The organism is Sulfurimonas sp. (assembly GCF_016744025.1).
Classification (GTDB): domain Bacteria; phylum Campylobacterota; class Campylobacteria; order Campylobacterales; family Sulfurimonadaceae; genus Sulfurimonas.
Genome location: NZ_JADGFC010000001.1, coordinates 55008 through 106391, shown reverse-complemented (window position 1 = coordinate 106391; position 51384 = coordinate 55008). Strand labels below are relative to the sequence as shown.

The 51384-nt window shown below is 32.6% G+C and carries 54 protein-coding genes and 1 pseudogene (1 of these 55 cut by a window edge); 14 read left to right on the top strand and 41 right to left on the bottom strand.

The annotated features are described in order from the left end of the window. From QZZ48_RS00605 to QZZ48_RS00535, 15 genes and pseudogenes are all read right to left on the bottom strand, one after another. On the bottom strand, positions 1–387 hold a 387-nt coding region (locus QZZ48_RS00605), incomplete at its 3' end, for a phosphotransferase (protein ID WP_294960619.1). Then, the gene (bluB, locus tag QZZ48_RS00600) at positions 378–1010 is read right to left on the bottom strand and encodes a 5,6-dimethylbenzimidazole synthase (RefSeq protein ID WP_294960616.1); all 633 of its coding nucleotides are present in this window, start codon (positions 1008–1010) and stop codon (positions 378–380) included. The genes bluB and QZZ48_RS00605, both read right to left, overlap by 10 nt. After that, entirely contained in the window at positions 1007–1972 is a 966-nt protein-coding gene (locus QZZ48_RS00595; protein ID WP_294960614.1) for an iron ABC transporter permease, read from the bottom strand. The genes bluB and QZZ48_RS00595 overlap by 4 nt, the downstream gene beginning before the upstream one ends. Next, complete coding sequence (locus tag QZZ48_RS00590; protein ID WP_294960611.1) at positions 1965–2696, bottom strand: ABC transporter ATP-binding protein; 732 nt, start codon at positions 2694–2696, stop codon at positions 1965–1967. Before QZZ48_RS00590 ends, QZZ48_RS00595 begins: the two co-directional genes overlap by 8 nt. A 2-nt stretch (positions 2697–2698) precedes the next feature. Continuing rightward, the gene (gene hsdR / locus QZZ48_RS00585) at positions 2699–5041 is read right to left on the bottom strand and encodes an EcoAI/FtnUII family type I restriction enzme subunit R (protein ID WP_294960608.1); all 2343 of its coding nucleotides are present in this window, start codon (positions 5039–5041) and stop codon (positions 2699–2701) included. Further along, positions 5038–6243 carry a restriction endonuclease subunit S gene (locus QZZ48_RS00580; protein WP_294960606.1) on the bottom strand — a complete coding sequence of 402 codons (1206 nt, stop codon included), beginning with the start codon at positions 6241–6243 and terminating at the stop codon, positions 5038–5040. Before QZZ48_RS00580 ends, hsdR begins: the two co-directional genes overlap by 4 nt. Continuing rightward, a pseudogene (locus tag QZZ48_RS00575) lies at positions 6236–7145 on the bottom strand (virulence RhuM family protein). Before QZZ48_RS00575 ends, QZZ48_RS00580 begins: the two are co-directional and overlap by 8 nt. An 87-nt stretch (positions 7146–7232) precedes the next feature. Continuing rightward, a complete protein-coding gene (locus QZZ48_RS00570; RefSeq protein ID WP_294960604.1) occupies positions 7233–8621 on the bottom strand; it encodes an N-6 DNA methylase in 1389 nt (462 codons plus the stop codon). 6 nt (positions 8622–8627) lie between these two features. Then, positions 8628–9191, bottom strand: a complete 564-nt coding sequence (locus tag QZZ48_RS00565) for a histidine phosphatase family protein (RefSeq protein WP_294960601.1) — start codon at positions 9189–9191, stop codon at positions 8628–8630. Continuing rightward, positions 9188–9910, bottom strand: coding sequence for an adenosylcobinamide-GDP ribazoletransferase (locus QZZ48_RS00560; protein WP_294960599.1), 723 nt, complete (start codon positions 9908–9910; stop codon positions 9188–9190). Before QZZ48_RS00560 ends, QZZ48_RS00565 begins: the two co-directional genes overlap by 4 nt. Continuing rightward, the gene (locus tag QZZ48_RS00555; RefSeq protein WP_294960597.1) at positions 9907–10401 is read right to left on the bottom strand and encodes a bifunctional adenosylcobinamide kinase/adenosylcobinamide-phosphate guanylyltransferase; all 495 of its coding nucleotides are present in this window, start codon (positions 10399–10401) and stop codon (positions 9907–9909) included. The genes QZZ48_RS00560 and QZZ48_RS00555 overlap by 4 nt, the downstream gene beginning before the upstream one ends. 14 nt (positions 10402–10415) lie before the next feature. Beyond that, on the bottom strand, positions 10416–11471 hold the full coding sequence (locus tag QZZ48_RS00550) for a nicotinate-nucleotide--dimethylbenzimidazole phosphoribosyltransferase (protein ID WP_294960595.1): 1056 nt from the start codon (positions 11469–11471) through the stop codon (positions 10416–10418). A 3-nt stretch (positions 11472–11474) separates the two neighbouring features. Further along, positions 11475–12308 carry a helical backbone metal receptor gene (locus QZZ48_RS00545; protein ID WP_294960592.1) on the bottom strand — a complete coding sequence of 278 codons (834 nt, stop codon included), beginning with the start codon at positions 12306–12308 and terminating at the stop codon, positions 11475–11477. Between the two features lie 9 nt (positions 12309–12317). Then, a complete protein-coding gene (locus tag QZZ48_RS00540) occupies positions 12318–14228 on the bottom strand; it encodes a TonB-dependent receptor (protein WP_294960590.1) in 1911 nt (636 codons plus the stop codon). Between the two features lie 49 nt (positions 14229–14277). Further along, positions 14278–14430: a hypothetical protein gene (locus tag QZZ48_RS00535; protein WP_294960587.1), complete on the bottom strand. Its 153-nt coding sequence runs from the start codon at positions 14428–14430 to the stop codon at positions 14278–14280. A gap of 114 nt (positions 14431–14544) precedes the next feature. On the opposite strand from QZZ48_RS00535, the gene QZZ48_RS00530 reads away from it, so the two are divergent. The 9 genes from QZZ48_RS00530 to QZZ48_RS00490 all read left to right on the top strand — a co-directional run bounded on the left by QZZ48_RS00530 (position 14545) and on the right by QZZ48_RS00490 (position 24752). Next, positions 14545–15870, top strand: coding sequence for an NFACT family protein (locus QZZ48_RS00530; protein ID WP_294960585.1), 1326 nt, complete (start codon positions 14545–14547; stop codon positions 15868–15870). 25 nt (positions 15871–15895) lie between these two features. Then, the gene (locus QZZ48_RS00525; protein WP_294960583.1) at positions 15896–16207 is read left to right on the top strand and encodes a hypothetical protein; all 312 of its coding nucleotides are present in this window, start codon (positions 15896–15898) and stop codon (positions 16205–16207) included. 28 nt (positions 16208–16235) lie between these two features. Beyond that, positions 16236–17000 carry a phosphatidate cytidylyltransferase gene (locus QZZ48_RS00520; RefSeq protein ID WP_294960581.1) on the top strand — a complete coding sequence of 255 codons (765 nt, stop codon included), beginning with the start codon at positions 16236–16238 and terminating at the stop codon, positions 16998–17000. After that, complete coding sequence (dxr, locus tag QZZ48_RS00515) at positions 17001–18071, top strand: 1-deoxy-D-xylulose-5-phosphate reductoisomerase (protein ID WP_294960578.1); 1071 nt, start codon at positions 17001–17003, stop codon at positions 18069–18071. Next, a complete protein-coding gene (locus tag QZZ48_RS00510) occupies positions 18071–18196 on the top strand; it encodes a hypothetical protein (protein WP_294960575.1) in 126 nt (41 codons plus the stop codon). The genes dxr and QZZ48_RS00510 overlap by 1 nt, the downstream gene beginning before the upstream one ends. A gap of 155 nt (positions 18197–18351) precedes the next feature. Then, on the top strand, positions 18352–22107 hold the full coding sequence (locus QZZ48_RS00505) for a restriction endonuclease subunit S (protein WP_294960572.1): 3756 nt from the start codon (positions 18352–18354) through the stop codon (positions 22105–22107). Continuing rightward, the gene (gene tsaD / locus QZZ48_RS00500; protein WP_294960571.1) at positions 22104–23081 is read left to right on the top strand and encodes a tRNA (adenosine(37)-N6)-threonylcarbamoyltransferase complex transferase subunit TsaD; all 978 of its coding nucleotides are present in this window, start codon (positions 22104–22106) and stop codon (positions 23079–23081) included. Before QZZ48_RS00505 ends, tsaD begins: the two co-directional genes overlap by 4 nt. Positions 23082–23281: 200 nt before the next feature. Further along, a complete protein-coding gene (tpx, locus tag QZZ48_RS00495) occupies positions 23282–23797 on the top strand; it encodes a thiol peroxidase (RefSeq protein WP_294960569.1) in 516 nt (171 codons plus the stop codon). A gap of 199 nt (positions 23798–23996) precedes the next feature. Further along, positions 23997–24752 (top strand): TIGR04219 family outer membrane beta-barrel protein, encoded by a 756-nt coding sequence (locus QZZ48_RS00490; RefSeq protein ID WP_294960566.1) that lies wholly within the window; start codon positions 23997–23999, stop codon positions 24750–24752. A 37-nt stretch (positions 24753–24789) separates the two neighbouring features. On the opposite strand, the gene QZZ48_RS00485 is transcribed toward QZZ48_RS00490, so the two are convergent. From QZZ48_RS00485 to QZZ48_RS00465, 5 genes are all read right to left on the bottom strand, one after another. Further along, a complete protein-coding gene (locus tag QZZ48_RS00485) occupies positions 24790–25611 on the bottom strand; it encodes a DUF4405 domain-containing protein (RefSeq protein WP_294960564.1) in 822 nt (273 codons plus the stop codon). Then, complete coding sequence (locus tag QZZ48_RS00480) at positions 25612–25908, bottom strand: hypothetical protein (RefSeq protein WP_294960561.1); 297 nt, start codon at positions 25906–25908, stop codon at positions 25612–25614. Positions 25909–25984: 76 nt separating this feature from the next. Continuing rightward, positions 25985–26803, bottom strand: a complete 819-nt coding sequence (locus tag QZZ48_RS00475; protein WP_294960558.1) for a UDP-N-acetylmuramate dehydrogenase — start codon at positions 26801–26803, stop codon at positions 25985–25987. After that, complete coding sequence (fliQ, locus tag QZZ48_RS00470; protein ID WP_294960555.1) at positions 26803–27069, bottom strand: flagellar biosynthesis protein FliQ; 267 nt, start codon at positions 27067–27069, stop codon at positions 26803–26805. Before fliQ ends, QZZ48_RS00475 begins: the two co-directional genes overlap by 1 nt. A gap of 4 nt (positions 27070–27073) precedes the next feature. Next, on the bottom strand, positions 27074–27937 hold the full coding sequence (locus tag QZZ48_RS00465; RefSeq protein WP_294960552.1) for an MqnA/MqnD/SBP family protein: 864 nt from the start codon (positions 27935–27937) through the stop codon (positions 27074–27076). A 157-nt stretch (positions 27938–28094) separates the two neighbouring features. Between QZZ48_RS00465 and recA the strand changes: the two genes are divergently transcribed. The 5 genes from recA (at position 28095) to QZZ48_RS00440 (ending at position 32121) form a co-directional block, all read left to right on the top strand. Beyond that, a complete protein-coding gene (recA, locus tag QZZ48_RS00460) occupies positions 28095–29132 on the top strand; it encodes a recombinase RecA (RefSeq protein WP_294960550.1) in 1038 nt (345 codons plus the stop codon). Positions 29133–29148: 16 nt separating this feature from the next. Next, positions 29149–30414, top strand: a complete 1266-nt coding sequence (eno, locus tag QZZ48_RS00455; protein WP_294960548.1) for a phosphopyruvate hydratase — start codon at positions 29149–29151, stop codon at positions 30412–30414. A 9-nt stretch (positions 30415–30423) separates the two neighbouring features. Next, positions 30424–30702, top strand: a complete 279-nt coding sequence (locus tag QZZ48_RS00450) for a hypothetical protein (RefSeq protein WP_294960547.1) — start codon at positions 30424–30426, stop codon at positions 30700–30702. A gap of 37 nt (positions 30703–30739) precedes the next feature. Next, positions 30740–31387, top strand: a complete 648-nt coding sequence (locus QZZ48_RS00445; protein WP_294960544.1) for an AMIN domain-containing protein — start codon at positions 30740–30742, stop codon at positions 31385–31387. Between the two features lie 125 nt (positions 31388–31512). Continuing rightward, positions 31513–32121 (top strand): hypothetical protein, encoded by a 609-nt coding sequence (locus tag QZZ48_RS00440; protein WP_294960541.1) that lies wholly within the window; start codon positions 31513–31515, stop codon positions 32119–32121. A 10-nt stretch (positions 32122–32131) separates the two neighbouring features. Here QZZ48_RS00440 and QZZ48_RS00435 read toward each other — a convergent pair whose 3' ends face one another. The 21 genes from QZZ48_RS00435 to QZZ48_RS00335 form a co-directional block, all read right to left on the bottom strand. Then, entirely contained in the window at positions 32132–33316 is a 1185-nt protein-coding gene (locus QZZ48_RS00435; RefSeq protein WP_294960539.1) for an AMP-binding protein, read from the bottom strand. After that, positions 33313–35415, bottom strand: a complete 2103-nt coding sequence (locus QZZ48_RS00430) for a hypothetical protein (RefSeq protein WP_294960538.1) — start codon at positions 35413–35415, stop codon at positions 33313–33315. Before QZZ48_RS00430 ends, QZZ48_RS00435 begins: the two co-directional genes overlap by 4 nt. Further along, positions 35402–35887 (bottom strand): hypothetical protein, encoded by a 486-nt coding sequence (locus tag QZZ48_RS00425; protein WP_294960536.1) that lies wholly within the window; start codon positions 35885–35887, stop codon positions 35402–35404. The genes QZZ48_RS00430 and QZZ48_RS00425 overlap by 14 nt, the downstream gene beginning before the upstream one ends. Further along, on the bottom strand, positions 35875–36600 hold the full coding sequence (locus QZZ48_RS00420) for a lysophospholipid acyltransferase family protein (RefSeq protein WP_294960535.1): 726 nt from the start codon (positions 36598–36600) through the stop codon (positions 35875–35877). The genes QZZ48_RS00425 and QZZ48_RS00420 overlap by 13 nt, the downstream gene beginning before the upstream one ends. 509 nt (positions 36601–37109) lie before the next feature. Next, entirely contained in the window at positions 37110–37358 is a 249-nt protein-coding gene (locus tag QZZ48_RS00415) for an acyl carrier protein (protein ID WP_294960533.1), read from the bottom strand. Positions 37359–37360: 2 nt separating this feature from the next. After that, positions 37361–38590 carry a beta-ketoacyl-[acyl-carrier-protein] synthase family protein gene (locus tag QZZ48_RS00410; RefSeq protein WP_294960532.1) on the bottom strand — a complete coding sequence of 410 codons (1230 nt, stop codon included), beginning with the start codon at positions 38588–38590 and terminating at the stop codon, positions 37361–37363. 1 nt (position 38591) lies between these two features. Further along, positions 38592–38786, bottom strand: coding sequence for a hypothetical protein (locus QZZ48_RS00405; protein ID WP_294960530.1), 195 nt, complete (start codon positions 38784–38786; stop codon positions 38592–38594). Continuing rightward, on the bottom strand, positions 38783–40015 hold the full coding sequence (locus QZZ48_RS00400; RefSeq protein WP_294960528.1) for a radical SAM protein: 1233 nt from the start codon (positions 40013–40015) through the stop codon (positions 38783–38785). Before QZZ48_RS00400 ends, QZZ48_RS00405 begins: the two co-directional genes overlap by 4 nt. A 13-nt stretch (positions 40016–40028) precedes the next feature. Beyond that, complete coding sequence (locus QZZ48_RS00395) at positions 40029–41351, bottom strand: FAD-dependent oxidoreductase (protein WP_294960526.1); 1323 nt, start codon at positions 41349–41351, stop codon at positions 40029–40031. Then, positions 41348–42049 (bottom strand): SDR family NAD(P)-dependent oxidoreductase, encoded by a 702-nt coding sequence (locus tag QZZ48_RS00390; protein WP_294960523.1) that lies wholly within the window; start codon positions 42047–42049, stop codon positions 41348–41350. Before QZZ48_RS00390 ends, QZZ48_RS00395 begins: the two co-directional genes overlap by 4 nt. A gap of 55 nt (positions 42050–42104) precedes the next feature. Beyond that, the gene (locus QZZ48_RS00385) at positions 42105–43619 is read right to left on the bottom strand and encodes a histidine ammonia-lyase (RefSeq protein WP_294960520.1); all 1515 of its coding nucleotides are present in this window, start codon (positions 43617–43619) and stop codon (positions 42105–42107) included. Between the two features lie 47 nt (positions 43620–43666). Beyond that, positions 43667–44266, bottom strand: coding sequence for a hypothetical protein (locus QZZ48_RS00380; RefSeq protein ID WP_294960517.1), 600 nt, complete (start codon positions 44264–44266; stop codon positions 43667–43669). A 124-nt stretch (positions 44267–44390) separates the two neighbouring features. Continuing rightward, complete coding sequence (locus tag QZZ48_RS00375) at positions 44391–45191, bottom strand: hypothetical protein (RefSeq protein ID WP_294960515.1); 801 nt, start codon at positions 45189–45191, stop codon at positions 44391–44393. After that, on the bottom strand, positions 45188–46309 hold the full coding sequence (locus tag QZZ48_RS00370; RefSeq protein WP_294960513.1) for a beta-ketoacyl synthase N-terminal-like domain-containing protein: 1122 nt from the start codon (positions 46307–46309) through the stop codon (positions 45188–45190). Before QZZ48_RS00370 ends, QZZ48_RS00375 begins: the two co-directional genes overlap by 4 nt. A 1-nt stretch (position 46310) precedes the next feature. Further along, positions 46311–46568: a phosphopantetheine-binding protein gene (locus QZZ48_RS00365; RefSeq protein ID WP_294960511.1), complete on the bottom strand. Its 258-nt coding sequence runs from the start codon at positions 46566–46568 to the stop codon at positions 46311–46313. After that, entirely contained in the window at positions 46568–47704 is a 1137-nt protein-coding gene (locus tag QZZ48_RS00360; RefSeq protein ID WP_294960509.1) for an ABC transporter permease, read from the bottom strand. The genes QZZ48_RS00365 and QZZ48_RS00360 overlap by 1 nt, the downstream gene beginning before the upstream one ends. Next, complete coding sequence (locus tag QZZ48_RS00355) at positions 47697–48572, bottom strand: ABC transporter ATP-binding protein (RefSeq protein ID WP_294960506.1); 876 nt, start codon at positions 48570–48572, stop codon at positions 47697–47699. Before QZZ48_RS00355 ends, QZZ48_RS00360 begins: the two co-directional genes overlap by 8 nt. A 3-nt stretch (positions 48573–48575) precedes the next feature. Further along, a complete protein-coding gene (locus QZZ48_RS00350) occupies positions 48576–49577 on the bottom strand; it encodes a BtrH N-terminal domain-containing protein (protein ID WP_294960504.1) in 1002 nt (333 codons plus the stop codon). After that, complete coding sequence (locus QZZ48_RS00345; RefSeq protein ID WP_294960503.1) at positions 49564–49980, bottom strand: hypothetical protein; 417 nt, start codon at positions 49978–49980, stop codon at positions 49564–49566. The genes QZZ48_RS00350 and QZZ48_RS00345 overlap by 14 nt, the downstream gene beginning before the upstream one ends. Further along, positions 49980–51128, bottom strand: a complete 1149-nt coding sequence (locus tag QZZ48_RS00340; protein WP_294960500.1) for a beta-ketoacyl-ACP synthase III — start codon at positions 51126–51128, stop codon at positions 49980–49982. The genes QZZ48_RS00345 and QZZ48_RS00340 overlap by 1 nt, the downstream gene beginning before the upstream one ends. 6 nt (positions 51129–51134) lie before the next feature. After that, positions 51135–51384: the final stretch of a dialkylrecorsinol condensing enzyme gene (locus QZZ48_RS00335; protein ID WP_294960498.1), read on the bottom strand. The gene runs 662 nt beyond the window's last position; only the last 250 of its 912 coding nucleotides appear in the window; its start codon lies beyond the right edge, outside the window; its stop codon occupies positions 51135–51137.

The window sequence follows — 51384 nt, the reverse complement described above, 5'->3', positions numbered from 1 at the left end:
TATAATCATATTAGATGTACATTTCACCTTTGAAGTTTCACTATGCATCTTTGCCATAAATCTTCCAAGAGCTTGGATATGATAACTTTTTACATTGATTGGATGTTTGCCTTCAAGTTTTTCATAAATAAACCAACCATCATTCTTATCAAGACATATTGGTACATTGAGTCCGGCTGATTTTAACTCTTTTAGTAGTTTTATATCTAGCTCTATTTTATGAGGAATATCACGCTCGTATCTTTTTAAAATGTAGTCTGTCTCTCCTGCATAAACTATATAGGTTGTATCTATAATCCCAGATGCAGTTGGAATTATCTTTGTAAAGTTATAAGCGGGAAAAATTCTATTTAATTCGCTTAAAGAGATTCTTGTTTTTACGCCCATAAATTTGTCATCACACACTCTTGTAATTTTTTCTCTTCTTTCCATTTAACAGTTTTTAGTTCTGGTTCTTTGTAAAACTCATCAACATAACCAAGAGCTAGGTAGGCAATAAGTCTAGTGTTTTTAGGCGCATTTAAACGATTAAGTACTTTTTTCTCATCCAAGATGCTAATCCACCCCAGTCCAATATTTAAAGCTCTTGCCATAAGCCACATGTTTTGAATGGCACAAACAACACTATACTCACCCATACTAGGCATACTTGTCATACCGATAGTAGCTTCATCAGGGTTCTCATAAAGTACAGCTATATTTATAGGAGCTTCTTTGACTCCTTCAAGTTTTAGGTCTTTGTATATCTCTTTATCTTTAAAAATCTCTTTTGCTTTTTCATTTTCATGATCAAAATTACAACGCACATCATTTTTAATATTTTCATCATTTATGATTATAAATTTCCATGGTTGTGAATAACCTACCGATGGAGCCATGATTCCAGCTTTTAAAATCATCTCTAAATCTTCATCAGGTACTTCTTTATTTAAAAAGTTATTTCCTCTAACGTCACGTCTGTTTTTCATAATGTTTAGTAAGTTTTGTCTGTCTTCTTTTGTAAATGTCATTTTTTGCTCCTAGAGATAATTAAGTATATAAAAAAAGGTCCGCCGATAAGTGCTGTAACTATCCCAATAGGAAGTTCACTTTGAGTTTGAATGCCTCTTGTAATGGTGTCACAAAGTACTAAGAAAAACCCACCAAACAAGGCAGTTTTAACTATGCGTTTGTTTACAGTTGTTGGATGGAGTTTTGCAACTATGTGCGGAACTATAAGCCCCACAAAGCCAATCGGACCGCTTATACTAACAAGTGTTCCTATAGCAAATGATGAGACTATAAGAAGTGTAAGAGTTGTCTTTTTTGTGTTTACTCCGCGAAGAGTAGCACTTTCATCTGAGGTGCCAAGAAGTACAAGCTCATAACGGTAAAGATAAATGGCTAAAAAAAGTATAGATGCAATGACAGCAACTGTTATGGGATGTGTCCAGCCAATGATGGAGAGTGAACCCATAGTAAAGCGCAAAAGCATATCGTTTTGCATAGTATTGCCAAGGTAGAAGATAACCATAAGAGCAGAAGTGTAAAAGAGCGATAGTGCAATACCTAAAAGCAGAAGCGACTCAAAGTGAGAGTGCTTTAAAAACTTCGCTAAATAGATAAGCAGTAAAACAGTTAACATAGCCCCTAAAAAGCCAAATAGACTAACAGCCGCGATACCAAAGAAAATACTTCCAAGCCCTAGTTTGATAGCTATACCTGCTCCTAAAACAGCACCGCTAGAGATGCCAAGAGTGTAGGGAGTCATAAGTGCATTTCTAAATAGTGTTTGAAAAAGGAGACCACTAAGTGCCAAGATGCTACCAGCTGAAAATGCAAACAAAACACGAGGAACTCTAAGGTCGAAAAATATGGAGTGCTCAAGTGTGTCAGATGTAAAAACATCATTAAAGTTTAGAGATACTGCACCAATAAAGGGAGATATTATAAGCACACAAAAGAGTAAAAACCAAAGGATATACTTACTCATACTTCACCGCCAAGTCTTTAAACTCAACATCATAAAGCTCTTGCAAAGTAGAGTTGTTAAAAAACTCTTTTTTGTTTTCAAAGTAAGTAGCTTTAGAGTCTTTTATGAAAAGTGCAGGTGAGTCTATGAAAGAGGCTAGATGCAAATCATGTGTGATGAGAATAACTTGATGATACTCTTTTAAACCCTTTATGTGTTGAGCGATTATCTTAGCATTATGTGGGTCAAGGTTTGCAGTCGGCTCATCTAAGATGATGATTTTACTCTGTGATGAAAGTGCTCCTGCGATGAGAACAAGTTGAGCTTCTCCTGAGCTAAGAGAGTTGAGCGTGTGCTTGCTTAGATGCGAGACTTTTAAAAACTCTAGAGTATTTAAAGCTATCTTTTTATCTTTGTCTGAGTAGTCCAAAAAATTCTTTTTGTAAGCAAACCTACCAAGAAGTACAAACTCCTTAACACTTATGAAAGGATCATAAACTTCAAGTTTTGCTGGAACGTATGAAAGTAGTTTTGCTCTGTCTTTAAGTGAAAGCTCTTTGACATCTTTTGCATCTATACTAACACTTCCCTCATATTCTATAAGATTACAAAGTACTTTTGCTAAAGTGCTTTTTCCAGAACCATTTGCACCAAGGATAGTTAGATGATTTTGAATTTCTAAAGATATATCTGTAAGTATATTTTTCTCATCATACTTTACAGATAAGGAGTCGAGTCTAATCATTCTTATGCGATTCTCTGCTCGTACAGATGCTTTTGAAACTCGATAAATAAAGTATTTATATTTGCAACATCACCGAGAACTTCTTTTGCATCTTCGAGAGATTGGTATTTGTTCGTCAAAAGAATAGGAAGTTTCACTTGTTCAAGTTCTTCTACTCCCGATTCAATGTACTTACTCAAAACAAACTCTATAAACTCTTTTTGTTTTTCATTGAGAAGTGCAAAAATAATTTTCTTTGCATCTTTAACTCTTTCTTCTCTGGTTATTGGTTTTACATCGCTGTTAAAGACGTACTCTAAAACATCAAACAAATCACTTTGCTCTGCATTTACTATTGTTTTTAGAGTGTTTAACTGCTCTTTTCCAAATCCTGCATTATCTAGTTTTTCAAGTAGTGTTTTTCGTGTTAGTGGATGACTCCAAAGAGTTCTTAACTCCTCTTCACTTTTAAAGAAGTTTGGTAGTTCACCAAAGAGGTTTTGTAAAAATTCTTCACTAGAAATTGGTTTGCCATCGGCATTCCAAAAAGAAGTAGCCATCATGTGTTGTATTTCTCTCTCTTTTCCATCTCGAAGTCTTACTTTTACTTTTTGTTTTTTTTCCCTTGGCTCTTTCGGCTCACTTGGTTCTTTAGGCTCTGATTCTTCTGGACTTACTGGCTCTTTTGGTTCAATAGGCTCAGGCTGTAGCGGTTCTCCATCCCACTCAGGGTCTGAAAATCTTTGATAAGCATCTACAAAATCATAAATAGTAAAAAACTCTTTGCCATCAAATAGTCTTGTTCCACGACCAACTATTTGTTTAAATTCTATGATTTGTTTGACTGGACGCATAAGAACAATATTACGAATATTCCTTGCATCTACACCAGTTGAGAGTTTTTGAGAAGTTGTTAAAATAGTAGGAATGAGTTTTTCATTATCTTGAAACTCTCGTAAAAACTGTTCGCCTATTTCTCCGTCATTCGCTGTTACTCTTACGCAGTACGAAGCATCTGTACTTGTTTTTTTGTTTTGGTTTACAAGGTCACGAACAGCTGCGGCATGTTCTTGTGTGGCACAAAAGATTATGGTTTTTTCATTTTCATTTGCTTCTTCCATAAAGATTTTGACACGTTTTTCTTCTCTTGCTTTTATCTCTATGATTTTGTTGAAGTCTTCTTCTTTGTAGAGTTTTCCCTCTTCTATCTCGCCCTCTAAAATGTTGTCATCACTTGTGTAAAGGTAGTCATCCAAAGTCGTTTTGATTCGTTTGACTTTAAAGGGAGTTAAAAAGCCGTCGTTGATTCCTTCTTTAAGTGAGTATATATAAACAGGTTTACCAAAGTAATCATAAGTATCTACGTTGTCTTTGCGTTTTGGTGTAGCTGTTAGTCCCAACTGAACAGCAGGGGAGAAGTACTCTAAGATTGCTCTCCAGTTTCCCTCGTCATTTGCTCCACCTCTGTGACACTCATCTATGATGATAAAATCAAAGTAGTCTTTTGGATACTCTCCAAAGTAAGGCTCACTCTCTCCATCTTCATCAGTTCCACTCATAAACGACTGAAAGATAGTAAAGAAGATGCTTCCGTTTTTAGGAACTTTTTTACTCTTTTTTATCTCTTTAGGTTTTATGCGAACCATTGCATCTTCGGGAAATGCTGAAAATGAGTTAAATGTTTGGTCGGCTAGTATGTTTCTATCTGCTAAAAACAGGATGCGAGGTCGTCTCAAACCGTTTCTTTTTAGGTTCCATCTTGTGTGAAAGAGTTTCCATGCTATTTGAAAGGCTATAGCTGTTTTTCCTGTTCCAGTAGCAAGAGTTAAGAGTATGCGGTTTTTGTTTTGTGCTACGGCTTCAAGAGCGTTTTTAACTGCTAGTTCTTGATAGTATCTAGGTTGCCAAGTTCCACTTTTGTTTTCAAAAGGAATAGATGCAAACTTTTCTCTCCACTCGTTTTGGTCTGAGTAAGTTTTTTCCCAAAGCTCATCGGGAGTAAGAAAGTCAGAGACTAGACTCTCATTTGCAGTTTTTAAGCAGATGCTATAAATCTCTTTTCCATTTGTGGAGTAAGTAGTTTCAAGTCCTAACTTCTGTGCGTAGAGTTTTGCTTGTGCAACACCCTCGCCAACTTCAAGCTCACTACTTTTAGCTTCAACAACTGCTAGTTTGATGCCTTTGTAAACTAAGATATAGTCAGCTATAAGAGCTTTAGAACGACCACCGCCAACTTGGATGCGACCGTCAGTTATGCGACAAACATCTCTTTCACGGAGGATTTTAGAATCAGGAACTATGCCCCAACCACATGCCAAAAGTTTTGGGTCTATAAGTTCGGCTCTTGTCTCTGCTTCATTCATCATAACTCTCCGTTAAATGCTTTTTGTAAGATAGATTTTTTTAGTTCGTCTAGGTCTTGAAGTTTTTGCTCGTATATAGATTCTAGTTTTTTTGTTTGACTTAAAATAGCTTCAATTTTTTCAACAATTTTTTCTTGTTCTTCAAATTTAGGAAAAGGAATAAGAATTTCTTTCATGATTTTTGCTGATGGAACATTTGGAATTGCAGCACCACCTGAATGTTCAAAAATTATATCTTGAAATATTTTACTTCTTAACCAATGCTTTATAAAATGAACAAAAACACCTTTATTTGGTGTGAGTTTTAAAAGAGCTTGGTTTATAATACCTCTAGGAATATTTTCAGGGATAATAGCAACTTTACCTATAGAACCAGAACAACTCATTATTATGTCATTAGGTTTAACTTCAAATCTTTTCATTTCAGTAAATTTATCTTCATCTATAAAATATCTTATTTGATTAAAATGGTCGTGTATTGCATGTTTCTGTTCATATACAACGTATCCTTCATCTTTGAACATAGATTTTTTAAGGCTACCACCAAAAGGACCTCTAACGAAGTGACACAATTCACCCCACTTTTTCTCTTCCCAATCATCACCTTTATTTTTAAATATACTTTGCAGATAACTCTCAAAAAGTTCTTTGGCATTTTTTAGGTTCAGCTGGGCATTTGCTTTTGCCTTCTCTATAGCACCAAAAGCCTCATCTAAAATGGCTACTATTCTTTCTTGTTCTTGAAGTGGTGGAATAAAAATTGATAATGAGTTTATAAAAGTTAATTTAACACCTTGAACCGTTGCTCCAGTCCCTTCACTAATTATTTTTTCTGAAATACTAGTAAACCATCTAAATAAAAATTCAATAGATATCTTTTTACTATCTAATGGGATAATTCCTTTTAAATCTTGATTTATGGCTGTGTCGTATTGTAATTTACAAACTTTACCAAGACCAACTCTTGTAGCAATTATTATATTATCTTTTGGAATAATGTTAGTAGAAGAGTTTTTTATAGCATCCTGTGTTATCTTATGCTCTGTGTCAGTAATTGTTTCAACTTTCATATCTCGAACAGTTGCCCATAAAATATTTCCATTGTAATATTCTTCTTTTTTCTTTGATGGTGTTCCTCCACCAACAATTTTACAAACTTCACCAAGCTTTTTAACTTCCCAACCTTCTTTCAAAACTCTAGCCACGAGATTCACCTAATAGCTCTTTTAACTCTTCAAGCTCTTTTATATCGGTCTCTTTTGCTTCATCTACTTTTCTTTTTGTATCAAACTCAGTGTAAATCTCTCTTACTTTTTCTTTCATTATTTCGGTAGTTATAGAACCATAACCTTTAAGGATTTTTTTGTCGTTAAAATCGAGCATCCTATCTACGTTTTCTCTCCAAAAGTCTGTAGTTATATCTTGTCTGTTTTTTACTCTTAACTCTGCAGTTTCAAGAAAGATAACTACTAAACGATTAAGAGTGTCTATCTCATCAGCTGTGAGATAATTTTTTGCTACTGTAATATCTCCTTTACGGACTATAGAACCTTTAAAAGAAGTAAGTGCCATGTTTGTCATCTTTATCCGCTCGTGAGAGAACAAGCTCTGCTGCGGTTTTATCTGTAACTGCATATACGAGTTTGTTTTGAGTCTCGGCAAAAAACATGTGAGTTGCTTTGTCGGTTTTGTCATAGTCACTGCTAAGAGAAAACAGGTCTCTTACCTTTTGGTGAAAACGCTTCTCAGATGAGCGAATATCACGGATGCGCTCTAAAAGTTCATCGAAATAGTCAGCTCTTCCATCAGGGTTTTTAAGTCGTTCATCATCCATCACAAAACCCTTAACCATATACTCGCTAAGGTTTTTGTTTGCCCAGATTCTAAATTGTGTCCCTCTTTTGCTTCTTACTCTAAAACCGATTGCTAAAATCATTTCTAAAGAGTAGTGAATCACATCATAGTCTTTCCCATCGGAGGCAGTTGTAAAGTAATTCTTTACAACTGAATTTTCCTCTAGCTCTCCCTCTTTTAGGAGACTTGAGATATGTTGACCAATATTTTGTTTAGAGGTGTCAAAAAGTTCTGCAATTTGATTTTGATTCATCCATACTAGACCATCTTGTGCAAAAAGTGAAACAGATGCTTTTCCATCTGCAGTTTTGTATATGATTATGTCTTGTTGCTCTTGCATCTAAGTTATCTTTATTAAAGAGTTGATGCTTTTCATGACTTTTGCACTCTCTTTGTCGAGTTTTTGCATCGCTTCTAAAATCTCGTGAGGTTCTCTTAGTGGAGCTTCCTCAGGAGTATTTGGATTTTTAGCAGAGAGGTCATAAGTACTTTGGTCAATGTCTTTTAAGTCAAGAGTCCAAGAATTTTCACTATCGGCTTTTGTCTTTTGAAGTTCTACAAACTCACTTAAATCTTTTTCATTTAATGGATTTGTTTTTCCTAGATTTCTATCAAGGTTAAGTGAGTAAAACCACACTTTTTTTGTGCTAACACCCTTGTCAAAAAATAGCACTACAGTTTTAACACCTGCACCAGTAAAAGTTCCACCTGGAAGGTCTAAAACAGTATGTAGGTTACAAGATGTTAGTAACTCACGACGAAGAGCTATAGATGCATTGTCGGTGTTACTTAAAAAAGTGTTTTTTATAACTACACCAGCTTTTCCTCCAGCTCTTAGTATCTTGATGAAATGCTGTAAAAATAGAGATGCAGTCTCGCCTGTTTTTATGGGAAAGTTTTGTTGAACTTCTACTCGCTCTTTTCCACCAAAAGGAGGATTTGCCAAAACTACATCGTAACGGTCTTTTTCTTGAATGTCTGAAATGTTTTCAGCTAGAGTGTTTGTGTGTATGATATTTGGAGCTTCGATGCCATGGAGTATCATGTTCATAAGACCGATGATGTAGGCTAAAGATTTTTTCTCTTTTGCGTAAAAAGTGTTTTTTTGTAGAGTCTGCGAGTCAGTAGTTGATAACTCTTTAGAGTTTTTTAAGTACTCAAAAGCTTCAACTAAAAAACCACATGAACCAGATGCCCCGTCGTAAATAGTCTCGCCTATATTTGGAGAGACTACTTTTATGATAGTTTTTATAAGAGGTCTTGGAGTGTAGTATTCTCCACCATTACGACCTGCATTTCCCATGTTTTTGATTTTGCCCTCATAAAGATGACTCATTTCATGGATTTGTGCATGTGTTTGAAAATGTAGTTCGTCAATGTGGTTTACTACTTCTCGTAGGTTGTAACCGCTTTGGATTCTGTTTTTAAGTTCGCTAAATATCTCACCGATTTTGTACTCAATGGTGTTTGCACTCGAGGCATCTGCTTTAAACTTTTTAAAATAAGGGAAGAGTTCGTTGTTCACAAAATCTGAAAGGTCATCACCTGTTAAAGCATCGTGGTCAATCTTGCCATCTTCTAACTTTGGAGCTGCCCAAGTTTTCCACTGAAACTCAGATGCTATGATGTTTGTGTAAGTTGTTCCCCCAAGTTGAGATGAGGTAAGTTTGTTTTTTTCTAAGTCATCAAGGTACTTTAAAAACAAGACCCAAGAAGTTTGTTCAAACATATTATTTTATCTTTGTGTATATTTTTTATCTGTTATTTTATCATAAGAAACAAAAGAAGCGTAGGGTACAGAGATGCCAAAGGCAACTTCAAGGCTTATATCTTGGAGTATATGCATAAAGATTTTTATAACACCGCTGTGAGTTACTACTAAAATATTTTCTTTCTCAAGACTTACTAAATACTCAAAAAAGAACTTTCTTACTCTTGCTATAAACTCTTCTATACTTTCTCCTCCAAGTGCTTTTGTCCACTGCTCGAAGTTTTCATACTTTAGGTTTGTAGTAGAAGTTATCTCATCAAAACTTTTGCCCTCAAAATCGCCCCACGATTTTTCTCTTATCTCTTTTGAGTAGATAACATCTTCGCTTTGTATAAACTGTTTTAGAGTCTCTCTTGTTCTTTTTAGGTCTGAGCAAAAGATGCTATCAAACTGGGATGCACTAAGGTGTTTTTCTAGCTCCTTGGCATCTGCATAACCTTTTGCAGAAAGTCCGATGTCAATATGACCGTTATAACATCCGATGTACTCTTCTTGAACCTCTGCATGGCGAACAAGAGTCAGTCTCATTTAGCGATGCCAAGCAAGATTGCATTTAGCAAGACAAGCTCAGTTACTTCTATAGTAAAACCGTAGATGTCTCCACTGAAACCGCCATATCTTTTGATGAAAAAACTCTTTACAAGAAATAAGATAAATAGACTCAGAGCAAATAACCAAAGCGTTGAGAAACAAAGAATCCCGACGTAGATAAGAGCGGCTATAACTTGAGTCCCTTTTAGTTCTGATTTGGCTAGAGTTCCCATGCCATTTTGGCTGATATAAGGAAATAGATAAATAGCTAAAACTGCGTTAAAACGAGAGAGAAGAAGAACAATTGGCAGAAGATAAAATGCGTCAAAAACAGCTAAAGATGAGGCTTTTAGTATCAAAAAAGTAACTGTAAATATCATACCCATTCCACCAGTATTTGGGTCTTTCATAACTTCTATGGCTCTGTCTTTGTGAACAAACAGACCATCAATCGTATCACTGTACCCATCTAGATGCAAGGCTCCAGTAAGAGAAACCCAAAGAACAAATATGATAATTCCTAGATGCAAGTCTGGTATGCGAGTGTCTAAAAGTGAGTGAGTTCCCCATAATATAAGCCCGAGTAAAAGACCAACTAATGGGTAAAACAAAGCGGCATAGCCGTTGATACCTTTGTAAAAATCATGAACTTTAAAAAATGGAATACTTGTCATCATAGAGACAGCGAGGGCGAAACCTTTTAGTAAGTTTTTCATTTGATTCTCGTAGAGATGCCAGCGATGGTGTGGTAAACTTCATCGCATCTGCTCGCTATTAGTTGAGATAGTTTCCCGCTTGCATCTATAAAGTCTCTTGCGAGTTTATTATCAGGGATGATTCCACTTCCAACATCGTTTAGAACAAATACTACTTCTTGCTCTAAGTCTAAAACTAAGTTTAGTTCCTTTTGCATATCTTGTAGGGTGAAGTCATGGTAAAACATATTGTTTATCCACATGCTAACACACTCTACTAACACAGGACTTTTGTTTGTTTTTATGGCTTCATATATTTTTAGTGATTCTTCAATAGTTACGAAGTTGTCACCTCGACTTTGTACATGTGCTTCTATCCTATCTTTCATACCAGCATCTATAAACTCAGTAGTTGCAAGATACCTTGGTTTAACAGATGAGTTCTTTAGAATATAATCCTCAGCATTTTGAGACTTACCACTTTTGATACCACCAATAAATAAAGTTTTCATAAAAACGTATTCCTTTACATGCTATATATTATAAGCTCTATAGCGTCTAATATTTCTTTATTTGTCGCTCCATTTGTTTTAGCGTATGCAAGTGCCGCACCTGCTCCAACACCTTCTTTTGCTTCTCCGTCATCGTATAGTTTTAGCACAGGTATCTCTGCATCTGCAAAAGAGAAACTTGTGTGAACAGCGTGAGGCGTATAACTTAGAAGTGAAAGTATATGTTTGATATCTGATCTCTCATCATTGGCTACCCATGAAGTGGTTGCTAGTGTAATATTGTCACTCTTAACGCGCATCAAAACATCTTCTCTAAGAGCATCTGCAATAAGTAGACAAGACGCCATCTGAGTTCCACCTGCTAAAACAACGTGAAATCTTTTTGTTGCTTCAAGTAAAAAACCAGCACAAAAGATAAGCATGTTATCACTAACAAGAGATAGCTTTTCAAAGTTACTCATATCTTTATTTATAAGTGAAAGAGCTGAATCTATAGTCTTTTCTTTTATAGAGTCAGGTGCATCTAAAAAGCTAGATGAAAAGTCTCCTCTACAGTCATATCCTAAAGCTAAAGCAGTAGTAGCGGCTGTAGTTGTTCCACTTGGAACACATTCCGCTAAGATCAGATAGTTTCCTTTTAGCTCATAGTTTTTTCCTGCAATCATTCCTTTTTCAAACACAGCCTTTGCATCTATATTCGCTCCAGAAGCAACTGAGTCAGATGGTTTAATGTCAAAGTTTTTAAGAGGAGTGTTTTGAGGTATAACATCTAAACCAAGATTTAAAACTTCCATACTTGAATAGCCTGTAAGGTTACCAACCGCTCTTGTAATGATTACTGGAGATGGAACACCGTTTGAAGTTTCAGGAATCTCAGTTAGTGAGAAAACTTTTTGAGTCGCCATAAACTCTGCATCTAAAGTAGGAGTAAGAGGAATCTTGCCAGGTATTCCAGCTTGAGAAATTCCATCTATCTCACATGTACGAGTAACAGAAGCCGCTAAAAGAAAGTCTGCTTTTCCTTGTGGAAGTGAGTCTGGTTTATTTGTGAATATATTGAGTGTTTGCATATTTTAATTTCCTAATTTATAATTTTTGTTCATCTCGTTAGAGAGTCTTTTAATGGTTTGAGCCACACGATGAGATGGTATGTGTAGATAATCTTCATCAACAATAGATATATTTTTATTTTTTGAAGCATTTGTTGGAATGCTTTGCCATGCTTTAAGTGCTTTTTTTACATCTACATTTGGCTCTGTTGCATGTGAATGTAAGATGATGATTTGGTCTGGATTTAGAGCTATGATATTTTCATAGTTTAAAACTGGCTGGCTTGTTGAAGTAGCACTGTAAGCATTTGTATTTGCACTAAGTTTGATGATATCTTCAAAAAATATATCATGCCCAGCAATATAAATTGATGAGCGAAGATCATCTCTAAGTCCATAAACAATCATCACGCTATGAGGTGTTTTATTTTTTGAAGCTTTTTGCATGGCATCTTCAATGTCTTGTATAAGTTTAGTATCCTTTTTTGAGTCTATCTTAGATGCGAGTATATTTATAGATGTTTTGATATCTTTTATAGTTTTTAAATTTAACATCAAAGTTTTGATTTTGAAGTATTTTAGTTTTTCTAAGGTACTTTGGTTAAAACTTTGACCAATAACTAAAGTAGGCGAAAGTGCTAAAATCTTTTCAATATTTGGATTTTGATATCCTCCAACAATAGGAACAACTTGTGCCTCTTTTGGATAAAGAGAGTACGAAGAAGTTCCTACTAAAGAGTTGCCTTTTTCTAGTGCGTAAACTATCTCTGTTAGAGATGGGCTAAGAGAGATGATTCTCTCATTTGCCCAAAGGTTTAGTGTAAGAAAAAGAATGAATGAAAAAATTCGCATACTCATAAAACCTCTTTAGTATTTTAGTTTAAAGCCAACAAAGGCTGTTCTTGTAAAGTTTACAGGATAGATGGTGTCATCACTAATCCATATTGCATTTGATTGGTCAAACAGATTGTTTATTTTAGCAAAAACTTCCCAAGTTTTTTTCGCATAAGTTGCAGATAAATCGGTAGTCATATAAGCATCTTGTTTTTGAGAGAAGTCATTGTCAAAGTCATTTGCTGCATAAGTCTCTGAGCGGTAAACCTGAGTTATAGCTAAACTTGTTTCTTTATTTGGAGTATATCCAAGAGTCGCTTTTATATTGTGGTCTGAAACACCTGGAAGCTTGTTCCCTGAGTAGTCATTAGAGTCTTTTATCTCTTCATCAATAATAGCTTGAACATAGTTATAGTTAAGTACTACATTAAACTCTTTTGAGATTAAATACCTATCACTTATATCAAGACCATACTTATGAGACTTGTCTATATTTGTATTTTCTGAGTTTGTATAAGAAGGATCAGAATAGTAATAAATCTCATCCTTTAAATCTATGTAGTAAATAGAAGTTTTAAACTTGTTTGTCTTAGTTATGTGGTTATATCCAAGTGTAAAGTTATGTGCTTGTGAAGGGTTTACATAACCATTGTAAGTACCAGTGGAGAGTGTAAAGAGTCTATCAAGAGCAGATGACTGATATGAGTGAGAGTAGTTAAAAAAAACTGAGCTGTTTTTACTTAGTGCTTTGTTGATTCCAAGTTCTACACCATGAAGAGTTTCACTTTCATCATCTCCGTTACCATTGTCAAATGCTGTTAGCTCATATCTGTACCCAGCTTTTAGAGTAATGTCGTCTAACTTATACTCTGACATAATAAATCCAGCTAAGTTTTTCTTTGTAAGCTCAGCATTTGAACTACTAAGAGTACCGTCAAATCCATCAACTCCAACTTTTAAAGAAAGAGAGTTAGTCGCATAATCAAGAGAAGTTGAAAGAGACTTATAGTCATAGTTATACACAGAAGAGTAAGTGATGTAGTTTGATTTTTTCTTCTCTGAATTAAGGTTAGTATTTAGTGATAAGTTATCATTTATATAGTACTTAAATCCAGCACTTAAAACATCACTATCGTACTCTTGTTGGACTGACCATGAACCCTCTTGTGAAGCGTCACTCTTGTACTGATCCTCTGTTAGACTTCCACCGTATGTAACATCTGTTCTTGCAAATGTTGCACCAAAGTTTAACTCTAAATCATCCGTTGCTAAATAAGCTAAGTTGAAACTTCCTGTAGAGAATTTGTTTTTATCTTTATTTCCATCTGAGTCTATATCCCTAGTCCCATTGCTTTTTTGTGCTTCACCACTTGCAGAGATAGATAGTTTTTCATCTTTGTGTCCCATGTAAAATGAAGAATCCGCAATGCCGTTAGTCCCTAAATAAAAAGAAACTTCTTTGTCATTATTTTGCTTTGTTATGATGTTGATTGCACCTGCATTCGCACCATCTCCACCAACAACGATTCCACTTGATTTTATAATTTCTATCTTTTGTACTGATGATGGTGATATGGAAGAGAGCATCGCAGGAACCATATCTACGTTGTTCATCTTACGACCGTTTGTAGTTACTACAATGTTCTCATAACCATCGTTACCGTAACCTCTCATGTCTATTTTTTGGTTAAATGGATTTCCATAACTTGGAATCGTAATAATAGAAGTTTGTGAGTTTAAAAACTCATACATATTTTTAACATGAGCTTTTTGTATATCTTTTTGTGTATATACTTCTACTGCATCTGTAGATGTTAACTCATCTGTTTTGATGGCAGTTGAGGTGATACTTAGAGGTTCAAGAAATACTGTTGTGGCATCTTGAGCCTGAAGTGAACTTAAAAAAGCACCTAAGAGTAGTGAGTATTGTATAGTTTTTTGCATGTGAAGACCTTAATCTTTTGTATATTTTTTATTGATTGTTAGTGAAAGATTAAGCTGCGGGTGGAGAGGCTATTTTTATAGTTAGTGGTTTCCCGCTGAGAGTAGAAGAAGATGAATATGAGGCCACAATCTTCTGTTGTGATACATATGCTTGTATTGCTGCTAGTGAGAAGTAATTCTTACCAAAACCTTTAGGTTGCATTCTGTCTTGTCTCTTTATATATAAATTTTGCCTATTTTAGTGAAATAGGTTTAATTCGTGATAAAAGTTCTCAAGCATTATGTATTTATTGTAGATAAAATTGTATAATCAAGTATGAAACTATCACACTTAAAACAAATAAAAAACTATTTACAAACTTTCACAAAAATTTCTGCAATATACAGAGTTAGTGACACTATCGTTAAAGTGGCATTTGATAAAAATGATGAAGTCTATTTTGAGATGCAACGCTCAAACTCAAAAATGTTTAGATGCGACTCTTATTCTCGCTCAAAAGTTTACAATGCTCCATTTGATGTTCTTCTCTCAAAAAGATTTAACCGTGCAAATATCCTTAGCGTAGAGCTTATAAATGAAGATAAGATACTAAGATTTAAAACTTCTATCAGTTCTGCATACAAAGAAGAGATAACCCTATTACAGTTTGAATTTACTGGTAAGTATACAAATGTAGTCATCTTAGATGAAAACGAAATAGTTTTAGAAGCTCTTCGCCATGTTGACCTGTTTTCTTCGTTTCGTGAAGTAAGAGTAGGGCAAAAACTTCTAAATGTTCCAACTGCTCCTTTTGTTGCAAAAGAGTATCCACTTGTAGATGTAGAAAAATTCTTACAAGATGAGTATTCAAAAGATATTGAAGCAAAGTTAGACTCTTTAAAAAAACAAAAAATTTCTCTTCTTGGAAAAAAACTAAAAAAACTCCAAAAGTTGCATAACTCACTTGATGATGAGAAAAAACTACAAGATGAGGTGCAAAGGTGTCAGCATCATGGGAATCTAGTTTTGGCAAATATTCATACTATCAAGCCATACCAAAAGAAAATAGAGCTTAACGATTATGATGGAACTCCAGTTGAGATAGAGTTTCACAAAGACTTTACTACAGTGGCTCAGATGGCAAACTCTCTTTTTACACGTAGCAAAAAAGCTAAACAAAAAGTCTCGCATCTTCATATTGAAAAAGAGTCTCTTAGTTCTAAAATAGATCATATGCATCTATACATCTCTGCCGTACAAGAAGCAAAAGATATAGCAAAGATACAACTTTTGTTTCCAAAAAAGATTCAAGCTAAAAAGATTAAAGTAAATGATTCTGTAAAGACTTTCTGGATAGAAGGCTATAAAGTACAACTTGGTAAAAATGAAAAAGGCAATATAGAAGTTCTTAAAAATGCAAGAGCAAAAGATATTTGGGTACATATGAAAGATAGACCATCAGCCCATGTAATCATCACAACAGACAAGCAAAATATCCCTATGAACATCATAGAAGGAGCGGGAAGATTATGTGTAGATTTCACTATCGCTCAAAAAGATCGCTTTTTGGTCGATTATACTCCTAGACGAGAAGTTACCATACAAAGTGGTGCAAACGTGCTTTATAATAAGTACAAAACCATTGAGGTGGATACGAGGTAAATAAAAAAGCGTAAAGGAGAACAAGATGGCTATAGGTGCAATAGGAAATGCGATTTTTGCAAATCAGATGACTGCTGCTGTGTCTTCTGTTCAAAATGCGCATAATAATCGTGTAGACTTTCAAAATATGGTAGCTCAAGCAGCTGCAAATGAAAAAGAAGAAAAAGTTCTTGCCGTACGTCCTGCCGAAGAAAACCAAGAAGTAGACCCCGATAGAGAACATCAAAAAAATGAAGCTGACCAAGAGACTTCTAGAGCTAAACATGAAGATCATGAAGATGAAGAAGAGAATAAAGAGAGTGAGTACCCTATATACAAACTAGATATTAAAGTCTGATTTGGTATAATCTCCCAAAAGGAAACTCATGGGAATTTTTAAAGCTCTAAGCTCAAGTAAAGAGAGAGTAGTCACTGGTTTGGCTCTTCTTGGGACAGTTTTGGTTATAGGTTTAATAGACAATTATTTTTTAATGTGGTTAGTTCTTGGTGCGGTTTATTTAATAGCATTTAAAGAAGCTCTAAAACTTTTTGAGATAAAAAATGATTCACTTACTATGTATGCCCTTGGCATCTGGCTTCTTGCTGGCATCTACCCTTATGGTGATGATCTTTTTGTTTTAGCCGGTGTTGCTTATGCAAGTGCTGTTGCTTTTAACAAAGAAGTTACATGGAAAAACTTTTTCCCGTTTATCTACCCTACAGCAGGAATGCTATTTATATTTACAATGTACCAAGAGTATGGAATGATTTCACTATTGTGGTTACTAGTAATTGTAGCAATGACTGATGTTGGAGCTTATGCTGTTGGTAAGAGCATGGGTAAAACACCTTTTTGTGAGACTTCTCCAAACAAGACTATGGAAGGTGTTGTTGGCGGAATAATTGTCGCAACACTTTCAGGTATGTTTGTAGGCTTAAGCATCGTTGATTTAGGTGCTTCTTTTATCATCTCTTTTATGGTTGCTACGAGTTCTATCTTTGGAGATCTTTTTGAGAGTTCTCTTAAAAGAGCTGCAAATGTAAAAGACAGTGGAGATATTCTTCCCGGTCATGGTGGTATTCTTGATAGAATAGATGGTTATCTATTTGGTGCTATTGTGATGCTTGTACTTTTAAGAGGACTTGTTTAATTGGTACTACTTGGCTGTACAGGTTCTATTGGTGTAAATACACTCGAAGTTGCTAAGAAGTTCAACATAGATGTTGAAGTCTTAGTATGTGGAAAAAATATAGAACTTTTAAATAAACAGCTTTTACAACACTCTCCTAAGGTTGTAGTCGTTGCAGATGCAAACGACGTACACAAGGTAAATCACTCAAATGTACTCTGGGGTTCTGAATCTATTTTAAAAGTAATACAAGACTCTGAGTCAGAACTTGTAGTAAATGCGCTTGTAGGTTTTTTAGGTCTTAGACCAACTCTTAGTGCCTTAGATGCAGGCAAGAAAGTTGCTCTTGCAAATAAAGAATCACTTGTTGCTTGTGGTAATTTTATAGATACAAGTAAAATTCAGCCAATAGATAGTGAACACTTTGGTCTTTGGTATTTGATGCAAGATAGACCTGTGCAAAAAATGATTATCACTGCTAGCGGTGGAGCATTTCGTGACTGGGATATTAATAAACTTCAAAATGCTACTTTAGCAGATACTCAAAAACATCCAAACTGGTCTATGGGACAAAAGATTACAATAGATAGTGCAACTATGGTAAATAAGATGTTTGAACTCTTAGAAGCTAGATGGCTTTTTGGTGAGGGTGAGTATGACTCTATAATAGAGACTAAGTCACTTATTCACGCTTTGATTGATTTTAAAGATGGTTCAACTACTGCACACTTTGCTCATGCTTCTATGCAACTTCCTATTGCTTATGCACTTGATGAAAAGATGAATGAAAAAATCTTAGAACATGTTGATTTACTCAAAGTTGGCTCTTTAGAGTTTCGTGAAATAACAACAGATAGATATCCAATCTGGGAAATTAGAAAAGAGTTACTGAAACATCCATCTCGTGGTGTTGTTGTAAATGCAGCAAATGAAGCAGCAATAGAGATGTTTATAAATAAAGAGATAGGTTTTATGGATATCTCTAAAACTATAATAAAAGCCTTTGAAAAGTTTACACAGATGCCATCAAGTGTTGATGATGTATTTGAGATAGATGCACAGGTTCGTAGAGTAGTTAGAGAAAATAGATAATGACAGATCAGCTTGATAAAGCTACTAGCGGTGGTGACTTTTTAACATGGGGCATAATGTTTGGTTTGCTTGTAATAGTTGCCATTGGCTTAGCTATTTGGGATATAAAAAGTCGTAAAGAATAGATATATTCATAATTATGGTAAAATTCAATCCAAAAATATAAAGTAAAAGTTATAAATTTATATAAAAGTATGACAATTTGTCATACTTTTTGCTGTTGGCTATTTATTTAAAATAGAATAACTAAGAATTAAAGATAAAGTGAGTTGAAATGCTAATGGATTCAAATCAGAAAGACTTGATAGTTAAACTACAGTTTACACCAAAAGAAAATAGCATCAATATCTACCAGAAAAAATATTCAAATCATGATGATTATCATATAGAAATAGATTTAGACAAGAATAGTATTGATTTTGGAAAAACTATCTTTTTTAATGATTCTAAAAATAGCACTCAAAAAGTCACAAAAGCAGAAGACTTAGTTGTTCTAGAATGTGTAGATAGACTGCTTAGTAAAGGTTATAAACCAAACAACATAATATTAGAAAAAGTATATCCATCTGGACATGGAACAAGTGGAAGACTGGATATTTTAGTAACTCGTGAGGATAACTCTGCATATATGATGATAGAGTGTAAAACTTGGGGAAAAGAATTTGATAAAGCGTTTGCAAAACTAAATAAAGATGGCGGACAACTTTTTACATATTTCCAGCAAGATAAAGATGCGGAAGTTTTGGTCTTGTATGCTTCAAAACTTGATGATGACATACAGTATATAAATCAAATTATTAAAATAGAAGATGAATACAGAGCTACAAGTAATGTAAAAGACTTTTTTGATAGATGGAATAAATTACCAAAAAATAATGGTGTTTTTGAATCTTATACAAACCCTTATGAGTTTATAAGTAAAGCCCTAACAAAAGAAGATTTAAAAGCTTTAAAACAAGAAGACAGCAGTCTCATATTTAATAGATTTTTAGAAATTCTAAGACATAATGTAGTGTCAGATAAGCCAAATGCTTTCAATAAAATATTCACTCTTTTCTTATGCAAAATAATAGATGAAGATAGAGTTGATAATGAGCAACTTCATTTTCAATGGCTAGAGGGTGAAGATACTCATATATCATTTCAAAAAAGATTATCAGACCTTTACAATCGTGGTATGAAAGAGTTACTAGAAAAAAATGTTACAGATATTAGTGATAATGAATTTGATAAACGTTTTGCACAAGTTGATGCTAAATATAAAGATGAATTTAAAGATATACTAACAGAGATAAGACTAAAAAAGAATAATGAATTTGCTATTAAAGAAGTGTTCGATGATGACTCTTTTAAAGAAAATGCAATAGTTGTAAAAGAGATAGTAGAGTTACTTCAAGCTTATCAAATTAGATATAACTATAGACAACAATTCTTAAGTGACTTTTTTGAGCAGTTGTTAACAACTGGGCTTAAGCAAGAATCTGGACAATTTTTTACACCTGTTCCTGTGGCAAGGTTTATATTAAAAAGTATACCAATAAACAATATGATAGAAAATAAAATTCAAAATGCTGATAAAGATGACTTGTTACCTGCTATTATTGACTATAGTGCTGGTAGTGGACACTTTATAACTGAATCTATGGAAGAAGTTCAAAGGTATATAGATACAATTGATGATAGTAATTTAAAAGCTACAACTAAAAAAACTATAGCTTACTGGAAAAATTCTAAATATGATTGGGCAGAAGATTATGTATATGCTATTGAAAAAGATTACAGACTTGTAAAAACAGCAAAAGTTAGTTGTTATCTTCATGGAGATGGTTTAGCTAAAGTAATTCACGGAGATGGATTAGCAGATTTCTCTACTGCAAAAGAGTATAAAGATAAACTTACTAAAGTTGACAAAACTTACCATCAAGATAACAAGCAATTTGACATAATAGTCTCTAATCCTCCATATTCAGTATCTGCTTTTAAAAGTATGATGGATAGTGAAAAATCAAAAAATAATTTTGAGCTTTTTGATAAATTAACAGACCAAAGTAGTGAGATAGAGACTCTTTTTATTGAGAGAACAAAACAGCTTTTAAAAGATGGTGGAATTGCTGGAATAATTTTACCAAGTAGTATTTTAAGTAATAGTGGAATCTATGCAAAAACACGAGAAATAATCTTTAAATATTTTGATATTGTAAGCATTACCGAACTTGGGTCTAATACCTTTATGGCAACTGGGACAAATACAGTGGTTTTATTTTTACGAAGAAAAAATAATGCTGACCATATAAATATAAAAGCATCTGTAGATAAACTTTTTGAGAATAAAAAATATATAACTATTAATGGAGTGGAAAAGCCACTAGTAAAATATATAGATCATGTTTGGGAAGATATAAGCTTAGATGATTATTTAACACTTTTAGATAAAAATCCAAATGAAACAATTCAAAACCATGAACTTTATCAAGCGTATGATAAAAAATTTGGAGATATTGAAAAGATCATAAATTTTGAAAATGAAAAACTGTTTTATTTTATAAGTGCATATCCTCAAAAAATAACTTTAGTAAAAACAGGTGAGAAAAAAGAAGAAAAAAGATTTTTGGGTTATGAGTTTAGTACAAGAAGAGGTAGTGAAGGAATTCACCCTATCCAAAGAGCTAAGAGTATAGATGAGTGTACATCATTGTATGATGAAACTACTTTTACAAATAGTTTAAAAGCAAATAGTTATATATATAGTGCTTTTAATGGTGAGTTCAAAGAGATAGATGAGAGCTTAAGAGATAATATTTCTTATATTGATTTAGTAGATATGATGACTTTTGATAGAGCTGATTTTGAAAAAAATATCTCTTTGAGTGTTAAAAAAAAAGTGAAAAGTCAATGGAATATATTTAGACTTGGAGATATTTGTGACGTAAGAGATGGTACACATGAAAGTCCAACGTTTGTAGACATAGGTTTTCCACTAATTACATCTAAGAATATAAGTGGAAATAAATTAGATTTTACAAATGTAAAAAATATTTCTCAAAAAGATTTTGATGATATAAATAAAAGATCTTTAGTAGAAAATGGAGATATATTATATGCAATGATAGGTACAATAGGATTTCCAGTTATTGTTAATACAAGTAATAAATTTGCAATTAAAAATGTCGCTTTATTTAAATTTGATAAATCACAAAAACTTAATAATGCATATTTAAAAGAACTACTGAATCATGATATTATTAAAAACCAAATACTACATGAAACAAAAGGAAGTAATAGAAAATTTGTTTCATTATCAATACTAAGAGATTTGAAAATTCCATTACCACCAGAAAGTATCCAAGAAAAAATTGTGAAAGAGATTGAATTATTAGAAAAACAAGGAGAAAAAACTATTGATGCAATAAATATTTTGAAAAAAGAAATTACTAAGATTATTGATAATTCTTCTGGAAAATTAACTAAACTTGAAGATATAACCACAAAAATAGGAAGTGGAGCAACACCAAGAGGTGGAGAGGGCGCTTATAAAGTGAGTGGAATTAGTTTAATTAGAAGTCAAAATGTGTATGATAATATTTTTACCGATAAAGGTTTAGCTTTTATAGATGAAGAACAGGCAAAAAAACTAAACAATGTAACAGTTGAGGAAAATGATATATTATTTAACATAACGGGGGCATCTATTGCAAGATGTGGTATCGTTGATAAGAGATACTTACCTGCAAGGGTTAATCAGCATGTATCAATAATTCGTACAGATGAAAAAGCACTTTCAAAATATGTACAGATGGTTTTAATAAGTTCTAAGTATAAAAATAAATTATTAGAAATTGGTGATGGTGGAACTTCAAGGGAAGCAATCACAAAATTACAATTAGAAGAATTTAAAATTCCACTACCGTCCATAGAAGAACAAACAGAGATAGTAAAGAAAATAGAATTTATAGAAAAAAAGATAGAAAAAAATAATAAAGAATTAGCGGATATTCCCAAGCTAAAAGAAGATATTTTGGAGAAGTATTTAAAATGATTCTTAGTATAGAAAGCTCATGTGATGACAGTGCTATTGCAATTACAGATACAAAAACAAAAAAACTTCTTTTTCATAAAAAAATATCTCAAGAACTAGAACACTCTGTTTATGGTGGAGTAGTTCCAGAACTAGCAGCTCGTCTTCATGCAGAAGCACTTCCTAAGATACTAGCAGAGTGCGAGCCTTACTTTAAAGACTTAAAAGCTGTAGCTGTAACATCTACTCCAGGTTTGGCTGTTACACTCGTAGAAGGTGTAACAATGGCAAAGGCAGTTTCCGTTGCTCTTGATATCCCTCTTATTGGAGTGAATCATCTTGTTGGGCATATCTACTCTCTTTTCATTGATATGCCAACACAATTTCCTATGACTGTTCTTTTAGTTTCTGGCGGACATACACAGGTGATGGAAGTAAAATCATTACAAGAGATTAAAACAGTCGCTAAAAGTATGGACGATAGTTTTGGTGAGAGTTTTGATAAGGTTGCTAAGATGATGGGACTTGGTTATCCTGGTGGACCACTTATTCAAGAACTGGCAAAAAATGGTGATAGAAAGAAATTTAACTTTACTATTCCTCTCTCTCAATCTCCTCTAATAGCGTTTTCATATTCAGGACTTAAAAATGCGGTTAGACTCGTTATAGAAAAAACAAATGAAGAAGATTACAAAGATGTCGCTGCATCTTTTGAGCATATTGCTTGTGCTCATCTTACTCAAAAACTAAAAAAATACTTTAAAGATGTGCAACCTAAAACATTTGCTATAGTTGGTGGAGCAAGTGCAAACTTGTATCTACGCTCACAAATTGAGGAACTTTTAAGACCTCATGGAGCACAATTACTTCTTAGTGAACTTAAATATTGCTCAGACAATGCCGCAATGATAGGCAGAGTAGCAGTTGAAATGTATGAAAAGAAGATGTTTAGTTCTTTAGATGAGCTAAGCAGTTCCCCTCGTAGTAATCTTTAGTAAAAATAATTTTTAATTGTTTAAACTTAGGCAGAACTTAGTCAAAAACAGTTCTTTTCTAAATAAGAGTATTTTTATCCGATTTAACATATAATTCCCCCGTCCAATTAATAGATCACAAAAAGTGATTAACTTGTTACACAGAAACACTGCAGTAACAAGATATAATATAAAGTGAAAAAAAAACAAAAGGAATTAAAATGGCAACAGTAACGTTTAAAAATGACATCGTATGTAATCTAGCAGGTAATGAAGTAAATGTAGGTGATACAGCACCAGTAACAACAGTAGTAAACTGTGATCCAATGCTTCAAGATGAGCAAATTGGTGGAACTGGTAAAGTTCAACTAGTAGTAGCAGTACCATCTTTAGATACAGGTGTTTGTGACGCTGAAACAAGAAGATTTAACACTGAAGCAGCAGCTTTATCAGGTGTTGAAGTTATTACTGTTTCTATGGATTTACCATTTGCAGCAGCTAGATGGTGTGGTGCAGCTGGCATTGAAAACTTAAAAGTTTGTTCAGATTTTAGAAACAAAGATTTTGCTAACGCTTATGGTGTACTTTTAGCTGATGGTCCTTTAGCTGGTATTACTGCAAGAGTTATTTTTGTAGTTGGTAAAGATGGGAAGGTGACTTATAAGCAAGTTGTTCCTGAAATTACAACTGAGCCTAACTACGAAGAAGCTTTAGCTGCTGCAAAAGCTGCACTTTAATTAAAACCCTTTAGATAATTTTCAAAAGCTACTTAACTTCCCCTTGAGTAGCTCTTGGCGCCATTGGTGCCAAAGTTAAGTGAGTCGATAACTCATTTTTTTCTTCCTCCTTTTTTAGGGCCTTGGCCCTAATTTTACTCTTTAAACTTTACCTCCGAGAGACTATGATATAATTATATAAAATAGATAGGAGCATTTAATGAAAAAAATTCTAACTGCCTTGGCTTGTGCAAGTCTAATGGCAATAACTGCTAATGCAGATATTGCAAGACTAGAAATGGGTGTTGGCTTTATGCAACAAAATACTTCAGGTAAAGTGACATACACTAAGAGTGGAGCAAATGGTTCTTATTCTTCAGATGAAAAAGATAGTACTCAACCCTATGTTTGGGCTATTATTAAACACCCGATTCCAATTATTCCTAATCTAAGATTAGAATATATAACTTTTGAAGATTCAGGAAAAGCCACTGGTAAGTTTGAAAATTTTGATATTTTGTCAGATGTCAGTAAAACTACTTTTGATATTACAGAGTATGATATTATCCCTTATTACAATTTATTAGACAATACTTTTTGGGCAACTATTGATGTTGGTTTAGATATTAAAATAATGGAAATAGATTACGAAGCAAAATCTGTTGGTGTTTTTGCAGGAGATAAAGATAGTATCTCTGTAATTCTTCCTCTTGGATACATAAGAGGACGTGTAGAAATTCCAGGCACAGTAGTAGGATTAGAAGCAGATTTAAAATATGTTGAATATGGTTCAAGCAGTGTGTACGACGCTCGTATAAAAGTTGATTATACTTTTGATATGTTCCCTATCGTTCAGCCGGCTATAGAAATTGGATATAGAGCACATAAGGTAGATATTGATGATAGTGCTTTTGGAGATTTAAAAGCAGACTTAGAATTCTCAGGTTTTTATGCTGGTGCAATGCTTCGTTTTTAAAAAAAACAGTTATTAATAAAGAGGCCTTAACGCCTCTTTATTGCAAGCCTTTTAATTTCTCATAGAGTTGCAGAGGTGTAATATCCAGATTATTAGCAAGCTCTTTCATCCTAGACTCGGATGAAACTTCAAGACCTTGTGTTAGTAAAAATTTCATAGACTTTTCAAGACTTATCTTATTCATACTAGCTAATTCACTAAGCGTTCTTCGTCCTAAAAAATCAACCTTATCATCACTCTTTGAAGTCTGTTCTGGCTTTATAATATCATATATAACTTTTGAAGATATATCATTTTGTTTTGAAATATCTAACAGTTTTTGTTTTGGCGAATCAACTTTTATACTCTTTTCTTGTAAAAGTTGCATCGCTGTTTTTGTGTCTATCCCAATACGTTTTGAAAAAGATTCTAATGATGACTCTTCAGCATGACCATAAGGAGGAGAACCATATTCTTTTTCCCAATAGGACTTGATATTATCATTTAAATCTAGAACACTTTTAAATGGCTGGATTCCACTTAATGTTCCTGCTACAAAAAGTATATTTAGACCAAGAGCAATTAAAAGCTCTTTTTTAAAAAATGTAAGTTTTTTGCTACTATCTTTGATATAACTGATAAGTGGCTTCCAGTTGTAGAAGATATGCCAAATAGTAACTACTAAGAAAAGAACCATAGAGGTGATGTGAATATCACCATATTGAGTCTTAGTAAGTCCAAACATCTTCCAGTTTGCCCAGTAAGCAATCTTTCCTTTTGGAACGATGTAAAGCATTATCCCAGTAACACTCATAACTAAAAAGGAAAAAGCAAGTGTTAAGGAAATGAGTTTTCTCATAACAATTTTATTATTGTTCATTTAGGGATTCCTCCCTTGTCCTCGTTTACTTCTAGAATTTGCCTGATGAGTTTGAAACTCTTGTTTATCGATATTACCATTATTATTTGTGTCTATATCGCTAAACTGAGGTGCGTTGTTCGCATTTCTCATCATCTTACCAGAGTTTGCTTGTTCTTGCATTCTTTTTTGTTGAGCAAGGTTAAACTCTTTTTGAGTTATTTTACCATTACCATCGCTATCAAAGTTTGAATACGAAGGCATACCTACCGCTAGAGCACCTGTAACCATTAATGTTACAATTAACAAAGATTTCATCTTTAACTCCTTTTGTTTTCTTTAGTTAAATTGTAGTCCTTCTATATTAACGATATATTAATGATTTTAATGATAATTATAAATTTAATAGAGCTGAGTCCTTCCCCATATATCTTTTATCTAAAACTAGAACTTCGCATTCGAGCCAGATGCCAAACTCATCAAAAACTTTTTTTTGAGACTCTTTAATAAGAGTTATTGCATCTTCAAAGACTCCACCACCGCAATTTACTAAAAAGTTTGCATGTTCAGAGCTAAACTCCATTCCACCAACACGCTTTGCTTTTAATCCAACTGCTTCTATAAGTCTACCAGCATAATCGCCTTGTGGATTTTTAAAACAACATCCTGCACTTGGTGTGCTTGGTTGATTGGAGCGCATTGTTTTGAAAAGTTCTACTTTCTCTTCATCATAGCCATACTCAAGAGTAAAGCTAGCATCTAAAATAGGATCTTTAATATTTGTATATCTGTATCCAAAGTCAATCTCATTTTTATTCAATGTAGCTTTTGTAGTAGAGATGCTAAGTAAATTATTAAATATTTCATACTCTTTTAACCCAGCATTCATGTAAACTAAACCACCAAGAGTTCCCGGTAGATGCGAGACAAATTCAAAGTTTTTTATATTGTGCTTTTTACAAAATGAAGCTATTTTCCCAGATGGAGTTGAAGCTCCTATTTTAAGAGTATTATCTTCTATTTTTATATAATCATATTTTTTTGAGAGTTTTATAAGTTTTGGAGGCTGTGTACCCATAAGAATATTGTTGCATGAACCTATAAGATAGTACTCTGAAGTTAAATCGCTTGGGTCTTCTAAAAGAGATACTTCGAGAGTCTCTCCTATATTTATAGAAGAGAATTTTGAAAAGTTAATTTTTTTTGTTTTCATTACTCTATGAATTCTGGCATCATATTAAATATATTTGTTGCAAAATCTGTCATAGAGTTAAGCATCCAAGGCATAGTAAGAATGATAACAATAACAACTCCTAAAATCTTAGGAATAAACGAAAGCGTCATTTCATTAATCTGTGTGGTTGCTTGAAAAATACTAACTGCTAAACCTACAAGCATACCTGTTAAAAGACCAGGCAATGCTAATAAAAGAGCGATTTTAAATGTTTCAACTCCAAGGGCAATTAGTTTAGCTTCCATAATATTATGAGTTCCTAATCTCTTCATACTCAGTTGGAATCATAAAGTCTTCTACTTTTACAGGTGCATCATAAAAACCATGTTTATAACCGAGTTCAAATAGTTTATCAATAGCTCTGTATTGAATCTCACTTAAAGTTATAGATTCGTCATTTGCATATAGTTCTAGATACTTATCAAGTGTAGCCGCGTCAATACGAACAAGGTCTCTCTCAATTAGCATTTTAGATAGTCTATCTTTATGGTCACGTGCTACTTGTACAGCTTTTGTTAGAGTTGCTTCGTAATCTATAGCTTTGTTAAGTGGTAGTGAGCGACGAATTGCCATACCACCAAGAGGAAGAGGAAGTTCTTCTCCAGCTAACTCTTGCCAAATATCCCACATCTCACGTTCAACTTCGAGTGCGCTATCATAAGTTAAGATACTCTCATGAATTAAAACACCAGCATCTACTACACCATCAAGTACAGCTTGCTCAATCTCTAAGAAGTTCATATAAGTAACTCTAGCATCTGGATAAGCGATTCGAAATAACATGGCATTTGTAGTGTGTTTTCCGCTAAGAGCGACTTTAAAATTTCTTTTAAGTTTTGCGCCTTTTTGCTTAATAAGTTTAGGACCATAACCCTCACCAAAACTTACAGCTGTTCTAAGAGGAGCGTACTCTTCTTTTATGTGAGGATACAGAGCAAAGCTTATCGCAACTATGTCATAAGTGCCCTTTAGAGCATCTTCATTTAGTGTTTGTATATCTTTAGCTATGTTGTCAAATAGGGTGTTTTTCATATCTACCCAACCGAATTTGATGGCATAATACATGAAGATATCATCAGCATCTGGGGAGTGCGCAATTAAAGTTCTTTTCATAAACTAGATTTTAACCAAATAAGGATAAAATTCCACTAATTTATATATAAATTCTATATAAAAGAAATTCACTAAAAATATGACATTTTGCAATGTTTTCGTAAGAAAATAAAAAATTGCCATACAATAAGTCAAATTTAATATAAGTGAGCCCAAGATGGACGCAAACAAACAAAAATCATTAGACTTAGCAATGAAACAAATCGATAAGGCATTTGGTAAAGGTGCTTTAATGAGATTGGGCGACAAGAATATTGAACCGATTAAATCAATAAGTACTGGTTCTATTGGTCTTGACTTAGCACTTGGCATAGGTGGCGTTCCTCAAGGAAGAGTTATTGAGATTTATGGGCCTGAAAGTTCTGGTAAAACAACTTTAGCACTTCAGATAACTGCTGAATGTCAAAAAGATGGAGGAGTTTGTGCATTTATAGATGCTGAACATGCTCTTGACCCAATTTATGCTAAGAACTTAGGTGTAGATGTTGAAAACCTACTTGTTTCACAACCAGATTATGGAGAACAAGCTTTAGATATTGTTGAAACTATTGCAAGAAGTGGTGCTGTAAATTTAGTCGTTATAGATTCTGTTGCTGCGCTTACACCTAAGTCTGAGATTGAAGGTGAGATGTCAGACCAAAATGTTGGTGTACAAGCTCGTTTAATGTCAAAAGCACTTCGTAAGTTAACAGGTGTTCTTAGTAAAATGAACTGTACAGTAATTTTTATCAATCAAATTCGTATGAAAATTGGTATGATGGGTTATGGCTCTCCGGAGACAACAACTGGTGGTAATGCACTGAAATTTTATGCATCTGTTCGTATAGATGTAAGACGTATAGCTTCACTTAAACAAGGTGAGAGTCAAATTGGTAACCGTGTAAAAGCAAAAGTTATTAAAAATAAGGTTGCACCACCATTTCGTCAAGCAGAGTTTGATATAATGTTTGGAGAAGGAATCTCCAAAGAGGGTGAACTTGTTGATTACGGTGTTAAACTAGACATTGTAGATAAAGCAGGTGCATGGTTTTCATATGAGGAAACTAAGCTTGGTCAAGGACGTGAAAACGTTAAAGCTAAGTTCAAAGAAGAACCTGAACTGGCTAAAGAAATAGAAGAAAAAATTAAAGTAGCTATGGGTGTAACAAATGTTATGGTCATGGATACTTCTGAGATAGATGACTCAGATACATAATACAAGGAAATGTTAAATGTTTATAGATAGTGTAAGTGCGATTGAAGTAATGGATTCACGTGGTAACCCAACGGTTAAAGCGACAGTAGAATTAAGTGATGGAACAGTTGAGAGTGCAATTGTACCTTCAGGTGCTAGTACTGGTAAACGTGAGGCTTTAGAACTTCGTGATGGCGGTGATCGCTACATGGGTAAGGGTGTTTTGACAGCAGTTGAGAATGTTAACTCTCAAATCTCAGACGTACTAATAGGTCTTTCACCTTTTAATCAAGCTGTAATAGATGCTACGATGAAAGAACTTGATGGAACTGACAACTATGGTAACCTTGGAGCTAACTCTGTTCTTGGTGTTTCTATGGCTGTTGCTCGTGCTGCTGCTAAGAGCTTAGGTATGCCACTTTATCGTTACCTAGGTGGTGCAAATGCACTTACTATTCCTACTCCTATGTTAAACATTATCAATGGTGGTTCACACGCTGATAATTCAGTAGACTTTCAAGAGTATATGATTGTTCCAGTTGGATTTGAAGATTTTGCTGAGGGACTAAGAGCATCTGCTGAAGTTTACCATAACTTAAAAGCTATTTTAAAAGTTAAAAAACATAATACTGCACTTGGTGATGAGGGTGGTTTTGCACCAGACCTTAGTTCAAATGAAGAACCAATTGTAATAATTATGGAAGCAATTGAGAAAGCAGGATATAAAGCTGGTGAGCAAATTGCTATCGCTTTAGATGTTGCTGCATCTGAAATTATTGCTGATGGTGGGTATAGACTAGAATCAGAAAATCGTACTGTAACTTCTGCAGAGTTAGTAGATTATTATGTTGATTTATGTGCTAAATACCCTATTGTTTCTATAGAAGATGGTCTTAATGAAGATGATTGGGATGGTTTTAAATTAATGACTGAGAAACTTGGTGATAAGATTCAAATTGTTGGTGATGATCTTTTTGTTACAAATGCTAACATCTTATCAAGAGGTATTAACGAAGGAATCGCAAACTCAATTTTGATTAAGCCAAACCAAATCGGTTCAGTTTCTGAGACTATGCTTACTGTTCGTCTTGCTCAAAGAAATGGTTATACTTGTGTTATGAGTCACCGTTCTGGTGAGAGTGAAGATGCTTTTATAGCTGACTTTGCTGTAGCACTTAACTGTGGTCAAATCAAAACTGGTTCAACTGCTCGTGGAGAGAGAACTGCTAAGTACAACCGTCTTTTAGAAATAGAAAATGAAGTTGTATATGGTGAATACTTAGGTTCTGAGCTTTTTAATTAAGATAATAAAATGCAAAATGAAGAACTTTACGAAGATATAGACACTTCCCAAAGTATCACTCAAAGATACATGGGACTTTCTTTAACAAAGTTCTTAAGTCTAGTGCTAATAGTCTTAGCGCTAGGAGTTTATCTAGGTATACTTCTTTATGGAACAAACTCTTTAGAAGTTCTTTTTGGGCTTCAAGACTATGAGACTTACCTTCAAGACGAAGTTTACAGACTAAAAAGTGAAAATGCAGAGCTTCAAAGAGAGTTTTTTGAACTCAAAGAAATTTCTGCGCAGTAACTTGTTATAATGTTTACAAATTAATTCAGGGGTTGTTTTGATTAGAGTTTTATTTATTTCACTTTTTTTACTAATCACTTTAGAAGCTCGTGAAAATCCATTTTTTCCTGCTAAAGGTGAAAAAGACATTCCTTATACTTCTAACAATGTAAAATCATTAGAAGCACTAAAGCGCTCTTCAATAACTCTTCCATCATCTGCAAGAATAATTAAAAAAGTAACAATAGAGTATGCAAACTTAGATGCAAGCATAGAGACAAAAAGTATAATTCTTGATAACTCTATAGACTGGCATCTACCTATATTTATATCTCAAAGTTACGCTCAAACAGAAAATAAAACAAAACAAATACAAGCAACAAGTAAAAAAATTAAATCTATAAAATATAAACAAATTGCGTCTGTAAAATATGCAAAATTCCTATCTTCAAATAAAACTCTTAAAGTTCTAAGTAAAGACAAAATAATAAGAAACTTTTTACTTGTAAATCCTCATAGAATAGTTCTAGATTTTAAAAGAGACGCTAGTCTAAAGAGTTACATAAAAGAAAATAAAAAAGGTATATTTACTAAAGTTAGAGTTGGTAACCACTCTGGTTATTACCGCGCAGTAATAGAACTTGATGGACAGTATAGATATAAAATGCAAAAAATATCTAATGGATACCTTTTTAAATTACGATAATAAATCAAAATAATTTCTCACTAAAGAATATTCTAAAAGACAAACTGTTTATTTATATCATTTAAGGTGTGCTGTGATTTAATTTAGATAGTATTATTTTATTAAATAATTAAAGGAAATTATCTATGAAAAAAATTATCTATTCTCTTGTTATATTTGCTTTTGCAATAGGCTTTAGTGGCTGTTCAGGATCAATTAAAAATATGACAGCTTCTGCTCCAAATAAACTAATAGAAGCGCCAGCAAGTGGCAAATCAAAAATAGTTTTTATGCGCCCAAGTACTCTAGGATATGCTATTCAATCTAGTGTTTTCAAAGTGGACAACAATGTAACATCAATTGTTGGTATTGTTGCTGCAAAGAAAAAAGTTTCTTATGAACTAGATCCTGGAAAGCACTTGTTTATGGTTATTGGAAAAAGTGCAGATTTCATGTCTGCAAATTTAGAAGCTGATAAAATATACTATGCATTGGTAACGCCAAGACTAGGGTTTTGGAAAGCAAGATTTTCTTTGGCCCCAGTGCATTTAAAACAATTGAGTTCAGAGAAATTTACTACATGGCTAAAAGAATGTCAACTAGTTGAAGTGAATTCTGATACACAACAATGGTCAATTGATAACGCTGAAAGTATTCAATCTAAGTATAATGAATATTACAAAGACTGGATGAACAAAGAGGCCTATAAAAGACCATTGTTAACAGAAAATGATGGTCTTAAAAGTTTAGAGTAAGTATTGTACGTTAAAAAATTACTTTACCCATTGAAGAGTAGTTGATTGTATCAACATATTCTACTTTAAATGGAATAGTAAGAGTTCCAAAATTTTGTGCAATTTTTTCTTTTATAAGTTTTTTGTCTATTTTATTTTCAGTTTGTAAAGTAATTAAAATTTGTTCACTTCTTAATAACTCTTTTTTATAAACTAAACTAACTACTGCTTTAACTACACTAGGAATAGTCTCGATTATAGACTCTATTTCTAATGCAGAAATCCTTTTTCCAGCTATTTTTATAAGCTTATTAGCTCGTCCTAAGAGTGTAAATTTATTATCATTTATTTCAACTATATCTTGAGTTTGAAAAGGTTGTCTAATCTCTTTAATAGTATTTTCTAAAAGGTACTTAGATATGAATGGAGAACTAAGAGCTAACCTTTCATCTTCACTTTTTATATCTACATACATTAGACTATCCCACTCTTTATTAATACCTTTTTTATAAGCTATTCCACCAGTCTCTGTTGAGCCAAATAGTTGTATTAGTGTAGTCTTATACCTATTTTGAAAAAGAGTTACATCATCTAGATGCAGAGGGCCAGTAGAGGATATAAACAAGCTCTTAGTTAGTTCTTTGTCATCACTAACTTTGCAAAGTGCTTTTATAAACAAGGGAGTTGTAATAATTAAAGTATCATCATATGAAGCTTCTTCAAGTAATTCATATGGCAAAAAATCTTCTTTAACAATTAGAGAGATATCCTCTAGATGCAAAGGTAGCAGAAGTCCTGCTAATATCCCGTATATATGAATAAAAGGGACGCTTACAACAACACGTTTAATATTAAAATCATTTAACAAATTCTTTAGTACTTCTACTTCTTTTAAAATGTTTTCTTTGCTTTTAAAAGCACCAACCGGAAAACCAGTGCTTCCAGATGTAAAAAAAAGAAGTTTTGCAATCTTATTTACTTCATTCATACCTTCAAAACTATTAAGATCATTTTCTTTGTAAAACTTTAGAAGTTTAGTATGATTTTTGTCAAAGAGAACAATCTTTTGTCCGCTATTAAAGGCAGGTATAAAAGCTTGTACAAACTCTTTTTTAGAACTAGAATCTATATTTATCCAATTGTTTGTAATTTCTTGAGTGAGATTCAAATTTATGATTTCTCTTGAAGAATCTTTATGAATATATTCTAAAGTCACTTTTGACTCCTAATAAGTATAAAAATTGATATAACACCTAAGATAATGACTATTCCAATAGACTGCAATGCTACTATAGAGCTAAAAGCTAATACTCCAAAACCTGCAAAAGTACTAAGTAAAGAGTATCTTATTGCTAAAATAGTATTAGATTTTTTACTTGTATTACTCATGTAAATTCCGTAGTCAATCCCAATAGCTATTAGTATAATAAGAGAAAATAGATGCATAAGATTTATAGTGTAAATAGCACTTAAAATAGCAAGTACAAAACTAGAAGGAAATATTATATAGTTTAAAGCGTATAAAAATTTTGTCTTTACACTAAAGAAAAGTAGTATGAAAACAGCTGTAATAACTAAACTGGAATATAAAGCTAAATCATCATACATCTTATCAGCTTGTTGGGAAAACATCTTTTTAACATCTATATCTGATACAAAACTAAAGATAGAGGCTTTTGACATATCATCTATAAAAGCCATAGTATAATAAGTACTTTTATCATTGTATATATAGAGATTATAAGAGTTGAATATTTCTAGATTAGGTATTTTACATTTTGGTATATCTTTAGTGAATGAATATGCATCTTTAAAGTAAGAGTCTCTAAATCCTATCTTAGAAGCTTCAATATTTAAGATGGTGTTTAGATTTGAGAAATCATAATTTTGTAGTAACTTTCTTCTTTTCTCACAGCTTTTTTTGTCTTGAACAAAAGAAGCTAAAGAGAAGCTACTAGGGAGTTCATAATGTAGTAAATGAAGATTATTCATAAGTTCATCTTTTGACTTTGCTTGTATGATTACTGGTTTTAGATTTGTTTTTATGGATGATTTAAAAAAGTTTTCTGTATTTATAAGTTTTGTATTTTGATAGTCTAAATTTCTAATATTATTATCTAGAGAAAGATTATATATACTAAAACTTATTAGCATAAGAGAAAATATAAAAAAAGTAGAAGATGATAATTTTTTAGACTTAGAACTAATAACTGCATCTTGTCTATACTCAGATATATTGAGTTTTTTGAAAATAAACGTAAACAAAAAATAAGCAAAAGATAGCGAAAGAACTGCGAAGAAACTTATTTGTGAAATAATTGGAATAGGGATTAAAGAAAAAATTCCAAAGGCTACTGTTGTAGTTAAAAATCCATAAAGAACATTTTTATCTACGATACTTTTATCTTGATAGAAGTTATGAAAATAATAATGAAGAAGATAATCAATGCTAACCGCGGTTATACTCATACCAAAAGCTAAGGATAAAACATTGAAATTTGGATATAACATAGTACTAACAAGAGTTGCAGATACCATAGAAGAGAATAGGGCTAATAATGTATGTGAGAGTAAGCGAATATTTTTTATGAGTATATAGTAAATTAGGATTAGAACTATGGACGATAGAAGAATTATCCATTTTACATCAGCTTTAATCTTTGTAGAATTTTCAACCGTATAAAAAAATGGAGCGAAAGCAACAACATCAGAATACTCATTTAAAATTGAGTTTACTTCTTCATATAAAATTTTTGCTTTACTAATATCAGAGGCGGAAACATCAGTACTTACACGCATAAGATATCCATACCCTCCAAGTGCTAAATACTCTCCCTTATGAGAGAGGCTTGTCTTTTTTCTTTCTAGATTGAAAAGCTTCAGAGGATCATTTTTATCAATATTTGAGTAAAAAATATTTGTGGTCATTTCATTATAAGAATTTTGAAGTTTCTCTCTTATACTTTGAGCGTTTTGAATTTCATCATTAAAAGAAGTTAGAAGAGGGTAGTTTTTTTTGTAGTAATCAAGTTGCTTCTTAGAAGGTGTTAAAGTAGATTGTACGCTTTTTATGCCATCCAGCTTATTTAACTTTTTGGAGAGTTCAAGAAGCTTTGTTTTTGAAGAATTATCAAAGCCTTTTACTGCGATTAGCATCTCTTTGGAGTAGCCTAGTTTAGAAGCAATATTTAACTTCTTGATGGATTCCTCAGACGCAAATAGTGATAGTAAGTTTGTAGATATATTTATATGTTCTTTAAGTAAAAAAGCTAGCCCAAGAAGAAGGGTAAGAATTATGTAGTTAGCGTATTTCATTATCTATTTTTATTGTTATTTCATCACTGTTTTTCAAAAAAAGTTTTACTTCTTTTATTGTATTCTTATCTTTACTCAATTCAATTGAAGAAACGAAATAACTAATACTTCCTATTGGTTTTAGTATGCTTTTTTCATTAATAGTTTCTATATCAAACATGCTATTTAATAACTCATTATCACCACTATGAAGTAAAAATACTGTTTCTAGGTATTGAGTAATCTGTTCACTTCGCTCTTCATCAAGAGGGACTACTTGCATGTCTTCTTTATAAGTTAGTATTGAATCATTTAGCTGCAGAGTTTTTTTAGCATCAACATAGTTTATAGATAAACCATTTTTAAAAAAACTAATCTCACCGTGAAGTTCCATGCTACTACCCAGAGCATCACTATATCTAAGTTCAGTAAAGTTAAAAGTATTTGCATTTGCTATTAAAAAGCTAAAAATTAGTATGATTATTTTTGACATGACTCACTCATTATTTTATATGTGTATTTTAGCATATCGTTTTCATTAGAAAACTTATCTGGATAGATAGCATCTAATGTCCGGACTCTGATCTTTGATTCTCTATTGTGTGAGAAACAAAAATTTCCTTTTGAGAGAATATCTCCTGTTCCTTGGATAACTACTGGAACAATAGGTTTATTCATCTTCATAGCTAAACGAAAAGCACCTTTTTTAAATTTACCAAGAGTTATTCCATTGCCACGAGTACCTTCTACAAAAAAAACTATATTTCTATTTTCTTTTAGCATCTGCTCAAATTCCATGTATGTATTATTAATCTTGCCAAGGTTTCTTTTGTCTAAATGTCTTATTCCTATAAGGTGACCTACTTGAGAGATAAATGGAATTTTTTTAAAATTCATATTAGTCATAATTATATATTTTTTTATAAAATAACCCAAGATAGGGTAGTCTAAGTTTGACTGATGTGTTGAAACATAAATAGCACTATCTGGAAGATTCTCTGACAAATTGATATCAAGTCTGATTCCAGGCATAAGAGCAAAAAAGATTTTGTAAATTACAGAAGACAGATATTGAAACTTATCTTGAGGGTACTTATCAAATGGATAAAAGAGTGCATAAATGATTAGTGAGGGGAATACGAACAACCCAATAAGACCAAAAAAAAGTATAAATGCAAAACTACTTGCTATACAACCTAATCGCATAGAACCTCCCATAAAGTATCTGAATAATCAAAGATATAAAGAAAAACATATACCAACCTGCAGAGCTATAAAATGCCCAAAAAACATCATCATAAAAAATAAGTGCAAATTGGAATATAGTAGATATAGAAATAACCCAAACCCAATATTTATCGCCATTTTTTAAAAAAGCAATCTCTTCTTTAGCTAATTTTTTTGGATAAAATTTTTGTGTAAATTTAAGAATGAGTTCTCTTTTATTAATTGTAGCATCAATAAAGAGAGTAAGAAACATCATTGAAATAATAACTGGAATAAATTTAATTATTGTAAAACTGGCAAAAAAGTATGAAATTAAAAGTAATGAAAAGTATATAGTTGGAATTAGTAAGTTTTTAGAAAATTTATGTTTTATGTATGTGAATATAAAAAGTAGTATTGATAGGACGATATATATGCTAAGAACTACTTTAAATTCAAAGTAGTGTAGAAATATTAAAAAGCTTGGAGCAAAAAGTAGTGTAAAGACACTACTCATCTTCATTAGCAGCTAAAGCGAAATCACACACATCAGATATTGTTCTAATGTCTTTCATCTCTTCTGTTTTTATCTCGATACCTAGCTCTTTGTCTAGTGTAACCATTAAATCTATAGCATCTAGAGAGTCTAGTTCTAAGTCTGTAAATAAGTTGGCTTCCATTTTTATATCATCTGCTTCAACTTCAAACTCTTCAACTAATACAGATACTATCTTGTCATATACATCTTCACGTGTCATTATTATTTACCTTTGTAGTCTTTAAAAATAAGTGAGCTGTTAATCCCACCAAATGCAAAGTTATTATTCATCGCAATTGTAATATCTTTTAGCATGTTTTTTCCTAAAACGTTGATATTTGCGCAATTTTTATCTAATGTTTTAAAGTTCATTGTTTTTGGTAAAAATGACTTGTTTAATGCAATAAGACAGATAATGCTTTCAACAACACCACATCCGCCTAGAAGATGTCCCATATGACCTTTTGTACTACTAACTGGTGTCTCAGAGCCAAAAAGATTAAAGGTAGCATTTGATTCTGCTATATCTCCCATTTGAGTTGCAGTAGCGTGAGCATTAATATATTCAATATCTTGTGCTTTAATACAAGCATCTTCTAGAGATGTCTCCATTACCTGCATCATTCCCTCTTTAGATGGAGTTGTTATATGCTCGCCATCACAAGATGTTGCATATCCAATTACTTCTCCATATATCTTAGCATCGCGAGCTAAAGCGTGTTCAAGTTCTTCTAAAACTAAGGCGCCACTTCCTTCTCCTAATACTAATCCATCACGACTCTCATCAAATGGACGAGATGCAAGTGTTGGTTCATGATTATGTTTTGTAGCTGCAGCACCCATAACATCAAAAACTCCACCAGCTAAATAATGAAGCCCTTCAGCCCCACCACATATCATGATATCACTCATCCCATATTTAATACTTTCATAACCGGCTCCAATTGCTTGTGCTGATGATGTACAAGCTGAACATGTAGGAATATTACGACCTTTAATTGAGAACATCTGTGCTAAGTTTGCAGCTACTGTATGGCTCATTATTTTTAGAAATGCCATAGAATTTTGTCCTCTAAAGCTCATCTTCTCTTTTACTTCGGGGATATACTCAAAAAGAGTTTCATTTCCTCCCATAGTTGAACCAAAGGCAATACCACATCTTTTTGAACTAAGAGTTTCTTGGTTTAAGTTTGCGTCATTGATTGCATCTGAAGTTGAGACTGCACTAAGTTGAGCTACTCTATCCATTGAACGGCGGTATTTTCTTGGAATAGATTTTAAATCAACATCCTTTACTACACCGGCAATTTTTGTTCCGAAATAATCTATTTCATCCCACTCAGGAACATACTCAATCCCACATTTCTCATTCTTTAAATTTTCGTAAAGTTCTTCATAGCTATTTCCTAGTGGTGAATTTAAACCAACACCTGTGATTACAACTCTTCTCATATTAAGTCCTTAACTTTTTTTTCATAAACCCTAGAAAAAAGAGTAAAAGTCTCTTTATATGCGTAGGGTTGGATAGTGCCATATTTTGATAGTGAAGTAGTATTTTAACACGTTTGTAAAATGTAGTAATTACTTCTTTATACTCATAGTCGAGCTCTTCTTGAGTAAAAGCCTCTGCTTTATACACAAAATTCATACCGTTAAGTCTATCCCAATCTTCTTCTCTAATAGATGTTCCGTATAGCTTTTTATAAATTGTGATCCTGGATATGGAGTAAATTTTGAGAGATTCATTGTTGTCAGAGGAAGACTTTTAATAAACTCTTTTGTTACTTTAACACTCTCTTTAGTTTCTCCTGGATAACCCAACATAAATAGGCCTTTTACTCTGATTCCAGCTTCACTAGTCCAATTTACAGCGCGAGCAGATACTTCAGCTGTAATTGATTTTTTCATATTTTTGAGCATTTCATCAGAACCACTCTCTAATCCAAAGCTAATTTCCCAGCATCCAGCTTCTTTCATTTTTTTTAATGTATCTGGCTTAACAGTATCAACTCTAGCTGTACAACTCCAAGTCATATCAACCTTATCTGTAATTAAAAGTTCACATAACTCTAATACTTTAGCATTATTAGCAACAAAAAGATCATCAACAAACTGCAAATGTTTAATCCCATATTCTAGACTCAAATGCTTCATAATCTCATGTACTTTTTTTGATGAGTTATATCTGATTTTGGTACCAAAGGTTGAAGTGTCACAAAATTCACATTTAAAAGGACAACCTCTTGAAGCAGAATAAGTAGCAACTGGAGCTCTTGGGTAGTCAAAAATTGCTGGAAGATAGGCTTTCGGAAAATTTGGTAAAAGGTCCCACGCTGGGATGGGCAGTGAGTCTAAGTCTTTTATACTTGGTGGAGGAGGGGTTCTTCTTAAAGTGTTATTTTCGTCTCTGTATACTATTCCTTGAACTTCTTCTAGAGGATCATTGTTTTCTATACTTGAGAGTAGTTTATTAAGTATCAATTCACCTTCATAAAGAGCTGCAATATCAAAATTTTCAAATTTTTGCATAGTCTCAAAACCCATAGAAGATATATGTGGGCCACCTACCATAATTACGATATTAGGATTTTTTTCTTTAATTAGTTTGGCTATGATTGCAGCATTAAAAACACCTACTGTAAAAAGTGTGATGCCCACAAACTTTGGATTTATTTCAAGAACCATATTTGCTACGGTTTGAGGAGATAAATTTTCTAAGTCACTCTCTATGATTTTTGGAGAATATCCGTCTTTTCTAGCTTGAGCAGCTAATAATAAAAGTCCTAAAGATGGTGATCTATTTATAACATGTTTAACATGATCATTCCCAGGTGCAATTTGCTCATAGGGAGGGTTTATAAATATAATGTCATTCATCTTTTCTCCTTTTTTATTCAAAGTAGTTCATAACTTTTTGAGCACCTAAATAGCATCCAAGAAGCCCAGGAGCTAAGGCACTTTCACCTGCTAAGTATAAATTTTCAACTCTAGTTTTTGGCATTACCATTGAAAGACTTTTTTGCTTTGCAGAACATAAGATTCCGTAAGCACTTCCTTCATGTCCATTAGAATAATGTTGCTTTGTAAGGGGAGTTGAACAATCAATAACTTCTATCTCACCAAAGTCATATAGTTTTTTTAATGTTGAAATATGATACTTACACTCTTCTTGTTTTCGTCTTTTATATTCTTCTTTTTCAAGATTTGTATAGTCTGTATAATTACTTCTTGCTATAACTGTTATAGCTCTCTTATCATTGATTTTAGTTGATGGTAAAACAGAGATACAATCATCGCCATAAAAGTAGAGGTTTGAAGCTATATCTGCATCTACAAGACAAAAGATTGAGAAAAATGTTGGAGACTCTTTAAGTTCACTTACATGTTTAGCATATCGTTTTAGTTTTTTGTTTTCTAAGTTAAGAAGAGATGTTGTTGTTCTTGGATGTAGAGTGCTTATTACAGCATCGTATTTGATGATTCCATCCTTACATTTAAGTGCTTGTATACCATTTTCATCATGAATTATTTGAGATATTTCATCTCTAGTTTTAATAGTTGTATTTTTAAGTCCACTTTTTAGGGCATCTACAATTGCTCTTCCATTTCCTTTTATCTTTCTTGTTCCATCAAGCATATTTATCATAATTTTTGCATATATTTCAAAAGAAGCATCTTCGTATTGAACCTCTGCGTAAAAAATAGTAAAATGAAGAAGTATCTTTCTTAATTTAGTATCTTTTATATCAGACATCACACTCCCTAAAGAGCGTGAATCAATATTTGTATAATCGTCTTTTACTTTTAGGGTAATTTTAGAAGCTTCATAACACTTATCAAAGAAAATATCTAAAGCATCTTTTTCAGATTCAAAATATGTTTGAAGCTTTTGCTTAAATTCTACAGAACTATTTGGTATTGAAAACTTTTCTTCATCAAAGTAAAGTGTGTCAAAATCTCCCTCATAAGAGTAAAGCTCCAGTTTATCTAGCAGACCATATTTTTTAAACTCTTCATATAAGAACTGTTTAGGTGCTAGTGATCCAGAGTAGTGAAAACCTACATCAAACATGATCTTTTTTCTTCTAAATGAATCAATTACTCCACCAGTCTTTGGAAGTTTTTCATAAATAGTTGGCGAATAGCCTTTTTTCTCTAGAAGAAAAGCACATAGAAGGCCACTTAATCCTCCTCCAACTATTGCAATATTCATCGTACCATACCACCACTGATATTTAAAACTTCACCAGTTACATAGCTCGCTTTATCTCCTAAGAAGAAGACACATTCTGCTATATCTTCAGGCTTACCAATTCTCTTTAGTGGAATTGCTTTTTTCATCTCTTTTAAATCTAATTCTTTTGTCATTTCAGATTCAACCAGTCCAGGAGCTACTGCATTCACTCTAATCTTATATCTTGCAACTTCTGCTGATAGGGCTTTTGTAAAAGCTATCATTGCACCTTTTGCTGCTGAATAATTTGTTTGACCTGCATTTCCAACAAGACCAGATATAGATGCAACGTTTATAATTGAACCCTTTTTATTTGCAATCATATTTTTTAGAATTGCTTTTGTTACGTAAAAAGTTCCATTTACAGAAGTGTCTATTACATCACTCCACTCTTCATCACTCATCCAAAAGAAAAGATTATCTTTTGTTATACCAGCATTATTAACTAAAACATCAAGTTCTAACTCACCAATAGCACTCACAACTTCATCTTTTTTTGTGATGTCAAACTGAAGAGTTTGAGAGTTTGAAAGTTCTGCGTTTAACTCTTTTGCTTTTGACTCTTGTGAACGGTAGTGAAGATATACAAAGTATCCATTATCATGAAAATATCTAGCACAAGCTTCACCAATTGAGCCTGTTGAACCGGTTACTAGAACCTTCTTACGATTCGTCATCATAGTCCTTTTTGGTTGAGGGTTAGTGCCTCACTGCATTGAATTTTAATTCTTATCATGAGAAAAGACCTTCTCTAATCATTTTATTGACTACTTTAATATCTATATCCATTCTTCTATCATTAGTAAGCTTTTGGACTTCACTTCTAATAGTTTCAAAGTTGTTTTGTAAAAATGCAGAACACTTCTCTTTACCTCTTAAATCAACTCCTTGAGCCATTCCCATAAGAGCAATACTAAGCATATTTGTTAAATCAGGTAACTGCTTTGCAAAATGAAGAGCTGCTGTTGTTCCCATACTAACTTTGTCTTGGTTAAACGACTCTGTAGGACGAGAGTGCAGAGATGCAGGGACTGTATTCATAATGACATCTGCAGTCAGTGAACTAAGAGTTATTTGCATTGCTTTAAAGCCGTGATGAGTAGATTTTGTATTTAGTTTAAGAGATTCACCTAAGCCTTTGTTAAATTTATGGTCAACTAAAAGTCCAAATTCTTTATCAAGTAAGTCAGCTAAGTTACCAACACAAATACGCATTGTATCCATTGCATGAGCTATATAACCACCGTAAAAGTTACCCGAAGTGTAGATTCTTTTACCGATATGATCTATAAGAGGATTGTCATTTACACCATTAATCTCAGTTTCTATCCATTTTTTGGCAATATCTAAATTATCATGTATAACACCTAATACTTGTGGTGAACAACGAATAGAATATCTATCTTGAATATTTTGTTCTTTTTCTAAATGGAAGTTTTCATATCTGCTAAATGCTTCATGAGTAAGAGATGAGTTTATACATTTCTTTAGTATATTTGAAGCTGCAAGTTTTTGACCATCAAAAGGTTTTGAGTCATGAACAAATGGTTCAAGCGGAGTGATATCACAAAGAAGAAGTTCAAATACAGATGCAACAAAACTCTCAGATGTATCAAGTAAAATTTCAAACTTTTCAATAGCATCTATGGCAATAGCACTCATAGCTGCTGTACCGTTCATAATAGCTAAAGCCTCTTTTGCTTTAAACTTGTAAGGAGTAATACCTAACTCTTTATAAACTTCACTAGTAGGTCTTTCTTCACCCTTATATATAACTTCTCTCTCTCCAGCAATAGCTGCTGCAATATAAGAAAGAGGAGTTAAATCTCCACTTGCTCCAACTGAACCTTGAGATGGGATAAGAGGATAAATCTCTTTATCTAAAAGAAGTTCAAATCTCTTAAGTAAATCATAGCTAATTCCACTTTTACCTTTTGAGAGACTTATCATCCTAACAGTAGTCATAATACGAGACACATCAGCACTTAAATATTCACCTACACCACAGCCATGAAAAGAAAAGAGATTATACTGAAGCTCTTCTGCTTCTTCAAAAGCTGCATAGTTTTGTCCAGCTTCACCATAACCAGTAGTAACACCATAGATAGGGCGACCTTTGCTAATATTTTCAATTAAAAAGTCATGTCCAGCATTTATAAAATCTATAAACTCTTGAGAATCATTTAGTTTAACAGTTCCTTTTTTTAAGAAGTCTTTGTAAGATACTGTATTATTGTCTATTGTCATATTTATTTTCCTGATTTATTGTATTTTTGATTACGTAAATGAATTTATTAATTTTGTAATTTAATAAGTTTATTGTCTTTAAAGATATAGTTACGAGAGTTGAATCTAGCTTCCCAATAACGCCAAGTATTCCCTTTTAGGCTTGGAGTACGATGAATAGGTGGATAACCTCTACTTAAAATAAGAGCTTCTTTACTCATATTTAATTCAACTGTACCTTGTTTAATAAGAATTTGCTCAGCATCAGTGAAACTACTTAAATCTACAGGAGTTGGAGCAAACATTCTCTTTAGAAGATTATCTTGGTTTAAACCGGTATATGCTTTTTTATTAAATAGTACAATGCTTTTTCCATCATACTCAAAAATAATACCGATATTATGGTTGTCAATAATTGTTACAGCTGTATTTACAGGAATAAAAACATCTCTTGAGTAGTTAACAGAAGGAATTTTTTTATCTATTGTTATTGTGTCATCATCAGAGAGTACATTACTAGTATCGATAATAGTAACACTTTTATTTAAATACCACATGCCAACTTGTGTATAAACTTTTTCTTTTATCTTCACTTTTGGTTCATTTACACAGCCTGTAATTACTATGGCTGAAAGTAGTATCATTATTAATTTACAAATTTTTGACATGCTTTTCCTTAAGTAGATATAACTAAATATATTTATGGTTTGAATATTATCATTTATTAAATATGCAAATGCTTAATAATGTAGTAAATACAGTCTTTATGTGTGATACATTATTATATTTAATTTAGACCAAAGTTTTTAATCTCAATACTTTATAACAATCTTCAAAGCAGTCAATGTAAAGCATGTCTTCTCTTGACTCAATAACTTTATTTATAGTATAACTAAGCTCTGTTTGAAAAAAATTTGTTTCTTTTTTAAATTCTAAATCTAAACACCTCATAGATGTATAAACAATCCTGTCATTAACTTTTAAAATTTCTTTTATTTCTTCTGAATTATACGATTGTGTGTCAAATTCTATCTCGGCAATAGCATCTTGACTTGATAATGAGAGTTTTTGAAAATTTACACTACTTACAATTTCAGAGATTTCATCTAAACCAAGAACTCTTTTTAGTATTTCATTTGGCTGGCTAACTAAATCAATAGAACCAAAAATAGCTTCTTTTTTTGAAGAGTATAAAGAAGAATATATAGATATGAGAGTATTGATATAAGTGAAGTTGTCTGAAATTTGAAATAGACTTTTACCTTTAATACCAAGTGCTTTAGAAATGTAATAACTAGTACTATTACCTAAAATATTGATAAAATCAGATATCTTCATAAACTCTTTGTTATTAGCACAATGAGTTGCTTTTTGAAATACATCAATATTACCTATTCCACTTGTAATATATAGTTCATCATCTATTGATATGTTTATTTTATCTTTTAACCTCAATGCTCCAAATAGACCTAAGTGAATAAAGTTATCTTGACGCCTAGTGTCTATTTTATATTTTGTTTTCAACTCAGTTTTTACATCTATAGTGTTTAGATCGTTTCTAAAAGAACTATAGTTTAGTATATAGAGTTTCATACTGCTTCTTTTTTTATAATTAGAGATGCATTGTTTCCACCAAAGCCAAAATAATTACACATGAAAGTTCCACTACTGCATTGTTTATTTTCATTAAGTGGTTTTAATTCAGAGCTCATTGGATTATGAAAAGATGGAGTTTTTGGTATAAACCCATCATCTATACAAGCCATGAAAAGGACTAGTTCTAAAACCCCGCAAGCACCTAGTGTATGACCAATATATGGTTTTACACAAGTAAAGTCTATACCTTTTTTAAAAACTTGAGTTATTGCATTTATCTCTGCTGAGTCATTAGAAGAAGTAGAAGTAGCATGAGCTTTTAGTGCTGTTATATCTTTAGCATCTATCTTAGTATTTTCAAGTGCTAAATTCATCACTTGCACAAACTCTAAACCACTTTCACTTGCAGCAGTTATATTTTCAGAATTTGAGCAATTTACTCCACCTTCAAGTGACCATAAACAGTTCTCATTAGATAATAAAACTCCAGCAAACCCTTCACCTAAAATCATACCATCACAATTTTTATCAAAAGGTTTTTGTGAGCTTGATGAGAGCAATTGCATAGAATTAAAACCCTTATTCATAATAGAAGAAAAAACTTCTGCCCCTATAATTATCACGTTTTTAAAAATGGAAGCATTGATAAGGTTCGCAGCTTCAAGCATTGCATTTGCACTTGAAGTACAAGCTGTATTTATAGTCATTGTAAAATCGTTTAGTCCAAATTCCTGTGAAAGCTTTTTAGCAAAACTATCTATACTATGCTTTTTAGAAGAATAGGCTTTTTTATTATATAGAGTGTCTTGTATAGCATTTATTGTATACCAGTCTATTATAGATGTGCCTATAATTATCGCTGTAGATTTTCTTTGGACTGCATCTAATTCAAGAACAAGCTCACTAACTAACTCTCTTAACTCTTCGTAGATGCTATCTTGATTGTCTTCTACCTCGTTGTCAAATAAGAAATAAGGGAGGATTACATCTTCCATAAGTGATTCAATTGTTTTAGTTGATATTTTAGTTTGTTGATTTTTTACTGATTTAAGAGTTTGTTGTAGATTACCCTGGGATGACTTGATAATATACTTTGAGATACCTACATTTTTCATATTAAGTTTTTAAAAACTCTGCTAACTCATCTATAGTTGTTACTCTTCTTCTAAATTCTTTTGGGTCAACAAGTCTTACCCCATATTTTTTTTGTATACTCATTGAGATTTGAAGTGCATCTAAAGAATCTAGTTCTAAGCCACTCTCATGTGAAAATAGTTCAACACTATTGTCTATCTCGTTAGGTGTTATATCTTCTTTCTCACATTCAGTGATTATCATATCTTTTAAATCATATTTTAATTGTTCTATATCCACTAGAGACCCTTGTTTATTCTAATACGCAATATTATCATAGATATAATTAAGGAGATTATTCCAAAGACAAAAAGTTTAAGAGCATCTTCGAGTATCATAGACGCATTTGCAGATTTTAAAAATATATCTAAAAATCCATCTAGTCCCCATGACATAGGTGAAAATTCTGATATTCTTTGCATAGACTCAGGCATAATATATTTTGGAACCATAACACCACCAATAGCCCCTAATAAAATATTGAAGATTCCACCTATTGTAGTAGCTTGTTCACTTGAACTTGCACTAACGGCAATTAAAGTAGATACTCCTATTGCAGATACACTTAAAGCTAAAGAGATAGTTGCAATTGCGCCAAGAGAACCATTGATCTCTAATGCAGAAGTATTAAACATAGGAACTAAAAATATTCCAACACCAAGCATTATTGCTACTTGTATTTGATTTATAACAAGATAGGGGATACTTTTTGAAATACTCATCCAAAGAATAGATACATTCATAGAGTTTAATCTTGCAAGAGTGTTTTGTTTTCTCTCATTTACATATATTGTAGACATAGGTATGATAATAAAAAACATACCAAAAACTATCCATGAAGGTACACTTTGTTGTGTTGAGTTTGGCATACTTTTTAAATCATTATATTTTACTTTATAGAGGTTCTCATTGGATATGTTTATAGAAGATAATATTTTAGAGGTTTCTGGTGAATATTTTTTAAGAGTTTCTGCCATTGAAGTAAATCTAGCACTTAATAGATGCTTTGAGAGCATTGATTTAAATATTTCTATTTGGTCACTCTTTAAGGACTTATTAACTACTAGCTCAATTTTTTTATTTGTATCTTTAGAATAATTTTTTGGAATATAAGCTAAAAACTGAGCCTCTGTTTTGTGACTTACAAGTGTAAAGTTTTTATCTTCCTTAATATCAGAAATTATTTTTTTACTTATTTGGGTTTTATCTGAATCTTGCGCATAAACAGTAAATTCTATAGTATTTGTGGAAAACTGATCTCTCATGGCAACTGACATTATAAGTATAAAGATAGCAGGCATAACAAAAAGAGCAAGTAGAGCATGTTTATCTCTCAATACGAGTAAAAACTCTTTTTTTATCATAGCACTAAGCATCAGATGAACCTGTTATATCTAAAAAATATTTTTCCAAATTTGTTGAAGCATATTTAATCTGTTTAATCGAAATGTTATTCTTCTTTAGAAGGTTTATTGTATTAAAAAGTTCACCTTCTTTAGTTTCAATAAAAGATGAGTTTTTTACACTTAATCCTAATGAATCTACTATCTCTTGATAAACTATCTCGATAGTAATAATATCAGAGATTTTATTTGAAAGTAGATTAAAAAGAGTGTCTTGTATAAGAAGTTCTCCATGATCTATAATAGCAACTTCATCGCAAATTTTTTCTATCTCTGTCATATAATGACTTGTATATATAACAGTAATTCCGAGTTTTTTATAATTTTTAATAGAATCAAGTATTTCATTTCTGCTTTTTGGGTCAAGTCCAACTGTTGGTTCATCAAAGTATATGATTTTAGGATTATTCAGTAATCCTATCGCTATATTTAATCTTCTTTTTTGACCACCTGAGAGGGAGGAAGCTTTTTGATTTAGTAGTTTCTCTAAAGAGTTTACCTGCAGAGCTTTTTCATAATCTTCTTTTTTAGCATTTTGTATATCTGCAAAAAAATCAAGATTTTCCTTAACTGTAAGTTTTTCGTAAAATGCTAAGTGTTGAGGTATTATAGAACTTATTTTTTTAATATCTTTTTTTTGCTTTTTAAGATCATATCCGAAGATTTTAATATCTCCACTATCAATATCAACAAGACCATTAAGTATGGAAAGAAGGGTTGTTTTACCAGCTCCATTTACACCAAGAAGACCAAAAACACTTCCTTCTTTAATATTTAAAGATAAATTGTTGAGAGCTTTTGTATTTGAGAATGACTTAGATATATTTGATATTTGAATCATCTATTATTTGCCAGTAAACTCGAGCATTTTTGTATAAACTTTGGCTTCTTCATCAGAGATTGACATTAACATATTTGAGATAGAAGTAAAGTCTATTGGCTTTTTAGATTTTATGGCTTTTGCAATTAGAAGGGCAAATTCTCTCCACTTATCCCCAACTTCTAGCATCATTGTTGAAGCCTCTTGTAGAGTTGAATCATTGTTAAAAAGAGTGCTTGACTCTTGTAAAAAAGAAGCATAAATATATCTAAATCCAGCTCCTCCTGTACCTATTTCTTCTTGCATTCTAACTATATGACCAAGATATAGTTTTGCATATTTTTCATCTTTGGATTCTAGCTTTAGGATTGATTTAGCTAAATATTTTATAGCTTTTAAGCCAGAGATAGGAACTGGAGTGTTTAACATTGCCTTAGCTGTCTTTTTCATTGTTTTTATAATAATAGGCTGTAAATCAATGTTTTGAGGAACAAAAGTTGGATAGTAAAGAAGACCTTTTGGAGCCATCATCCCTTTTGCAAATCTAGCCTTGGATAGAGAAGCTTTATCCGATTTAACACTGTGCTCAAAAACAGGATCACTGATAAGATAGTTGTCAGATTCTTTTGCATATATAACTAAGTTGTGAGCATTAAAATGAAAACGCATTTCAGGTGGAAAATATGGAAGCCAGTAGACTGAAGTTTGTGCCCCTGTAACTTTTCCTTCACTTAGTAGTTCATCTAATCTTGCTTCACCTTTTTCTTTACTTGAAAAAGTTTCTAGTTTCATTTTTATTTTTAGATTCTTTTGAATATTTTTAATAATTGATTTTGGCAAATTTCTATAAGCGACAAGAGGCATTCCTCCGATCTTAATAAAGGGAAGGTATGCAAATGTTAAAGCTGAAGATAGACCAAAAATCATAGGTTCACTAAGGTTAAGCCCATAATGTCTAAGAAGTGACACCATTACTCCGCTTTCACAATGAGCAGAGTGAGAGTGTTTAAATTCAGTTACATTCATAATTTATGTCTTCCAATACTTTTAAATTTTCTATAGTTATTCCTAGAACTTCTGCATAAACCGATAGTCTTTTATCGCTTATCTTTTTAAAAACTTCTGGTTTAAAATCACGAGAAATAGTCCACTTAAAAAAACCGCTTGTCTCGGCTAATAGTTGCAAGTCCATTCTCTCTTTAAACATATAATAAAATAGAGGTGATTTAATACCTTTTTTAACTTCACAGTATGCCTCGTGAGCACTAGATTCTAAGTCTTCAAGGGCTAGTTTTGTAGCAGTCTCCTCTACATTCCAACCAGTTGACCCTACTATGCTTATTTCACCATTTTCACTTTTTGCATAGATAGCTTTTTTATTTTTTGCGTATGTTGAACTATCTTCTTGAGGAACATCATTGATATCCATTACACAGCCTCTAGTAGCATGAAAGCTGTGGAAAATCGTCCGCTCTCAGGAATGTAGCATAAAAGTTTTTCGCCTTTTTTCACATTGGCTGAGTTAAAAAGCTCTTCTAACATAATATATATAGATGCTGAGCCTGTATTACCTTTTGTAGATAGGTTTGTAAACCACTTCTCTTGAGGTATATCACAGCCTGCTTTTAACATCTTCTCGTAAACTTCATCTCTAAAGTAACCAGATGAGTAGTGAGGTAAAAACCAGTCTATTTCCTGCGGATTGAACATCTGTTTTTCCAGCATTACCATTAAAGCTTGTGCAACAGTATATTCCATAACATTTTCATTTAGAAGTTTTACATCTTGTTTAACAGAAAATATAGACTTATGTAGCCACTCTTTTGGAGTATATTGTCTCCAGCTTTTAGTTGAACCATCTTCAAGTTTTTCACATCCAGAGTACATACAAGTGTCTAAAATATTTGCATAAGATATAGAGAAGATTTTGTTTATCTTAAGAGAGAGAGAATTTTCATTTGCTTTGGCACTGAGTGCCATTGCTCCAGCACCATCGCTTAGCATCCATCTTAAAAAATCTTTTTCAAAAGCTATTTCTTGATTTTTTTCCAGCATCTCAACTTTATTTTCTATCTCAGGAGTAAAGTTTTCAGCTCTCATTATTGCTGATGAGTTTTCGCTTCCAGTTGCAACAGCAGACTCTGCTTCTCCTGATTTGATAGAAGTGTAAGCATATTTTAGTGCAGTAATTCCACTAAGACAAATTCCTGCAGTAGATACTACTTCAAGTGGTTTGCATTTAAGTTCACCGTGAACCATAATGGCATGATTTGGCATCAGTTGATCAGGCATTGTTGTACCACATGCTAAAACATCAACACTATCTAGATCAAGACCATCTTTTTTAAGTTTTCTTATAGCTTGAGCTGTAAGTTGTGCATTAGAATGAGTAGCTTCTCTTGTATTAGGATCAATTGCATAGTATCTATTTGTTATTTTATTTGATCTAAGTATGATTCTTTTTGCACGAGAAGGTCTATCTCCAACTTGTCCGAGTACTTTTTCTATATTTTCATTGTCAACAGCTTCATTTGGTAAAAATGCTGATATTTTATTAATGTATACTTCTCTTAACATTGTCTTTTATCTTCCACTTGGTAATTCATAATAGTCTTCCATAATTTTTAGTTTATCTTTTTGAAATATATTTAAAATTTTTCTTGCTAATATATTTAAAGGAACGACAGTTAATAGCAAAGTTATTAAAAAACAAACGTAGATAGAGATTATAACTTTTCTGCCAAAAGAGTACTTCTCCCCTGATGCTTTAATAAGTCTGCTCCAGATTTTAAAACTTCTGTCTGCAATTTTCTCAGTAGCTATAAGTTTACCA

Coding starts and splice junctions, on each gene's coding strand:
- QZZ48_RS00395 (WP_294960526.1), bottom strand. CDS start 41,351: ATGAATATTGCAATAGTTGGAGGAGGATTAAGTGGCCTTCTATGTGCT.
- QZZ48_RS00360 (WP_294960509.1), bottom strand. CDS start 47,704: ATGCTTAGTGCTATGATAAAAAAAGAGTTTTTACTCGTATTGAGAGAT.
- QZZ48_RS00370 (WP_294960513.1), bottom strand. CDS start 46,309: ATGAAAAATGTAGGTATCTCAAAGTATATTATCAAGTCATCCCAGGGT.
- QZZ48_RS00550 (WP_294960595.1), bottom strand. CDS start 11,471: ATGCAAACACTCAATATATTCACAAATAAACCAGACTCACTTCCACAA.
- QZZ48_RS00490 (WP_294960566.1), top strand. CDS start 23,997: ATGAAAAAAATTCTAACTGCCTTGGCTTGTGCAAGTCTAATGGCAATA.
- bluB (WP_294960616.1), bottom strand. CDS start 1,010: ATGACATTTACAAAAGAAGACAGACAAAACTTACTAAACATTATGAAA.
- QZZ48_RS00540 (WP_294960590.1), bottom strand. CDS start 14,228: ATGCAAAAAACTATACAATACTCACTACTCTTAGGTGCTTTTTTAAGT.
- QZZ48_RS00590 (WP_294960611.1), bottom strand. CDS start 2,696: ATGATTAGACTCGACTCCTTATCTGTAAAGTATGATGAGAAAAATATA.
- QZZ48_RS00430 (WP_294960538.1), bottom strand. CDS start 35,415: ATGAAATACGCTAACTACATAATTCTTACCCTTCTTCTTGGGCTAGCT.
- recA (WP_294960550.1), top strand. CDS start 28,095: ATGGACGCAAACAAACAAAAATCATTAGACTTAGCAATGAAACAAATC.
- QZZ48_RS00465 (WP_294960552.1), bottom strand. CDS start 27,937: ATGAAAAGAACTTTAATTGCGCACTCCCCAGATGCTGATGATATCTTC.
- QZZ48_RS00420 (WP_294960535.1), bottom strand. CDS start 36,600: ATGCGATTAGGTTGTATAGCAAGTAGTTTTGCATTTATACTTTTTTTT.
- QZZ48_RS00355 (WP_294960506.1), bottom strand. CDS start 48,572: ATGATTCAAATATCAAATATATCTAAGTCATTCTCAAATACAAAAGCT.
- QZZ48_RS00415 (WP_294960533.1), bottom strand. CDS start 37,358: ATGACACGTGAAGATGTATATGACAAGATAGTATCTGTATTAGTTGAA.
- QZZ48_RS00380 (WP_294960517.1), bottom strand. CDS start 44,266: ATGTCAAAAATTTGTAAATTAATAATGATACTACTTTCAGCCATAGTA.
- QZZ48_RS00530 (WP_294960585.1), top strand. CDS start 14,545: ATGAAACTATCACACTTAAAACAAATAAAAAACTATTTACAAACTTTC.
- QZZ48_RS00375 (WP_294960515.1), bottom strand. CDS start 45,191: ATGAAACTCTATATACTAAACTATAGTTCTTTTAGAAACGATCTAAAC.
- QZZ48_RS00595 (WP_294960614.1), bottom strand. CDS start 1,972: ATGAGTAAGTATATCCTTTGGTTTTTACTCTTTTGTGTGCTTATAATA.
- QZZ48_RS00400 (WP_294960528.1), bottom strand. CDS start 40,015: ATGAATGACATTATATTTATAAACCCTCCCTATGAGCAAATTGCACCT.
- QZZ48_RS00345 (WP_294960503.1), bottom strand. CDS start 49,980: ATGGATATCAATGATGTTCCTCAAGAAGATAGTTCAACATACGCAAAA.
- hsdR (WP_294960608.1), bottom strand. CDS start 5,041: ATGATGAATGAAGCAGAGACAAGAGCCGAACTTATAGACCCAAAACTT.
- QZZ48_RS00480 (WP_294960561.1), bottom strand. CDS start 25,908: ATGAAATCTTTGTTAATTGTAACATTAATGGTTACAGGTGCTCTAGCG.
- QZZ48_RS00545 (WP_294960592.1), bottom strand. CDS start 12,308: ATGAGTATGCGAATTTTTTCATTCATTCTTTTTCTTACACTAAACCTT.
- QZZ48_RS00385 (WP_294960520.1), bottom strand. CDS start 43,619: ATGACAATAGACAATAATACAGTATCTTACAAAGACTTCTTAAAAAAA.
- QZZ48_RS00570 (WP_294960604.1), bottom strand. CDS start 8,621: ATGTTTGAACAAACTTCTTGGGTCTTGTTTTTAAAGTACCTTGATGAC.
- QZZ48_RS00535 (WP_294960587.1), bottom strand. CDS start 14,430: ATGCAACCTAAAGGTTTTGGTAAGAATTACTTCTCACTAGCAGCAATA.
- eno (WP_294960548.1), top strand. CDS start 29,149: ATGTTTATAGATAGTGTAAGTGCGATTGAAGTAATGGATTCACGTGGT.
- fliQ (WP_294960555.1), bottom strand. CDS start 27,069: ATGGAAGCTAAACTAATTGCCCTTGGAGTTGAAACATTTAAAATCGCT.
- QZZ48_RS00525 (WP_294960583.1), top strand. CDS start 15,896: ATGGCTATAGGTGCAATAGGAAATGCGATTTTTGCAAATCAGATGACT.
- QZZ48_RS00425 (WP_294960536.1), bottom strand. CDS start 35,887: ATGTCAAAAATAATCATACTAATTTTTAGCTTTTTAATAGCAAATGCA.
- QZZ48_RS00340 (WP_294960500.1), bottom strand. CDS start 51,128: ATGTTAAGAGAAGTATACATTAATAAAATATCAGCATTTTTACCAAAT.
- QZZ48_RS00350 (WP_294960504.1), bottom strand. CDS start 49,577: ATGAATGTAACTGAATTTAAACACTCTCACTCTGCTCATTGTGAAAGC.
- QZZ48_RS00485 (WP_294960564.1), bottom strand. CDS start 25,611: ATGAACAATAATAAAATTGTTATGAGAAAACTCATTTCCTTAACACTT.
- QZZ48_RS00405 (WP_294960530.1), bottom strand. CDS start 38,786: ATGAATTTTGTGTATAAAGCAGAGGCTTTTACTCAAGAAGAGCTCGAC.
- QZZ48_RS00555 (WP_294960597.1), bottom strand. CDS start 10,401: ATGAAAACTTTATTTATTGGTGGTATCAAAAGTGGTAAGTCTCAAAAT.
- QZZ48_RS00565 (WP_294960601.1), bottom strand. CDS start 9,191: ATGAGACTGACTCTTGTTCGCCATGCAGAGGTTCAAGAAGAGTACATC.
- tpx (WP_294960569.1), top strand. CDS start 23,282: ATGGCAACAGTAACGTTTAAAAATGACATCGTATGTAATCTAGCAGGT.
- QZZ48_RS00505 (WP_294960572.1), top strand. CDS start 18,352: ATGGATTCAAATCAGAAAGACTTGATAGTTAAACTACAGTTTACACCA.
- QZZ48_RS00560 (WP_294960599.1), bottom strand. CDS start 9,910: ATGAAAAACTTACTAAAAGGTTTCGCCCTCGCTGTCTCTATGATGACA.
- QZZ48_RS00520 (WP_294960581.1), top strand. CDS start 16,236: ATGGGAATTTTTAAAGCTCTAAGCTCAAGTAAAGAGAGAGTAGTCACT.
- tsaD (WP_294960571.1), top strand. CDS start 22,104: ATGATTCTTAGTATAGAAAGCTCATGTGATGACAGTGCTATTGCAATT.
- QZZ48_RS00510 (WP_294960575.1), top strand. CDS start 18,071: ATGACAGATCAGCTTGATAAAGCTACTAGCGGTGGTGACTTTTTAACA.
- QZZ48_RS00475 (WP_294960558.1), bottom strand. CDS start 26,803: ATGAAAACAAAAAAAATTAACTTTTCAAAATTCTCTTCTATAAATATA.
- QZZ48_RS00390 (WP_294960523.1), bottom strand. CDS start 42,049: ATGACGAATCGTAAGAAGGTTCTAGTAACCGGTTCAACAGGCTCAATT.
- QZZ48_RS00410 (WP_294960532.1), bottom strand. CDS start 38,590: ATGAGAAGAGTTGTAATCACAGGTGTTGGTTTAAATTCACCACTAGGA.
- QZZ48_RS00440 (WP_294960541.1), top strand. CDS start 31,513: ATGAAAAAAATTATCTATTCTCTTGTTATATTTGCTTTTGCAATAGGC.
- QZZ48_RS00450 (WP_294960547.1), top strand. CDS start 30,424: ATGCAAAATGAAGAACTTTACGAAGATATAGACACTTCCCAAAGTATC.